This window comes from Vibrio sp. Vb0598 (assembly GCF_033338935.1).
GTDB lineage: Bacteria > Pseudomonadota > Gammaproteobacteria > Enterobacterales > Vibrionaceae > Vibrio > Vibrio alginolyticus.
In genome coordinates, this window is sequence record NZ_JAWOTP010000001.1 from 230686 (window position 1) to 288356 (window position 57671).

At 44.5% G+C, this 57671-nt stretch carries 57 protein-coding genes and 1 riboswitch (2 of these 58 only partly in view); of the genes, 26 read left to right on the plus strand and 31 right to left on the minus strand.

Annotated features, from left to right (window positions below; translation table 11 throughout):
* Positions 1-845, minus strand: partial view of a N(2)-acetyl-L-2,4-diaminobutanoate deacetylase DoeB gene (doeB, locus tag R7Q38_RS01090; RefSeq protein WP_239938747.1) — the 5' portion only. Its footprint begins 163 nt before the window's first position; the window shows 845 of its 1008 coding nt (coding positions 1-845); it begins with the start codon at positions 843-845; the stop codon falls past the left edge of the window.
* 54 nt (positions 846-899) lie between these two features.
* Entirely contained in the window at positions 900-2087 is a 1188-nt protein-coding gene (gene doeA / locus R7Q38_RS01095; protein WP_005373780.1) for an ectoine hydrolase DoeA, read from the minus strand.
* Between the two features lie 271 nt (positions 2088-2358).
* On the opposite strand from doeA, the gene R7Q38_RS01100 reads away from it, so the two are divergent.
* Positions 2359-3792: a PLP-dependent aminotransferase family protein gene (locus R7Q38_RS01100; RefSeq protein ID WP_318113966.1), complete on the plus strand. Its 1434-nt coding sequence runs from the start codon at positions 2359-2361 to the stop codon at positions 3790-3792.
* Between the two features lie 20 nt (positions 3793-3812).
* Here R7Q38_RS01100 and R7Q38_RS01105 read toward each other — a convergent pair whose 3' ends face one another.
* Positions 3813-4835, minus strand: coding sequence for a helix-turn-helix transcriptional regulator (locus tag R7Q38_RS01105; protein WP_239938751.1), 1023 nt, complete (start codon positions 4833-4835; stop codon positions 3813-3815).
* A 131-nt stretch (positions 4836-4966) separates the two neighbouring features.
* Between R7Q38_RS01105 and R7Q38_RS01110 the strand changes: the two genes are divergently transcribed.
* Genes R7Q38_RS01110 through R7Q38_RS01120 form a run of 3 tightly spaced genes read left to right on the plus strand, consistent with a single transcriptional unit; the run spans position 4967 to position 7344 of the window.
* Complete coding sequence (locus tag R7Q38_RS01110) at positions 4967-5728, plus strand: SDR family oxidoreductase (protein ID WP_318113968.1); 762 nt, start codon at positions 4967-4969, stop codon at positions 5726-5728.
* Between the two features lie 40 nt (positions 5729-5768).
* Complete coding sequence (locus R7Q38_RS01115; RefSeq protein ID WP_005479856.1) at positions 5769-6281, plus strand: 2,4'-dihydroxyacetophenone dioxygenase family protein; 513 nt, start codon at positions 5769-5771, stop codon at positions 6279-6281.
* 4 nt (positions 6282-6285) lie between these two features.
* Positions 6286-7344, plus strand: coding sequence for a zinc-binding dehydrogenase (locus R7Q38_RS01120; RefSeq protein ID WP_318113969.1), 1059 nt, complete (start codon positions 6286-6288; stop codon positions 7342-7344).
* A gap of 83 nt (positions 7345-7427) precedes the next feature.
* Here R7Q38_RS01120 and R7Q38_RS01125 read toward each other — a convergent pair whose 3' ends face one another.
* Together R7Q38_RS01125 and grxB are read right to left on the minus strand one after the other, a co-directional pair.
* On the minus strand, positions 7428-8552 hold the full coding sequence (locus R7Q38_RS01125; protein WP_239938755.1) for an alkene reductase: 1125 nt from the start codon (positions 8550-8552) through the stop codon (positions 7428-7430).
* A gap of 10 nt (positions 8553-8562) precedes the next feature.
* Entirely contained in the window at positions 8563-9192 is a 630-nt protein-coding gene (gene grxB, locus R7Q38_RS01130) for a glutaredoxin 2 (RefSeq protein WP_025536479.1), read from the minus strand.
* Between the two features lie 199 nt (positions 9193-9391).
* Here grxB and R7Q38_RS01135 point away from each other — a divergent pair, with 199 nt between their 5' ends.
* The gene (locus R7Q38_RS01135; protein ID WP_239938757.1) at positions 9392-10327 is read left to right on the plus strand and encodes a LysR family transcriptional regulator; all 936 of its coding nucleotides are present in this window, start codon (positions 9392-9394) and stop codon (positions 10325-10327) included.
* Here the strand turns inward: R7Q38_RS01135 and R7Q38_RS01140 are convergent.
* On the minus strand, positions 10280-11191 hold the full coding sequence (locus R7Q38_RS01140; RefSeq protein WP_053307204.1) for a LysR family transcriptional regulator: 912 nt from the start codon (positions 11189-11191) through the stop codon (positions 10280-10282). The two genes, R7Q38_RS01135 and R7Q38_RS01140, sit on opposite strands and share 48 nt — an antisense overlap.
* 220 nt (positions 11192-11411) lie before the next feature.
* Between R7Q38_RS01140 and R7Q38_RS01145 the strand changes: the two genes are divergently transcribed.
* Positions 11412-14291, plus strand: a complete 2880-nt coding sequence (locus R7Q38_RS01145; protein ID WP_239938759.1) for an amylo-alpha-1,6-glucosidase — start codon at positions 11412-11414, stop codon at positions 14289-14291.
* Positions 14292-14397: 106 nt separating this feature from the next.
* On the opposite strand, the gene R7Q38_RS01150 is transcribed toward R7Q38_RS01145, so the two are convergent.
* Both R7Q38_RS01150 and R7Q38_RS01155 read right to left on the minus strand, forming a co-directional pair.
* On the minus strand, positions 14398-15966 hold the full coding sequence (locus R7Q38_RS01150; protein ID WP_239938761.1) for a DEAD/DEAH box helicase: 1569 nt from the start codon (positions 15964-15966) through the stop codon (positions 14398-14400).
* A 285-nt stretch (positions 15967-16251) separates the two neighbouring features.
* Positions 16252-16962: a biotin/lipoate A/B protein ligase family protein gene (locus tag R7Q38_RS01155; protein ID WP_005373753.1), complete on the minus strand. Its 711-nt coding sequence runs from the start codon at positions 16960-16962 to the stop codon at positions 16252-16254.
* Positions 16963-17187: 225 nt separating this feature from the next.
* Here R7Q38_RS01155 and R7Q38_RS01160 point away from each other — a divergent pair, with 225 nt between their 5' ends.
* On the plus strand, positions 17188-17514 hold the full coding sequence (locus R7Q38_RS01160; protein WP_025767966.1) for a DUF4156 domain-containing protein: 327 nt from the start codon (positions 17188-17190) through the stop codon (positions 17512-17514).
* Between the two features lie 79 nt (positions 17515-17593).
* On the opposite strand, the gene R7Q38_RS01165 is transcribed toward R7Q38_RS01160, so the two are convergent.
* Both R7Q38_RS01165 and R7Q38_RS01170 read right to left on the minus strand, forming a co-directional pair.
* Positions 17594-18622: a hypothetical protein gene (locus R7Q38_RS01165; RefSeq protein ID WP_151515754.1), complete on the minus strand. Its 1029-nt coding sequence runs from the start codon at positions 18620-18622 to the stop codon at positions 17594-17596.
* Positions 18623-19031: 409 nt separating this feature from the next.
* Positions 19032-20180 carry a PLP-dependent aminotransferase family protein gene (locus R7Q38_RS01170; RefSeq protein ID WP_017819834.1) on the minus strand — a complete coding sequence of 383 codons (1149 nt, stop codon included), beginning with the start codon at positions 20178-20180 and terminating at the stop codon, positions 19032-19034.
* 125 nt (positions 20181-20305) lie between these two features.
* Between R7Q38_RS01170 and R7Q38_RS01175 the strand changes: the two genes are divergently transcribed.
* Entirely contained in the window at positions 20306-21175 is an 870-nt protein-coding gene (locus R7Q38_RS01175) for a GyrI-like domain-containing protein (RefSeq protein ID WP_005387011.1), read from the plus strand.
* An 80-nt stretch (positions 21176-21255) separates the two neighbouring features.
* Positions 21256-22152, plus strand: a complete 897-nt coding sequence (locus R7Q38_RS01180; RefSeq protein ID WP_213899222.1) for a LysR family transcriptional regulator — start codon at positions 21256-21258, stop codon at positions 22150-22152.
* 80 nt (positions 22153-22232) lie between these two features.
* Here the strand turns inward: R7Q38_RS01180 and R7Q38_RS01185 are convergent, their stop codons facing one another.
* Positions 22233-23270, minus strand: coding sequence for a DUF4382 domain-containing protein (locus R7Q38_RS01185; protein ID WP_262647064.1), 1038 nt, complete (start codon positions 23268-23270; stop codon positions 22233-22235).
* A 232-nt stretch (positions 23271-23502) separates the two neighbouring features.
* Here R7Q38_RS01185 and R7Q38_RS01190 point away from each other — a divergent pair, with 232 nt between their 5' ends.
* Entirely contained in the window at positions 23503-23742 is a 240-nt protein-coding gene (locus tag R7Q38_RS01190; protein WP_005373737.1) for a YdcH family protein, read from the plus strand.
* Positions 23743-23815: 73 nt separating this feature from the next.
* Here R7Q38_RS01190 and R7Q38_RS01195 read toward each other — a convergent pair whose 3' ends face one another.
* Entirely contained in the window at positions 23816-24487 is a 672-nt protein-coding gene (locus R7Q38_RS01195; RefSeq protein WP_213867586.1) for a cupin domain-containing protein, read from the minus strand.
* A gap of 208 nt (positions 24488-24695) precedes the next feature.
* Between R7Q38_RS01195 and R7Q38_RS01200 the strand changes: the two genes are divergently transcribed.
* From R7Q38_RS01200 to R7Q38_RS01225, 6 genes are all read left to right on the plus strand, one after another.
* Complete coding sequence (locus R7Q38_RS01200) at positions 24696-25838, plus strand: hypothetical protein (protein ID WP_054577734.1); 1143 nt, start codon at positions 24696-24698, stop codon at positions 25836-25838.
* On the plus strand, positions 25828-26754 hold the full coding sequence (locus R7Q38_RS01205; protein WP_213867587.1) for a metal ABC transporter solute-binding protein, Zn/Mn family: 927 nt from the start codon (positions 25828-25830) through the stop codon (positions 26752-26754). The genes R7Q38_RS01200 and R7Q38_RS01205 overlap by 11 nt, the downstream gene beginning before the upstream one ends.
* 3 nt (positions 26755-26757) lie before the next feature.
* Entirely contained in the window at positions 26758-27552 is a 795-nt protein-coding gene (locus R7Q38_RS01210; RefSeq protein ID WP_206970364.1) for a metal ABC transporter permease, read from the plus strand.
* Between the two features lie 300 nt (positions 27553-27852).
* Positions 27853-28572 (plus strand): 3-oxoacyl-ACP reductase FabG, encoded by a 720-nt coding sequence (fabG, locus tag R7Q38_RS01215; RefSeq protein WP_213897953.1) that lies wholly within the window; start codon positions 27853-27855, stop codon positions 28570-28572.
* A 313-nt stretch (positions 28573-28885) separates the two neighbouring features.
* On the plus strand, positions 28886-29614 hold the full coding sequence (locus R7Q38_RS01220) for a hypothetical protein (RefSeq protein WP_025767960.1): 729 nt from the start codon (positions 28886-28888) through the stop codon (positions 29612-29614).
* Between the two features lie 519 nt (positions 29615-30133).
* Positions 30134-31507 carry a carbohydrate porin gene (locus R7Q38_RS01225; protein ID WP_239938773.1) on the plus strand — a complete coding sequence of 458 codons (1374 nt, stop codon included), beginning with the start codon at positions 30134-30136 and terminating at the stop codon, positions 31505-31507.
* A 63-nt stretch (positions 31508-31570) separates the two neighbouring features.
* Here the strand turns inward: R7Q38_RS01225 and R7Q38_RS01230 are convergent, their stop codons facing one another.
* A complete protein-coding gene (locus R7Q38_RS01230; RefSeq protein ID WP_017633789.1) occupies positions 31571-32557 on the minus strand; it encodes a LacI family DNA-binding transcriptional regulator in 987 nt (328 codons plus the stop codon).
* Between the two features lie 235 nt (positions 32558-32792).
* Between R7Q38_RS01230 and R7Q38_RS01235 the strand changes: the two genes are divergently transcribed.
* From R7Q38_RS01235 to R7Q38_RS01245, 3 genes are all read left to right on the plus strand, one after another.
* The gene (locus tag R7Q38_RS01235; protein ID WP_025767958.1) at positions 32793-34232 is read left to right on the plus strand and encodes a sucrose-specific PTS transporter subunit IIBC; all 1440 of its coding nucleotides are present in this window, start codon (positions 32793-32795) and stop codon (positions 34230-34232) included.
* A gap of 165 nt (positions 34233-34397) precedes the next feature.
* The gene (locus tag R7Q38_RS01240) at positions 34398-35321 is read left to right on the plus strand and encodes an aminoimidazole riboside kinase (RefSeq protein WP_170890198.1); all 924 of its coding nucleotides are present in this window, start codon (positions 34398-34400) and stop codon (positions 35319-35321) included.
* Positions 35322-35352: 31 nt separating this feature from the next.
* On the plus strand, positions 35353-36807 hold the full coding sequence (locus R7Q38_RS01245) for a sucrose-6-phosphate hydrolase (protein WP_213876892.1): 1455 nt from the start codon (positions 35353-35355) through the stop codon (positions 36805-36807).
* Between the two features lie 126 nt (positions 36808-36933).
* Here R7Q38_RS01245 and R7Q38_RS01250 read toward each other — a convergent pair whose 3' ends face one another.
* A complete protein-coding gene (locus R7Q38_RS01250; protein ID WP_154204224.1) occupies positions 36934-37467 on the minus strand; it encodes a dihydrofolate reductase family protein in 534 nt (177 codons plus the stop codon).
* Between the two features lie 99 nt (positions 37468-37566).
* Here R7Q38_RS01250 and R7Q38_RS01255 point away from each other — a divergent pair, with 99 nt between their 5' ends.
* From R7Q38_RS01255 to R7Q38_RS01270, 4 genes are all read left to right on the plus strand, one after another.
* On the plus strand, positions 37567-38133 hold the full coding sequence (locus tag R7Q38_RS01255) for a TetR/AcrR family transcriptional regulator (RefSeq protein WP_213876893.1): 567 nt from the start codon (positions 37567-37569) through the stop codon (positions 38131-38133).
* Positions 38134-38349: 216 nt separating this feature from the next.
* Entirely contained in the window at positions 38350-39207 is an 858-nt protein-coding gene (yghU, locus tag R7Q38_RS01260) for a glutathione-dependent disulfide-bond oxidoreductase (protein ID WP_005373705.1), read from the plus strand.
* Between the two features lie 1183 nt (positions 39208-40390).
* The gene (locus R7Q38_RS01265; RefSeq protein ID WP_213962733.1) at positions 40391-41560 is read left to right on the plus strand and encodes a D-alanyl-D-alanine carboxypeptidase family protein; all 1170 of its coding nucleotides are present in this window, start codon (positions 40391-40393) and stop codon (positions 41558-41560) included.
* 211 nt (positions 41561-41771) lie between these two features.
* Positions 41772-42179 carry an SPOR domain-containing protein gene (locus R7Q38_RS01270; protein WP_005373701.1) on the plus strand — a complete coding sequence of 136 codons (408 nt, stop codon included), beginning with the start codon at positions 41772-41774 and terminating at the stop codon, positions 42177-42179.
* Positions 42180-42229: 50 nt separating this feature from the next.
* Here the strand turns inward: R7Q38_RS01270 and R7Q38_RS01275 are convergent, their stop codons facing one another.
* The 5 genes from R7Q38_RS01275 to R7Q38_RS01295 form a co-directional block, all read right to left on the minus strand.
* Positions 42230-42703 (minus strand): peroxiredoxin, encoded by a 474-nt coding sequence (locus R7Q38_RS01275; RefSeq protein WP_005373699.1) that lies wholly within the window; start codon positions 42701-42703, stop codon positions 42230-42232.
* A 126-nt stretch (positions 42704-42829) separates the two neighbouring features.
* On the minus strand, positions 42830-43846 hold the full coding sequence (locus R7Q38_RS01280) for an adenosine deaminase (RefSeq protein ID WP_213867594.1): 1017 nt from the start codon (positions 43844-43846) through the stop codon (positions 42830-42832).
* A gap of 89 nt (positions 43847-43935) precedes the next feature.
* Positions 43936-44035: riboswitch (purine riboswitch) on the minus strand.
* Between the two features lie 237 nt (positions 44036-44272).
* Positions 44273-44413, minus strand: coding sequence for a PA3496 family putative envelope integrity protein (locus R7Q38_RS01285; RefSeq protein ID WP_017633782.1), 141 nt, complete (start codon positions 44411-44413; stop codon positions 44273-44275).
* A gap of 50 nt (positions 44414-44463) precedes the next feature.
* On the minus strand, positions 44464-44673 hold the full coding sequence (locus R7Q38_RS01290; RefSeq protein ID WP_171342624.1) for a hypothetical protein: 210 nt from the start codon (positions 44671-44673) through the stop codon (positions 44464-44466).
* Positions 44674-44913: 240 nt separating this feature from the next.
* Positions 44914-45123 carry a cold-shock protein gene (locus R7Q38_RS01295; RefSeq protein WP_005373691.1) on the minus strand — a complete coding sequence of 70 codons (210 nt, stop codon included), beginning with the start codon at positions 45121-45123 and terminating at the stop codon, positions 44914-44916.
* Positions 45124-45524: 401 nt separating this feature from the next.
* Here R7Q38_RS01295 and R7Q38_RS01300 point away from each other — a divergent pair, with 401 nt between their 5' ends.
* The gene (locus tag R7Q38_RS01300; RefSeq protein WP_054577744.1) at positions 45525-46373 is read left to right on the plus strand and encodes a pirin family protein; all 849 of its coding nucleotides are present in this window, start codon (positions 45525-45527) and stop codon (positions 46371-46373) included.
* A gap of 142 nt (positions 46374-46515) precedes the next feature.
* Here the strand turns inward: R7Q38_RS01300 and R7Q38_RS01305 are convergent, their stop codons facing one another.
* From R7Q38_RS01305 to R7Q38_RS01350, 10 genes are all read right to left on the minus strand, one after another.
* A complete protein-coding gene (locus tag R7Q38_RS01305; protein ID WP_054577745.1) occupies positions 46516-47364 on the minus strand; it encodes a patatin family protein in 849 nt (282 codons plus the stop codon).
* A 257-nt stretch (positions 47365-47621) separates the two neighbouring features.
* Positions 47622-47960: a hypothetical protein gene (locus R7Q38_RS01310; RefSeq protein WP_017635147.1), complete on the minus strand. Its 339-nt coding sequence runs from the start codon at positions 47958-47960 to the stop codon at positions 47622-47624.
* Between the two features lie 686 nt (positions 47961-48646).
* Positions 48647-49078 (minus strand): YccF domain-containing protein, encoded by a 432-nt coding sequence (locus R7Q38_RS01315; RefSeq protein ID WP_005373685.1) that lies wholly within the window; start codon positions 49076-49078, stop codon positions 48647-48649.
* Positions 49079-49296: 218 nt separating this feature from the next.
* Positions 49297-50229: a Gfo/Idh/MocA family protein gene (locus R7Q38_RS01320; protein WP_115386524.1), complete on the minus strand. Its 933-nt coding sequence runs from the start codon at positions 50227-50229 to the stop codon at positions 49297-49299.
* A gap of 123 nt (positions 50230-50352) precedes the next feature.
* Positions 50353-52008 carry a phosphoethanolamine transferase gene (locus tag R7Q38_RS01325; protein ID WP_239939187.1) on the minus strand — a complete coding sequence of 552 codons (1656 nt, stop codon included), beginning with the start codon at positions 52006-52008 and terminating at the stop codon, positions 50353-50355.
* A 21-nt stretch (positions 52009-52029) separates the two neighbouring features.
* A complete protein-coding gene (locus tag R7Q38_RS01330) occupies positions 52030-52386 on the minus strand; it encodes a diacylglycerol kinase (protein ID WP_017635149.1) in 357 nt (118 codons plus the stop codon).
* 127 nt (positions 52387-52513) lie between these two features.
* Positions 52514-52906 (minus strand): glycine zipper family protein, encoded by a 393-nt coding sequence (locus R7Q38_RS01335; RefSeq protein ID WP_005373677.1) that lies wholly within the window; start codon positions 52904-52906, stop codon positions 52514-52516.
* Positions 52907-53025: 119 nt separating this feature from the next.
* A complete protein-coding gene (locus R7Q38_RS01340; protein WP_005373675.1) occupies positions 53026-54324 on the minus strand; it encodes an ATP-binding protein in 1299 nt (432 codons plus the stop codon).
* Positions 54324-55037: a response regulator gene (locus tag R7Q38_RS01345; RefSeq protein ID WP_005373673.1), complete on the minus strand. Its 714-nt coding sequence runs from the start codon at positions 55035-55037 to the stop codon at positions 54324-54326. The genes R7Q38_RS01340 and R7Q38_RS01345 overlap by 1 nt, the downstream gene beginning before the upstream one ends.
* A gap of 213 nt (positions 55038-55250) precedes the next feature.
* The gene (locus R7Q38_RS01350; protein WP_017635151.1) at positions 55251-55547 is read right to left on the minus strand and encodes an isoamylase early set domain-containing protein; all 297 of its coding nucleotides are present in this window, start codon (positions 55545-55547) and stop codon (positions 55251-55253) included.
* Between the two features lie 278 nt (positions 55548-55825).
* Here R7Q38_RS01350 and R7Q38_RS01355 point away from each other — a divergent pair, with 278 nt between their 5' ends.
* Together R7Q38_RS01355 and R7Q38_RS01360 are read left to right on the plus strand one after the other, a co-directional pair.
* The gene (locus R7Q38_RS01355; protein ID WP_005373669.1) at positions 55826-56206 is read left to right on the plus strand and encodes a hypothetical protein; all 381 of its coding nucleotides are present in this window, start codon (positions 55826-55828) and stop codon (positions 56204-56206) included.
* A gap of 84 nt (positions 56207-56290) precedes the next feature.
* A complete protein-coding gene (locus tag R7Q38_RS01360; RefSeq protein WP_005373667.1) occupies positions 56291-56890 on the plus strand; it encodes a thiol:disulfide interchange protein DsbA/DsbL in 600 nt (199 codons plus the stop codon).
* Positions 56891-56960: 70 nt separating this feature from the next.
* On the opposite strand, the gene R7Q38_RS01365 is transcribed toward R7Q38_RS01360, so the two are convergent.
* Positions 56961-57206 (minus strand): hypothetical protein, encoded by a 246-nt coding sequence (locus R7Q38_RS01365; protein ID WP_005373664.1) that lies wholly within the window; start codon positions 57204-57206, stop codon positions 56961-56963.
* A gap of 152 nt (positions 57207-57358) precedes the next feature.
* Positions 57359-57671 carry the 3' portion of a DUF3429 domain-containing protein gene (locus R7Q38_RS01370; protein WP_017819861.1) on the minus strand. 131 nt of this gene lie beyond the right edge of the window, so only the last 313 of its 444 coding nucleotides appear in the window; its start codon lies off the right edge, out of view — the gene reads right to left on this strand; its stop codon occupies positions 57359-57361.

Genomic DNA, 57671 nt, shown 5'->3' on the forward strand with positions numbered 1-57671 from the left:
CCCTTTTTGACGGTATCGCCAAGATCAAATAAGTATTCTGTGATGCCGTGGTGCTGGCTTTGCACATAACAACTTGCATCAGGCATATCTAATAACTTAGTTGGTTGGGTTGGTTGTTCGTAGTCACCGGGCAAGTTGCCTGAGAAGCGTAAGAAGTTGCGAATGCCACGGTCGGAATAAGCGATGGTTTCTGGAGTGCTGGTTCCGCCTCCTCTTAGTTCGGTGGTAACAAAGATTTTTCCCTGAGACTCCACGGCAGTGTCATACAGGCTGGTGGCGTCCATTTCGAGCAAGATCATGGTGTAAGGTGCGCCAAACAGTTTTGCACCTAATAAGCAGGCTTCTTCTTGATCGAGATTGTCGAGACGATGGGCAGCGGCGAACGGCACGATATCTAACGTTTTACCACCTGAGTGAATGTCTAACGCAAAATCGCACTTAGGAACTAGGTAACGAGTAAAATAATCCGCAATTTTCTCGGTCACTGTGCCTATGGGGTTACCGGGAAAGCTGCGATTTAAATTCCCTTTATCGATAAACGACGTACGTGAGGCATTTTGTACCGCAGGTAAGTTCATCATGGGTACAATAATGACACGACCTTGGATTTGATCTGCTTGAAGCGAGTTCGTCAATTTTAGCAGGCTGGTGATGCCTTCGTATTCGTCTCCGTGATTACCGCCAGTAAGCAGTGCGGTTGGTCCGTGACCATTTTTGATCACGGTGATAGGTATCATAATACTTCCCCAAGCGGAGTCGTCATGTGAATAGGGCAGCGTTAAAAAGCCGTGCTGTACACCTTCTCGGTCAAAGTCTATGGTGGCTGTGATCGAGCTTTTTTGCATATCAAGTCCTTTTAGTTCTCAGATCTAGCTCAACAGAGCTTGAGGTTTGAAAAATTAGTGTTTAACAAATAAGTGGCGTGGAAAGTCACATAGCGTTTTTGCTCCATCATGGGTAATGACGATACTTTCCGTTGTTTCTAACCCCCAATCTTTGAACCACAGCCCCGGCATAAAATGGAATGTCATGCCTTCTCTCAAGATGGTTTTATCGGTGTCTCGCAAACTCATGGTTCGTTCCCCCCAATCTGGCGGGTAGCTCAAACCTATTGGATAGCCACAACGGGCGCCTTCGCGTGAGAATCCCGCTTTATCGAGAACCTGGTTTAGTGCATTGGCGATGTCGGCGCAGGTATTTCCGGGCTTTGCCACTTTTAGGCCTGCTTCAAGTCCTAAAGTTAGGGCTTCGTCGGCTCGTTTGAACTTGTCGTCAGGCTCGCCAAGAAAAATAGTGCGTGAGAGTGGGCAATGGTAACGGCGGTGCGCCCCTGCGATTTCAAAAAACGTCCCTTCGCCTTTCTTGAAGGGTCTGTCATCCCAAGTCAGGTGAGGTGCGGAAGCATCAGAACCTGATGGCAAAAGCGGCACAATCGCGGTGTAATCGCCAAAGTGGTCTTCATGCCCGAGCACGGCTTGGCGGTTAATCTCGGCAACAAGGTGGTGTTTCGGTAATCCGGGTTCAATCATGTCGAACGCGACGCGGTGCATATTTTCAACAATGCGAGCGGCACGGTACATGTACGCCAGTTCTTGATCGGATTTAACGGCGCGGCACCAGTTGACTAGTCCGGTTGCATCGAGAAGTTGAGCATTCGGTAGGTGCGTAGTGAGTGATTCGTAAGCGGTGGCGCTAAAGTAATAGTTATCTTTTTCTACGCCGATACGACCACGATCCCAAAGGCGCGGAGCCAGTACGGCTTCGACTAGGAAATCCATCGGGTGTAACGGCGGGTTCATTACATAATGGTCTGGATAGTAGGTAATGTTTTCTGCCGACATATACGCAGTCCTGTATGCTCCGTTGGCATCTTGGCAGCGTCCAAACCAAACAGGTTCATCAGATGGACCAACAACGACACATTGTGGCACGTAAAAAGACCACCCATCATAGCCTGTCAGCCACGCCATGTTAGAAGGGTCATGAATGATAAGGACATCCAATTCTCTTTCTTCCATCGATTGCCGAACTTTCGTTAACCGATCCTGGAACTCATCCAGTGTAAAATGCAAAGCAACGCCTCTCATATTTTCTCCTTGTTAGAAATCCGACGCCTTATGGGCCTTCGGAGACGCTGAGGTATTTCTACCTTCTACCAGCTAGCCAGATCTGCGTTAAAAATGATTGCAATTTACCTCTGGGGTTGTATTTGGATTGAACGATGCTATTTAACATGTTTGTTTAACCCATACATTTCATGTCAATCATTACAATTGTGGTTTATTTTTGTGCATTTCACCTCGTTTTGTGAGTTAAAGTTCGCCATTTGTTAAACAGAAGTTACAATGAGCGTTAAAAATGAATCAATTAAAATATTGTGTCATGACAATTTCTTTGAACCCGATCATTCGGCCAGGCACCGCTAAATACATCTCCATTGGTAACTATCTTGTCGAATGTGTCCGCAATGGTTATCTAAAACCGGGGACTCGATTACCCACACATCGTGAGTTTGCAGAGCAAATTGGCGTCAGCGTACAAACGGTGAGCCATGCATATGGTTATGCAGAGAAAAAAGGGGCGATCGAGTCTTGGGTTGGGAATGGTACTTTTGTCAAATCAGGTTTTGTGGATGAAAGTACGGACACGGAGTTCATGCTGACACAAGAGATGAAAGAAACGCCGGATGAAATTGATATGTCGATTGCACATCCAGTGGTGACCGATCGCCACATTACGCTTTTTAATCAGGCGTTAATGGAGATTGCTGGGCAAACAAACAATCGTGGTTTGATCAGTAAAGCAAAGCCGGTAACAGGTCAGCCTCATCATATTGAGTCAGGAGCACGATTTCTAAGTAGCCAAGGGTTGGATGTGGGTGCCGATCAAATATTACTCACAAATGGCGCATGCCATGGTTTAACGTTGGCTTTAAGCACAGTTGTTGAACACGGCGATTTAGTTGCTTGTGGTCACTTGGTTGATCATGGCTTGATCTCTCGCTCGAGAATGCTTGGATTTAAGTTGCAACCACTTGAAATGGATGAGTTTGGTATAACGCCGGATGCATTTGAATGGGCATGTAAACACAAACCAATCAAGGTATTGTGTTGCACACCGAGCATGGCTAACCCGACTAGTGCGCATATGGATGTTGAACGCCGAGAGGCGATAGCGAATATTGCGCAGCAATACGACATCTATGTAATTGAAGATGACGTGTATGGAGCACTAGAACCTAACCGTGTCCCACCCCTTGCCACATTGTTACCCGAACAAGCTTTCTATGTCACCAGTTTAACCAAAGTTGTAGCGCCAGGCATGCGCACTGGCTATCTGACGGTCCCACGTCATTTTTTGCAGCACGCGATTGGTCGTTTAGCGGCAACGAGTTGGTCTGCGACTCCATTACCATTTGAAGTTGCTCATTTGTGGATCGAAAACGGTACGTTAAATCGACTTATTCGCTTTCAAGTCAATGAGTTTGCCAAGCGACAGCGAATAGCAAAAGCCGCTTTAGAAGGGCATGTTTATAGCTCGCACCCGAATGGACAGCACATTTGGTTGAGACTACCCGAGCAGTGGAATAGCGATGATCTGGTTGCTTCGGCTAAGCGTTCAGGGGTGCAGATCACTGAATATAAACCGTTTGTTCTCGATACTAATCAGCCAATGCCTTACGTGCGAATCAGCTTGGGAGCAGAAACAAACCGAGGCTACATCAAACACGGGTTATCTGTGATTGCTGAAATTCTCGATACCAACCCTCCCACCTCACACTTTTTGGTTTGAACGATAGGTTATTTATGCTTTTAACTGATGGGCTTAAACGTTTGTAACTGAGTTTTTTCTTGTCGCCATTGCCTTGGCGATTTTCCCGTCCAGCGACGAAAGTGGCGGCTGAAGACCGCAGTTTCGGCATAACCCAATTGCAACGCGATATCGGTAATACTCTGAATATTCTCACTTAAACGCTGCTCAGCGAAATCCTGACGCACTTGCTGCAATAGCTGTCGATAACTTGTGCCCTGCTGTTTCAGCTTGCTTTGCAGCATTCTCGGATGCAGGTCCAATGCTCTTGCAACGCGCTCAACGCTGCATTCTCCGGTTGAGAGCAAACGACCAATCATGTTTGCCGCTTGGTCACTGAGATTGTTGGGGTAACGGGTTTGCAGCTCTTTGAGGTGCTGTTGAAAATGGCGCTCTAGTGCGTCTTCATCTTGGTGGTTCTTAGCGTTGAGCAGAGTCGCTTTAAGTAGGATACCGTCAAACTTATCACCGAAACGCAGTTTGTTCTGCTGGGCAAATTCGCTCTGTTCTGCCTCGAAGCTTGCGTGTTGGGTGAGGTGTAAAGAGAAGTGGCTCGCTTCAATATCAAGCAGACTGGCAATAAACATCGCCAGATGCGATACACTCAACTGCATCAACTGTGCGATACCGCGTTCGCTGTGCACATCAATACTGAGCGACAATCGTACCCAATCATCTTGTGGCGTCATGTTGAGAGTAACGCCTGACGAATGCAGATAGAGAAAATCATTCACCCGCGCCAATGCATCACCGACCGTTTCTGCGCGAGAAACCAGCATCGGCAAATCGCCTAAACTTTGCAGGTTTTGGCGCTCGGCGAGTAACGCACCAAACAACGGTTGCTGACAACGAGCAGCCGCTTCTTCCAGTAATTCAGCCAACCTAGGGTAGGCGAGATAGGTATCGGGATCGCGAAACTGCGCGGCAGACAGGCCAACAGCGGCCATTATCTCTTGCGGATTCTGACCTAATTCTGAAACCAAGCTATCAAATTTATCGGCAGCGCCACTTCGTACGATATACATGTCTCGATTCTTAAATGTTAATAAGTTGTAAATCGCAATATATCAAATTTACTTCGCAAAAGGTCAAGTGAGTATCAGTTAGTTGATTTAAGTTACATTTTGATAACAACAACGCATGGATGAGAAGCAGTATGGAACTTATCAATAAAACGGCCATTGTGACTGGGGCGGCTGGTGGAATTGGCCAAGCCATCATTGCGAAGCTGAGAGAGCAAGGAGCCAAAGTGCTTGCTGTCGATATTTCAGAACAATCACTGCAAATGTACACAAGTTTTGACTCAAAGCAGTTGGGAACCTTTGTCGCGGACGTCACCGATTACCAACAAGTTGAAGCTATGGTGAAGTGTGCGGTCGAACAGTTTGGCTCGCTCGATATCATGATCAACAACGCGGGCATCGGCGCACCGAAACCTCTGCTTGACCACGACCCAATTGCCGATTTTGAGCCGATCTCAAAGGTCAACCAAAATGGTGTCTACTACGGCATTCTCGCCGCTGGGCGACAATTCCAAGCACAAGGCACACCGGGCGTAGTTCTTAATACATCGTCTGTTTACGCACGAATGGCGTCTGAGATGACTTTTACCTACAACGTCAGCAAAGCAGCGGTCGACATGATGACCAAATGCGCTGCATTAGAACTGGCACCATTGGGTATTCGTGTTTGCACCGTCGCTCCGGGACGCGTTGATACTCCGATGTTAAGGCAATACGAAGAGATTGGCCTATGGAACCACATCCGCAAAGAACAGATGCGTCAAAACTTCACACAACCAGAAGAGATTGCTGATGTGGTGGCGTTTCTGGTCAGCGAGAAAGCCAACTGTATCAACGGTTGTACCATCAGCGCATCTGACGGTTTCGAGAATTTTAAGTACCCACTTATGGGATAGGCGAGTACGCCACATTACAGCAATAGCGAGGATGTAAGTTATGTCATTACCAGAAGTTATTCAGCACCAAGATTTCTTATTAACTCTTAATACTAATGAAGAGTCGATCATCAAAGACGCGCTACCGGGTGTTGATGTTTACCCGTTGTTTCTAGACCCAGAAAACGGTACTTGGGTGGTTCGCGCCAAATTCAAACCGGGTATCACTCTGCCTAAGCACTACCACACTGGTGTGGTGCACTTCTATACCCTGAGCGGCGCTTGGCACTACATCGAGTATCCAGACCAAGTTCAAACCGCTGGCAGCTACTTATATGAGCCGGGCGGTTCGATTCATACCTTCCACTGCCCTGAAAGCTCAGGCGGTGCCGACGGATTTATGGTGATCCAAGGTGCAAACATTAACTTTGACGAAGAAGGTAACTTCATCAATATCATGGATGCGGGTTGGATTGAGCAAGTTGTTATTGCAACAGCGAAAGCACAAGGCTTCACCGCGCGCTACATCAAACCGGGTGCGATTGCTGGCCTCAGCGATGAGCTAGCGGAGTAACCCCATGCAACAGATGAACAGTATCGTAATGCAGGATGGTAGTGTCCGCCTGAAGCAAGTCGAAATCCCCAAACCTGCAGCGGGACAAGTGTTGGTTCGTAGTCTAGCTTGTGGCATTTGTGGCTCCGACCTTCACATTACTCGACACGCGGATGAGGTATTTGATGTATTCCACCAGCTCGGGTTGATGCCTGATGAAGCCGGTGAGCACGCTCAAGTGATGTTGGGGCATGAGTTCTGCGCGGAAATTGTCGAATACGGATCTGACACTCAACAGACGTTGGCTGTTGGTAGCCGAGTCACCTCAGTACCGATGTTGCTCAGTCAAAATGGCGCGGGCGTTGGTGTTACTCCGGGTACTTATGGCGCTTACTCTGAGTACTTCCTGCTTGATGAAGCGTTATTGCTACCTGTCCCAGACGAAATGCCGTCTGAGGCGGCGGCATTGACCGAACCACTGGCGGTCGGTTTGCACGCGGTCAATCGCAGTGAAATCGAAACGGAAGAAACCGCGCTGGTTGTCGGTTGCGGCCCTATAGGGCTGGCGGTGATTGCAGCGCTCAAACAACGCGGCGTCAGCAATATTCTTGCGGTCGATCTTCAGGAAGAGAAGCTGCTACTTGCTAGTGAGTTTGGCGCAAATCGATTGATCAACCCGACTAAGGAAGACGAGATCGCCGTTGGTGAGCAGTACGCGATGAACTCACGTCTGGTCATTTACGAGTGTGTTGGCAAGCATACTTTGATTGACGATTTTCTGCGCCGCGCCCCTGCCCGAACGCGAATCGTCATCTCGGGTATCCATACTACACCCGCAATCATTAACTACGCGTACGCGACGGTAAAAGAGCTCGATTTGAGATTCTCTTACTACTACCAACCGCACGAGTTTGAGCAATGCCTACAAGCGATTGCCGAACACACGTTGCCTTGGCAGAAAATGCTCACCGCCAAAGTGGGAATCGACGGTGTCGAAGACGCATTTACACAGTTAATGACGCCAAATGATCACATCAAAGTGGTGATCGAACCTTGGCGCAGCGGCGCGTTAGAAGTGATTTAACTCTTAGCCAGATTAAGCTAGCTAAAACCAATTTTAGTTTGGTGACAGCCCCAACCGTAGCAGCTAGGTTGGGGCTTTTTTTGTTAGGCTTGTTCTGCGCATTCCCGTTGCAGAGCAGGGTAATCGGTGTAGCCTCGTTCGTTTCCGCCAAACAACGTTGAGCCATCGAGTTCTGCCAACGGATGGTGATGTTGCAAGCGAGAGACTAAGTCTGGGTTTGCTACGAATGGTCGTCCGAATGCGACAAGATCCGCGTAGCCTTTCTCTAACACTTCGTCTGCTCGCTGAGGATTGTAGCGACCTGCGACAATGATAGCGTTGCGAAAGCGCTTTCTAAGTTCGATTCGAAACGTCTCGGGAATCGTTGGTGCATCGGCCCAATCGGCCTCGGACAAGTGCAAGTAGGCAATGTCGCGCTCCTGTAGCTGTTTTGATGCCTCTAGGATCGTCGGCACGATATCTGGGCAGTCCATATCTTTAAACGTAATGAATGGTGCCAATCTCACTCCAACTCGATGCGCACCAACAGCGGCGATAACTGCATCCACCACTTCGATAAGAAAACGGATACGATTTTCTCGTGAACCGCCGTAGTTGTCTGTTCGATGGTTTGAGTTGGTTCTTAAGAACTGATCGATCAGATACCCATTCCCGCCGTGGATTTCTACACCATCAAAACCCGATTCAATAGCGCGTTTGGCTGCGTTCGCGAAATCACCGACAACTCGGTTGATATCCGCTTGTGTCATTGCGCGTGGCTCAACACAATCGACCATATTGCCGTTGCCTTGTTCATCTGCAATCCAAACTTGCGTCTCTACCGGAGCGAGCGCAGATGGTGCGATAGGCTGTTCACCATTTTGGAATGTTGGGTGAGACACTCTGCCCACATGCCATAGCTGACAAAACATCGCTGCGCCTTGTAATTTGACCGCTTGGGTCACACCTTGCCAGCCCGCCACTTGCGCATCGGTGTAAACGCCAGGTGTGAACGAATAGCCTTGAGAATCGTCCGAAATTTGTGTGGCTTCGGAAATGATCAGCCCGGCAGAAGCGCGCTGTTGATAATACGTTGCCATCATCTCATTCGGGATGTTGCCCGGCTGAGTGGTGCGTGCGCGAGTCATTGGTGCCATGACAATGCGGTTTTGTAGTGACAACGCTTTCAGTTGAGCTGGTTCAAACAGCTTATTTGTTCTTTGTTTCATGATGCGCTCCTTAGATAAGTACTGGCACGTTGGTCGCTTTACGAGCGGTTGCCATCCAGTGAAGTACGGCTGGATCCCATTGCACTTCGGGCGCACTGAAAAAGCCGCGTAGAATGGAGAACATAATGGCCTGATCAACCAGTGACGTTTGCTTTTCTGAACTTAGGTTGAGCAAGGGTTTAGTTTGTTCTATCAAAGCGGCGACTTCTTTCGCAATCGCAGGTGTATCGTTAATCAAAGCTTCAAAATTTAACGCTTCGGTTTCTTTTTTTGCACGCCATGCTTGTTTAGCGGTTTCTGTTGCAAATTCCGGTAACGTCATGTTTGACCAACGCGGATACCCGACTTTTTGTAGCGGTAAAAACGCTTGTTTTTGCCAGTCTAAAACCGGTGTTGAGGGTTGGCTTTTTTCGCTGGAAGATGCCAATTCAAGGAAGTAGTTGATGATGTCTAAGCTTTCCGCCATGGCTTCACCATCGTCTTTGATCAAAAGAGGAACTTGTTTTGCGCCGATGATGTTTGTGGTGGTGCTCTCGTCGTCATAAGCAATGTTGATGACGTCGAGTTGAATATTCAGCATGCCTGCAACAAAACGGACGCGGGCGCTAAAGGGGCAATGTTCATAAATGTACAGTTTCATTTTTTGTTTCCTATCTCTTGGCTGGGCAGGGCGTGTTGTTGTGCGTTGAACAGCGTTACGGCGTTTAACTTTGCCCTGTCACATAATGTTCTGGGTCTAAACAATGTCGATAGGGTCAGTATATGGATTCGACTTAATTTGATAATTGGGTAATATCTGAATTAATTATTCAGTTTTTCCAAACAATAAGGGCGCGAAGATGGATAAGTTTTCGGATATGACGTTGTTTGTCAACATCGTTAAACATCAAGGTCTGGCAGCGGCGGGAAGGGAGTTAGGTTTGTCTCCGGCGACGGTAACGGCAAGGCTGCAAGCGATAGAAGAACGCTATGGCGTAAAGCTGCTCAACCGAAGCACACGCCACGTATCACTCACGGACGCAGGGGCAATGTACCATCAAGCTTGTCTGAACATCATTGATAGCGTGAAAGAGACGGAAAACTTACTGCAAACGGGTATTTCGCAAGTGCGCGGAACGTTGAAAATTTCAGCTCCACGAGATATTGGCAAACAAATTATTTCGCCTATGGTGTCGGCTTTTTCTGAGCAATATCCGGATGTGACGCCTTATCTTTATCTTAATGACAATTTATCGAACTTGGCTGAATCGGGGCTCGATTTAGTGATTCGTTACGGTGAGTTAGCGGACAGCAATCTCATTTCGCGCAGGCTGGCGTCGAGTCAACGCGTGCTGTGCGCATCACCTGACTATTTGTCGAAGCAAGGTGTCCCAAACTGTCCACAAGATCTCGCGGATCATCGCTGCTTAGCCATGGTGCGCAGCAATGAAGAATTAAAAACGTGGCACTTTAAAGATGAAGAGTCTCACCAATCGATCACGGTCACGCCAAAGCGATTTTCTGATGATGGTGAAGTGATTCGACAATGGGCGTTGGACGGTGCGGGGATTGCATTGAAATCGATTTTAGATATTCAGCAAGACCTCAAAAAACAACGTTTAGTAACGGTTTTGGATGGGTATATGAAAAACTTCAGCGCCTTTTCGCAAGGCGCTGAAGCGGATCTACATGTCATTTATCAAAGCCGCCAATATCAACCGAAAAGAGTTCGCCTGTTTTTGGACTTTCTAGTTGAGCAATTTAGCGCGCTGAGTGATGCCAGCAATCAGATCTAGATGCGATTCAGAGGTTTCTCGGCGGTGGCGATAAATCCCGACGGTGCCAGGGTTTGGTTCGTTTTCCATGGTTAAGCATCGTAAGCCAAAGGATTCCAAATACGGTTTGAGGTGGCCGGTATAAGACATCACCGCGACGCTTTCTTTCAGTACATCAATACTGGCGAGCAGAGAATCCACTTCGTAAGTCGGTCTGTCATCCAGTTGCTGCCTTTCGCGTTCATTTTGCTTCGGGATTGGGTTATCGATGACGTGAGCGAATTTCTTAGCGTCATAAGTGACCGAAAGAGCGGGGTATTCGTGCAGCATATCTTCGGTGACGGTTTTCCCTAGAAGTGGGTGGTTTGGGGAAACAAAATAGGCATCAACCGTTTGAAATAGCGGAATAAACGTAACATCACATTTAGACGACAAGCCGACAATCTCGTGGCCGATGAAGAATTCAATCTGTTCGCTGATTAATGAATCCATCAAGCCTAAGTGGTTGCCAAATTCGACGTGCGTAGATGCCGATGGCTGCTTGCTCAGATGTTCATTGAGTGCTTTTTTGACGAACAGCGGCCACCACGCATCGCCAGTACCCATTTTAATTTTTCCGACTTGGTATTGTTTCCGTTCATCAATGCTTTGCATCATTTGGTTGTATTCATGCTGCATCGCGTTGCTATGGCGATAGAGGATGCGTCCGTATTCGGTCAATACCATGCCATTAGGGTGACGTTCAAACAGCGTCACGCCGAGATTCTCTTCCAGCTTCTTTAAATTGCTTGTTACCGTTGGCTGGCTTAACCCTGCCATTCTTGCCGCAGCGCTGATGCTTTGGCAGCGTGCAACCAGTAAAAATTGCTGCAGAGATTTGTCCATTTTCTTTCCCCTCTAAGAACGAGGGGTATTTTGCACAATTTCATTTATAAATCACAAATCTGTAATCTCATTTGATTGAAATTATGCGCATTTCATAGATCTACATCACTGTTGGGGTTTGACGTATAGATGTTATCTATAGCTCGCTCCTGACTTCCTATTTTCCCCTCAAAAAGGTGTTCTTTAGACTGTCGCCAAAACAACAATCTAAGGGATGAACATGAAACCGAGTTTTATTGCGCTTGCTGTCGCGTCTTGTATTGGTCTTGCTGGATGTGGGTCAGATTCTTCTGATGCGCCAGTGCCGGTCGACAAACCAATTATTTCAGCCGACTTATATTTACGTGGTTTAAATGGAGATTGGGGCACGGCTGAGCATGCCAAGCTAAACTATTTGGGTAATAACGAGTACGAAACCGTACTGCGCGTCGCTCGAGGTAGTAATCAGTTCAAGATTGCTGATCCGGGTTGGCAGATCCAATACACCTACTTTGAGGAGCCCGCGGCGTTCGATAAAGCTCAGGAGTACCTGCCAAAACCAGACACGAATGAAGCGTGTATGAACGATGATTGCAACTCTGAGATCACGTTTGAAGACAAAGGGTATTACAAGTTTTCTGTGAGCTTTGCCGATGAAAGTCGCGCGACAATGACTGTGACGAAAGCAACACAAGAAGAAGCGGAAAAATACTACTCTGATGCGATTCTCGACCCTGCAATGGTGCATGAAGGGCATCAGAGCAAAGAAGTGAAACTGTTCGCCAATTACGATGACTCGAGTGATACCGTGATTTTCTCGGTGAAAGATCCTAAAGCGGAGCTACGTGAATTTGGTATTTCAACGACGACAGAGTTGCGTGATGCGCTCGACCAAGGCTTAGTGATTAATGAGCAAACAGGGCCGCGAGTGGTGTCGGGTGATGTCGCGTTTGACGCGTTGTTTGCATTGACGATGAAAGAGCTAGACCAGCTTGCCGTTTCTGAAATCAAAGACGGCAATTACAACTACAACAACCCAATCAAAGCGGAAGTTTTTGAGACGGGCGCGAAGTGGCATTACGTATGGACGCGTGATTTGGCGTACGCAGCAGACCTTTCGCTTGCATTGATGAATCCAACTCGCGTGCAAAATGGTTTGAATTTCAAATTGTCCGCTTTTCGCGACACGACCGATCAGCAATATGATGGCGAGCAGATTGTGCAAGATACGGGCACTGGCGGCAGCTGGCCAATCAGTACCGACCGCACGACTTGGGCGCTTGGTGCAGAACGCTTACTTTCGGCATTGAATGGGGAAGAGTACAACCAGTTTGCCGAGCGCGCATATAACGCTATCAGTAATACACTTGAAGCCGATCGCTTGGCGGCTTTTGATGCGAAATCTGGTTTATACACTGGCGAACAATCATTCCTCGATTGGCGTGAGCAAACGTATTCAACGTGGACGCCAAACGATGTCAATACGATTGGGAGCAGCAAAGCGTTATCGACAAACGTGGTTCACTACCGCGCGATTCATCTCGCGGCTAAGTTGGCAGAGAAGTACGACTCAACCAGCGCGGTCAAATACACCGATTGGGCTGAGCAGTTAAAAACCGCTATCAACGAGCAGTTTTGGAATGCCGAACGCGGTATGTACGTAAGCTATTTGTTTGACAATGGCAAAGACATTGCGGTCGACAAATACGATATGTTGGGCGAAGCGTTGGCGATCATCAGTGGCGTGGCAAGTGATGCGCAGGCGAAACAAATCATGGCCAATTACCCACACAGTGAGTTTGGCGTGCCGGTTTACTTCCCTCAACAACCGGACGTGCCTGTGTACCATAATCGCGCAATTTGGCCATTTGTTACCGCGTACAGCTTGCGCGCCGCGCATCAAACACAAAACGTGGCTGCGGCGAACAATGCGATTCAATCGTTGGTTCGTGGCACGGCAACTAATTTATCCAACATGGAAAACTTAGAGTGGCTTTCTGGTAAGTCATTCATCATCCATAGTGATCATGGCGAAGACCAGAGCTTGGATGGCCCAGTGATTAACTCTCAGCGTCAGCTTTGGTCTGTGGGTGGCTACTTGAACATGGTGGTAGAGACCCTATTCGGCATCCATACCGAAACGGGTAAGTTGGAAGTGAAGCCATTTATCACAAGTTGGGTGCGCAATAACTTGTTGGCTCAGTCTGAACAAATCACGTTGGAAAACTTTGCCTTTAAAGGAAATAACTATTCGGTAACCATTGATTTGCCTGAAGTAAGCAAAGATGAAACGGGCTACTACCCAGTTGAAAATGTCACAATGGACGAAGAGGGGCATTTCCACGTGACACTGGGCGCGCTAGTGAACGTAGATAGCAGCATTACTTTAGTTTCTGGTGTGAAACCGTATGTGAGTGAAGATAGCCGCGTTTATTCTCCGCAAGAGCCAAAACTGGTAGTAAAAAGCGTTGATAATTCGGTTTCGATTGACGTGACGAGCAAGTACAACGTGAACTTGTATCGCAATGGCGAGCTGATTCAAAAGAACGTGATTGCTCAATCTTATTCCGATACGCCAACAGGTTTTGCTTGTTATTTGGCTGAAAGCATTAACGATAAAGGCTTCCGTTCTAACCCAAGCCAACCAGTTTGTGTCGGTGAAGAGATCCGCATCAAACTCGATGGCGAATATCAGCCACTCAAAGATAATGTCTCAGTGGTTACGGTGAGTAAAGACAGTGGCATCGTAAAAGGTACAGAGTCGTTTACAGCCCCTGTAACGGGCACTTACCAGTTCGATGCTTGGTACAACAATAACCTAGGGCAACTTAATACTGGCATCACGAATACCGTGAAACTGTTAGAGGTATTGGATGATGCAGGTAAAGTGGTTGGTCAAGGTTACTTGCAGATGGGCCATATTGGTGAAAACCAAGGTATGCGTTACTCAACGCCAATTGAAGTAGCGTTGGAGCAGGGGAAAACCTATCAGATCGCGCTGAAGGACCACTTCAATATGAGTTACCTCAAATCGAATGAAACCTACATCTACGCTGGTGGTATTGAGGGTGAAAAGAACGAAGCGCAAATCGCAGATATTCGAATCACACCTTTAATGTAGGCTGTTTTAACAAAGCAGTGTTCTAGAAAACTGTGTTCTAAGAAAAACAAAGCCGCTGAGATTATCAGCGGCTTTGTTGTATTTGCTATCGGTGGCCGTTTACAGATTAGTTTGCAGCCTGCGGACGAGGTTTACGGCGCTGACCTGACGGTTTGTTTCCTGCAGGCTTAGCATTGTTTGGCTTGCGGTTACCAGACGGTTTACCAGCGTGGCCACTCTTATTACCGTTTGGTTTATTTCCACTCGGTTTATTGTCATTTGGCTTGTTGCCGTTAGGTTTACGGTCATCTGGTTTGCTGTGTGCACGACCTTGGCCTTCACGGTTACCTTTAGGCTTACCCGCACCGCCTTGGTTGGTGCTGTTTTTGTTGCCGTTGTTACCGCCGTTGAAGCGACGTTTAGGTTTGTTTGCACCATTGCCTGATTTCTTATGGGTTGCTGGGGCGTTTTCACTTGCAGCATTTGGCGCTTTTGGTTTTTTCGGCTTCTTAGGTTTTTTCGGTTTGATTGGGCGAGTATCCAGTTTAGATTCTGGCACCACATTGGTTGGCGCAAAACCTTCCAGCTCTTTACGTGGTAGTACTTCTTGAATCAAACGTTCAATCGCAAACAACTCAGATGCTTCTAGCGCACACACGAGTGAAATCGCTTTACCTACTTCGCCCGCGCGGCCAGTACGACCAATACGGTGAACGTAGTCTTCTGCCACTTTAGGTAGCTCAAAGTTCACCACTTGCGGTAATTGCGGAATATCGATACCGCGCGCAGCAATGTCCGTCGCGACCAACACACGAATTTCACCCGATTTGAAATCCGCCAGTGCTTTGGTACGTGCGCCTTGGCTCTTGTTGCCGTGGATGGCAGCAGCCGGTAGATTTTGTTCGATCAGGAACTTCGCCAGACGGTTTGCGCCGTGTTTCGTTTTCGTAAACACCAGCACTTGCTTCCAATCGCCGTCTTTGATCAGTTTAACCAACATCGGTGCTTTCTTCTTCACGTCTGCTGGGTAGATGCTTTGCTCAACCGTTCTCGCTGTCGAGTTCGCCGGGTTCACTGAAATCTCAACCGGGTTGTTCACCAAGCCTTTCGCAAGGTCGCGGATTTCATCCGAGAAAGTCGCCGAGAAAAGTAGGTTCTGACGCTGTTTTGGTAGCAGGGCTAGGATTTTGCGAATATCGCGGATAAAGCCCATGTCCAGCATGCGGTCTGCTTCGTCCAGTACCAGCACTTCTAGTTGGTCGAACTTCACCGCATTTTGGTTGTACAAATCCATCAGGCGGCCTGGTGTTGCTACCAACACATCCGCACCTTTGCGAAGACGCTGCATTTGCGGGTTGATCTTCACACCACCAAAAACAACTGCACTGCTTAGTGGAAGGTGACGGCTGTACATAAACACGTTTTCTTGCACCTGAGCCGCAAGTTCACGCGTTGGCGTCAGGATAAGTGCACGAACTTGGTTAGCACGAACGCGAGGGCCATTCGATAAACGCTCAAGAATCGGTAGCGTAAAGCCTGCAGTTTTACCTGTACCAGTCTGCGCTGCTGCCATTACGTCTTTCCCTTCCAAAATAGCAGGAATTGCTTTTGCCTGAATTGGCGAAGGGGTGTCGTAGCCTTTCTCTTGAATAGCTTTAAGGATTGGAGCAGATAGACCTAACGAGGTAAAACCCATATGTATGATTCTCAATTGTAGAGTTAGATAACAACGCGCCGAAAACAAATCGGTACGAAAAGTGCGACATTCTGAGGCTTTTACGCGCAGGCTTCAACTAATTCCGTCATGGATAAATATTTGAACTGGATCTCATTTCTTTTTGGCAGGCAAAACTGATAACTGGTTTGATCGATCGATTGAATGGTTTTACGTTGGCGATGCCCATTCTTACATCGCTATCACGGCATGCAGTTTGAGTTTATCGAATGCTTTTCGGAGCAAGGGGGAGGCTTGATCCTTTCATTACTCCGCTTTTGCATGCGTTAAAAACGCACTCGTCAATTGCTGAAAGAGCGAATCTACCGATGGGCGGTCGGATACATGATGGAAGAGCGGTGTGTGGACATCACCACGAATATCATCGCTGTGACCGCAAAGCTGATTACACATTCGTACTGGTTCGACAATCTTCTCGACGTCGGCATCAATCAGAATGCATGCTTGTGACAATACCACTTGTCCGCCGCCTTTTTTAAGTAAAACACGCTGCGCGGTTCCCACGACTTTTTGCCCGCCAATGTTGAGGTTGTACTCGCCATCGCAGTAGGAATAAGGCGTAGCATGAACATCCACTTTCACGCCGAGCTGTTTAAAGAAAACCGTTAATATCGCACATAAATCGAGATACGCTTTTTTGATGTTGTAAGGCTCGCCTTCTGGCCAGTGGTAAATGTGAGATAGATTGATAATACCTGGCACCTGAGGGACTGGGGCACCACCGGTTTTACGAGAAAAGAGCTTCCAGCCAGACGTATTTAACGCATGTTCTAACTCATTAGACACTGGCCATTTCTTACCCGCGGGAAGCACGAGCGTTGGACTTTTTACTTGCCAAAGCAATAGCACTTGCGAGAGTTGGTTGGACTGAACTTGTTTAATGAGCTCATCTTCTTTGTCAAATGCATCAGCGACTTCCGTAGCTGTGTAGCGAATTAGCTTATTTTTAGCAACCAAACTCTATCCCTCGCGGCTATTTAATCATTACTGTTGTATCTCAGATACAGCTTTATTGCTAGGTCTGTGATTATTAGGTTTTTGCTCGCTAGCTGCATGATCACCTTTTGGATCTTTTCCGTTGTCCATTAATTCTACTTGAACACGCGATAAAAAGTTTTTGCTAGTCATCACATCAGCCATTCATAAAATCTGCCATCTATGAAAAATTTTGGCGATATAAGTATGAAAAAGCGAGTGATGACTCTCGCGTTAGCGGCATCATTAACGGGATGTGTGACGTTCCCAACTCAAGAATCTGAGCAAGTACAGGTGCTTTGGGACAATGTGAATGCGATTGAAAACTGTGAACTAATGGGTACCGTGATCGGCTCAGAAGGACACTTTTACGACTATTGGCTTCACGCCGATAAAGACATGGTTTGGGGGACGCTAAACCAAATGCGCATCAAGGCGGCAGATTTAGGCGCAGATACCTTGTACTTATATCAACCGTTGAGCTTTTCTACGTCAGTGACGATGTTTGCAAATGCTTACAAGTGCAAACAGTAGCTATTGGCTTGATCATAATTGAAAGACAGGCGCTGCTCGCCTGTCTTTGATGCGCTCTACAAATACTGGCTACCTTGCGTTAATTGACGTTTGCTGTCGCCACCGCTGATGTATCAGAAAACGACAATGTAAAGTCTCGCTCAGTATTAAGCACTTTGGCTGGAAACTCTAAGCTCAACTGCGTATGTGGCGCGACTTCTGAAGCAATGCTAGTAACGAATTTTCGGGTTTCTCCAGGAGAGATCGATATGTCACTTCCACCTTGTGATGAGAGCTCAGCGATACCCATTGTTTCAAGTGTGTTACCTGCAGTATCCGCCAGGTGTAATAAAGATTCTGACTTGTAGATTAATTCTCCACTTTCTGTGCGATATGCATTAAACGTGTTGAAATTTGGTTGTAACGATCCTTGTGATCCAATGTTAGTAACGGAAAATGTCACATTAGCGCCATCAAAGTTCTCGACTCTTACGAGTACGTTACCGTCTTGGTAACGAGCGGCTGCTGCCGCAGTTGCTTGTTGTTTCTGCCGCTGTTTCTCTTTTTCAATGTCGCTTAACTGTTTCTGCTCATTAGCGATTCGATTCTTTGCCATGTAGTACGACTGATCGACCATTGCTATTAAAGCGGGGATTGAATACAAAGTGAGGCCTTCCAAATGGTCAAAGTCGATTTTGGCATGTTGAGTACGTTTATGATTAGAAAATTGGCAGTAACCATCAATCAAACTGATGAAAGCCACTTCAAAAGTGCCTTGTAATCGGCTTACTTCCTGTGCTGCTTTCTCTAGATTTGAGCGGACTTTCCGAATCTCTTCCAAACTCTTTTGTGAAAGACGACCGTTTGGCGATACGTCGTTAGAAACCGAAACCAGTTCTTCGGTCACAAATGGATTGTTTTCGGCTGGAATCACCGTAGTTATACGGTTGGATTTGGTGATGTCTTCGCCCAATAAAACCATCATTTTTTGCGATGCGGCGCTTGTGTTGCCCGCTAATACGTCACTACAGTTTGGCGACGTATTGGCATACACGGCGAATGCGGTAAAAAGTGAAAGTGTAACGGACCAGCCGATGGTGACGAGTCCTGTCGTGGTTCGAGTATTCATCCTGATAACCCCTCTGTCATTTGGTGCGATTCACTGACGTAATTGCCAATCAAAAGATTGGCTCGCGACATTCAGAATGGTTCTGGTCAACCCTTCGTAGTGGGTCTGCCCACAGATGCTTTTTTAGTCGTTTATCAACCGCTAAGCCACGATTGATAAAGTGTCTGAAATTGGAGCATTAACGCTGCGAAGTTGATGTCTTTGACTGAAAGATAGACGTAACTTTTCTAACCATCAAATACGTGATTGAGTTCTCATTTTTATATGAGTGAGAGGTTCAAGAGAAAACAGGCACTTACTGTAGAGAGTTGATTTGAAGGAAAAATATAAATTTTTTGGGGAACTTTTTTGATGCTGCCTTTGAGACTTTTTTTGAATCTCAAAGGCAGGTTCTTACACTCGCGCTCAATTACAACGTGTTGAGGACATCCGCGAGTCGAGAGACAGCTGTCGTCAGTTCTTCTGGTGTAGCATTGGTAAAGTTAAGACGCAGAGCGGCTTTTACCTTTGAACCTTCTGGATAAAAGACCGGGCTCGGCACTACAGCAACCCAGTTTGCGAGAAGGTTTTTCGCCAGTTCGAAGGTGTCGCATTCTGGAATTTCGACCCAAACGAACATACCACCATCGACGGGTTTGAGTACGCAACTTTCTGGCAGCTGTTTTTGCAGTTCAGCAAACATGACATCGTAACGTGATTTGTAAAGCGCACAGATGGTTGAAATGTGCGTTTCGAAGTTGTCATGTTGCAGCAGGCCATGCAGCAAAGCTTGCATAGGAATACTAGAGTGCAGATCGGCACCTTGTTTAATTTTGATAAGTGGCTCAAGGTAGCTGCTTTTGCCCGTAACTACACCAATACGCAAGCCTGGTGAAGCTATTTTGGAGAAAGAGCGCAATACGATGGAGTGCTGTGGGCAGAAGTCCGAAACCAGTGGAAGCGCTTCACCAGAAAAACGCAGCTCGCGGTATGGTGCGTCTTCAATGAACGCTACGTCGTATTGTATACAAAGCTCGGCAACTTTTTGGCGAGTCTCTAGCGCCCAGCATACGCCCGTTGGGTTGTGAAAATCGGGTACGGCGTAGAACATTTTTGGTTGCTGCGTGGCAAAGCATTGTTCGAGTTCTTCAAGGTTTGGGCCACACTCGGTTTGTGAAACGGTCACGATGTTGGCTTGCACTAGACCGAATACTTGCATAGCACCAAGGTAGCTCGGTGCTTCCATCACCACTTTATCGCCCGGGTTCACGTACGCACGCGCAATCAAATCTAGCCCTTGCTGAGAGCCCGTTGTGATCATCGCCAAATGAGATTCTGGCAGCTGGTAATAATCGGTCAAAAAGTTAAGTAGCGGGGCGTAGCCTGCTGTTGCGCCATATTGAAACACCTCTGGCATATTAGCGAGGTTTTCGAGAGTCGGTTTCATTAAGTCGATCGGGAAGGTTTTTTCGTCCGGCAAGCCACCTGCAAGAGAAATAACGTTCTTATCGCTCGCTGCTGCGAGGATCTCTCGGATGTAGGATGACTTAGTTTGTTGTAATGACTGTGCGATTTCCATGTGCTGTGCTTCTAGTAATTGTCTTTTTTTATGTCAGAAATAGTATAGGTAAATTGCCAAGCTTGGTGTGTCCATTTATGCTGTTAAACATGTCTGTTTATGCTATTTAAGCGAAAGTTTACTCCGTGAGCCATCAACAAGTTTCCAGAATCAATGACGTGCTGTTTTACATTCACCAGGACATTAGCAGAGATTTATCGGCTAAAGAGCTAGCAGATGTAGCAGCCTATTCTGAACAGCACTTCCATCGTATTTTTAAAGATGTGGTAGGGGAGTCTGTCCATCAATATATCCGTCGCACAAGAATGGAATACGCCGCCAATCAACTGATGTTTGATACCAGCTCGTCGGTGTTAGACATTGCTAACAAGTGCGGCTTTAGCTCGGTATCTTCTTTTAGCCGAGCATTTAAAGCAACGTTCGCTATGTCTCCTGGCGCGTGGCGAAAGCATGATTTACAAGTCGCAGAAAAGCCGTATCTAAAAGATCCGGAAGTGGCTGCGGGTTATCATCGGGTTGCTAAACGCGAGTTGCCAGAACCTAAAATTATGGAGGTTCCACAACGCTTTGCGGCTTATGTGCGGCATGAGGGTTATAGCCGTTCCATTCGCAATGCGTGGCTGATTTTGAAGGCGTGGGCAAGCTCTGAGAATCGGGACTTTTCGGTTCAATACGGTTTGCATCACTCCAACCCCGCCTGGGTTGAGCTCGACAAGTGTCGTTATGTGGCTTGTATGGCGATTGATAAGCCGCTCAAAGTACGCGGTGTCGTGAATCAAATGACGATTCCGGGTGGTTTGCATGCTGTTTTTCGCTTAACAGGGGTATATGGAGAGCTTCTTCCTCAATTGAGTATGGTGTTAGAGAAGTGGTTGCCGAATTCAGGCTTTAAGCAGCGTTCTACTCCCGCTTATGTTCACTATCATAAAAACCATTTCCTTAGCCATGATGAGGCGTTTGAGCTGGACTTCTATCTGCCTATCAGCTTTTTCTAATTGGAGTCTTTATTTACTATCCGTAAGGAATAAAATGCTAAGCTCTATATGATGATTTTTTACAAATAATTGAAAATTAAATGAACATCGATCATGTAAAGCTATTTGTCCGTTTGGCTTCGACACACAACATCAGCATGGCTGGTCAGGAGCTTGGACTTTCTCCTGCTGTCGCTAGTGCGCACATCAACAAACTTGAGGACAGCTTAGGAGTTCGTTTAGTTCATCGCACCACACGCAAAGTTTCCTTAACTGAAGAGGGGCAGGCTTTTTTACCTCACGCGGAGGAGGTCCTTGCAACAGTGGAGGCAGCAAGGGGAGCTGTTGGCTCAGGGCAGAGCGCGCCAACGGGAGTATTACGTATAACCGCCTCTGCAACTTTTGGTCGCTTGCATATTGTGCCCGCATTAAAAGGTTTTATGGCGCGTTACCCAGGGTTAACCGTGGACTGCCGATTTTCTGATTCCATTATGGATCTGGTTGAGGGAGGTTTTGATGTCGCCATTCGTGTCGCTGAGTTGAAAGATTCTTCATTGGTCGCAAGAAAGCTTGCGCCAGATCGTCGTATTATCGTTGCATCACCAGATTATATTGAACAATTTGGGAGACCCAACAAGCCCCAAGACTTGACGAATCATGAGTGTATTAACTTAGTTGGAATGAATAATTGGTCATTCAATACAAAAGATGGAATGTTCAATGTAAGAACTTCTGGTCGTTTTAAAACCGATAATGGTGATGCGATGAGAGACGCGACGGTAAACGGGTTAGGTATTTCTATCAACTCGGTTTGGAGTGTTTATCAAGAATTACAAAGTGGTCAGCTAGTGGAAGTACTCGAAGATCACCCTTTAGCGATGGATGCTGGGATTTGGGCTGTGTACCCAAGCTCTCGTTTAATTGCGCCTAAGGTGCGTGCCTTTATTGATTACTTTGCTGAATACTATGGCACGCCACCTTATTGGGAAGAGGTTTAAAAGTCACAAAGACCATAATCCGTGCTCAGTTGGAATAGCAAAAAAAGCAGACCCATGCAGGGTCTGCAGTGTTAGAGAGATTAAAAGTTTGCGTTTGTATCGGTACCAACAAAGACGCTAATTCCGCTGGTAGATTGATAAATGCTAAAGGTTTCACCTGCAACAATACCATCTACAGAATCGTCATTTGCGGTACAGGTATAGCCGACGGAGTACGTACCGGGCTCTACAAAGCCAAATTCATATTCGTAATTTGCTTCATCAATGTCTTCCACTACGTTCGCCGCTGCGATTGGCATTATTTGGCCTTCTGCGCCTGCAAATGGCCCCATGTTCTCTTCGGCGATATTTCCTTCATATAGGTAGACCGCGTGTGCATACCCATTTGCGCTTGGGGTATCCGTTTCGCAGTTTTGGTAGGTTAATGTTGCGATATCTCCCTGAATTTCACCCGTTGTAACCGTGTTAATTAAAGTGACGGAGGTGCGTTGAATGCTGTAGCCTTCGTTTTGGCCTGTTCCGTCTTTTAAGCCACGGCGCAGGTCAAACTCCACCACAAATTCGTTGTTGTCAGGGTTGACTGCGAAGGTATTATTAAAGAACAGTACCCCAGAATTCGGATCTTTTCCGACCCCCTGCGGACAAGCCCCATTACCTTTTACGGTCAGTGGTATTTGATTGCCGGTCGCTTCATCAACAACATAGGATGGATAATCCGGATGATCGCCATCATTCGCAAACACGCAGAGTTTGTAATTGCCAGTGGGTATCAGCTCGTCGTCCACTAACTCTTGAGCGTCACTGCCCTGGAAGTCGAGTAAGTTAACGCTTAATGGTATTGGATCTTCATTATCGAGCAGAGGATTACCATTTTCGTCAGCGAAATTTCCGTCTTCGTCGGTTTTATACACATCGAAAACTTGTGGTGTACCACCATCCAAAGGGAGAAATGCCACTTTGTTGTATGCGATAACCACTTCTGATACGTCATCAATAGGGGCATCTGATACAGACAAGGTAACCGGAGTCATTGTGCTGACAGAGTCACTGTCTGAATTACAGCCAATCAACGCAACTGTTATTGACGCACTGATCAAGCCAATTTTCATGCTGTTCATTTAGATGTACCTTTTTATGAGAAGTGTATTAAATGTAGTCGATTATTGATAAAACACAGAATAATAACGAGCGGAGTCGCGCGGTTAAAAGAGTGATAAACCATGACTAAGAAGTTCAGTAAAAGTGTGCTCAAATCGACGATATTGTGCTATTTGAAGTGCTATGGTTAGAAATGTGTCGCTCAAAAAATGAGCGGATAAATACATCAACAACTCTAGCCAAGAGGTCTCTATGTTAGGTGAAAATCACTCATTAACTCATGAATTCCCAGAACATTTGGATACCATTACCCAGCTTACCGAAAACGATGCATCATTTGCTGAAACCGTCAAAAACTACAATGCTTTAGATAAGGAAATCCGCGTACTAGAACTTCAAGGAAGCCCGATTGATGATCACGAAATGAACGTGTTAAAACATAACCGAGCTGAGCTCAAAGACTGGCTCCACTCGCGAATAATGGGTTCTTAGTGACGAAATGATCATCGGCTCGTGAATTGCGGGCCGATTTTAGTTCCAATGGACGATGCCAAGTGTGCAAACATTAGGAGTGCTGAGCAGGAGCTTGGAGCGGCAGGTGACCAGTTTTTACCCAAATGATCGTTTCTTGCTCTACAAAAGGAAAATGCTCGCTCATATGTGGGCTTCGGATCCAAGAGAGAGCGGGATAGGTACCTAGCTCGTCTCTAAACTCTCCTGACAATACGAAAATTTCTTCACCACCAAAGTGACGGTGTGGTTGAAACTTCTCACCTTTTGGCCATTTAACCAACGCGACATGTTCGTGCTCAAAATGATGCAGAGGCATGACTTGCAACCCACCGACACCACTCTGCCAGCTCGCTTGGTCTGTATTAATGCGAACTGTTTCAAGATCCTCAGATTCGAACTGATTTAGTTTAACTAAAATCACACAGCCTTCTTTGCTAAATGGTGCGTGTTGACTTCCTGGAGGGTTACGAAGGTAAGTGCCGGCAGGGTAGTCACCGTATTCGTCAGAGAATACTCCCTCGAGCACCAATACTTCTTCTCCTTGAGGGTGAGGATGAGTTGAAAACTGCGAATTTGGCTCGTACTTAACGACGCTGGTGGTATGCCCTGATTCTTTGGCTTCTCGTTCCAAAGGTTTGCGCCACACACCTTTGGAAGGGCTGGCGATCCATTCCTGTTGAGCAGTATCTATCACGATTCTTTTTGCAAAATCCATATTCAACATATTGAAATTCCGTTACTTATTTAATTACTAATTCTCATTAGTATACGTATAAAAAACATCAATTGATTCATTTGTTGATAGCCCAATTCATGGATTGAGTACGAACATGAAATCGGAGCCTAATTTAAATTTCTGCTTGTGTAATGAGAATTGTTATATTATAACATCGCAAAATTAAATGTTATAACATAACAAAAAGGAAAAAGTAGTGAATAAGAAATTGGTGTCTCTCGTGATCGGTAGCATTTTTGCATCCCCTGTTTTTGCCGACACACTATCGAACCCACAGATTGGTGTTGTTGTTGATGGCTACTACCAAGATGGCCAACGTCATAATTCTGAGCGCGAAGAAGGCTTTGGTCTAGGCCATACGGAATTAAACTTCTCATCGAATATCGACGACAAGTTTTACGGTGCATTGACCGCGGTTCTTGAAAGTCACGGTGATGAGACAGAATTAGAGCTTGAAGAGGCATTCATCGAAACTTTGGCATTGCCATATGGTGTAAATGTGCGCGCTGGCCGATTCCTATCTGACTTTGGTTATCTGAATAACCAACACATGCACACCGATAGCTTTGTCGAGCGTCCAATTGCTTATCGTACTTTCCTTGGCTCGCACTACTACGATGATGGTGTACGTGCAAACATCGTGTTGCCAACCGACCTTTACGTAAAATTTGGTGTAGAAGCGCTTAGTGGTAGCAAAATGTCTTCTGTCGAAGATGGTTCTGAAGTTGGCGTGTACACCACGACGCTGAAGCTTGGGAATGACTTCTCCGAATCTTCAAGTTGGCAGTTTGGTTTAAGTTACCTGCGCAACGAAAACGGCAAGGTTAAAGAATTCGAAGATCACGACCACGGTCATGAAGAAGAGCATGATCACGATCACCATCATGGCGCAGCAGTGACAGGTGCGAACCTTTACGGGGCTGATTTTGTTTGGAAATGGGCACCAGACGGTAATTACAAATACAGCAACTTCACGCTATCGGCTGAATACATGCTGCTAGACGGTGTGGTAGACAGTAAATATAAAAACGATGCAGAGTCACCAGACAACTTAAGCGCCTACTATGTTTCGGGCGTTTATCGCTTCAACCCAAGCTGGTCAGCAGGTCTACGTTACGGCGAAGCAGAAAGCTACGATGGTCATGCACACGGCGACCACATGCATTTTACTGAGCTGAATGATAAAGAAATGGATGCGATGATCGCATGGGATTCTTCTCATTTCGGTACTATCCGTGCGCAATACACTCGCATTGATAACCAAGACAGTGAGACAGACAACGTATTCACTCTGCAATACGTGATGACATTTGGAGCGCACGGTGCTCATGCGTTCTAAGCTAACATTGAATAAATGCAGCTTGGTGATGATGGCGGCAGGATCTGCCATCATCTCTTCGCCAGCTTTGGCTCTCAACATTTTCGTTTGTGAGCCAGAATGGAAAGCCTTTCTTGAAAGCCACGCGCCAGATGCCAGTATTTATTCAGCGACAACGGTCAAGCAAGACCCACATTACGTACAAGCTCGCCCTTCTTTGATTGCGAAGATGCGCCAAGCGGACATGGCAATGTGTTCGGGCGCAGAACTAGAGGTGGGGTGGTTACCTATGCTGCAAGTTCGTAGCAGCAATGCGGCGGTGCAAAATGGTGCGCCGAGCATGATCTACGCGACGGACTTCGTGCGCATGTTAGATACTCATGCTCACGTTGACCGTAGCATGGGAGATATACACGCTCACGGTAACCCACATGTTCAATTTGCGGCAAATGACATGATTCCATTATCTCGTAAAGTCACGGAGCGCCTAAAAGCGATTGATCCCGACAACGCACAAAGTTACCAAGTGAATGGTATGAAGTTTCGTGCTCATTGGCGTAAAAAGCTTAAAGAATGGAATGAGAAAGGGGCTGCTTTAAAGGGTAAGCAAGTTGTCGGTTATCACGCGACGTATCGTTATTTGTACGATTGGCTCGGAATGAAGCAGATTGCCGATCTCGAACCTAAACCGGGCATTTCACCGACCACATCTCACCTGCAATCACTTACCAAGTTAGATGCTGACAGTTTTGATGCGATTGTTTACTCCTCTCATCAGGATCAGCGTCCAGCGAACTGGTTGCAAGATCATACTGACAAACCTGTGATTCAACTGCCATTGACCGTTTCTGAGAGTGAAAGCTTGGATGAGATGTACGATCAGGTCATTGATGATTTACTGGATGTGTTAGTGCCGCCCGTTCCTGAGAAGATCTAAGCCATGGCTGATTATGCATGGCTTTTACCTGCGGTTTTGTGTGGTTTAATTGCGTTAGTTGGCAACATCGTTCTGGGGCAACAAGTTCTTAATCGTCAGATCATCTTTATAGATTTGGCGGTGGCGCAAGTCGCGGCATTGGGGGCAGCACTAAGCCACTACTGGTTGAGCCAATACGCGCTGTTCTCAGGCTCATTCTTTGGCGAAATGATTGGCCCTTGGGTGATGTCTTTGATGCTTTGCGGTTTGATCGCCTTAATGGAGAAACGATACCAGCAGCATTTAGAGCCCATGATTGGCAGCTTGTTTGTCGTGTCTGCATCGCTGGCAATCCTGCTGGTGAGCAAAGACCCACACGGCGGAGACTTTATTCAAGGCATTCTTAATGGGCAACTGTTATGGGCGACTTGGGCAGACGTTTGGCCTTTGGCACTCATTACCACTGCGATGTTGCTATTAGTTTGGTTAAAACCTGCGTTTATGCGCGGTAGTGGTTTTTATCTGATCTTTGCTATTCTGATGCCCATTACGGTCAAGTTAACCGGCATTTATTTAGAATTTGCTTTGTTGGTGATTCCAGCTTTATGTGCGGCAGCATTGAAGGGAACTCGATTCTTTGTCGCTAGTATCAGCATTGGTATTGTTGGGATCTTATCGGGTATTGCCGCATCGGCTCGCTATGACTTACCGAGTGGTGCGAGTATTGTGATCACCCTGTTTATTGCTGGCATGTTGTTTAATCTCTTGCTTCAGCCTTTTCTGGTGAAAATAACAAAACCAGCTTTTGTAAGAGATTAAGAGACAAGTAATATTGGTTTGATGAAGTAGTATTTGAGTAATCAGACCAATACTTTTCTATCCAAGTCCTCCAATCGTTTAACTTTGCGCCCTCCAACACACTTTCTTACGTTGATCTTGCCATAGTCATCAAGTTGCCTTGATTAGTTCACATCCGACTCCCAGACTGTTTCTATAGTTTTTATAAGATATAAAAGACCCTGCGTATGAGAAGCGCAGTTGTAACGCGACTAGGCATAAAAACAAAAAACGCTAGGGATACAAGCGAATTTGTAATCTCAACATTTAAGGAAGACCAAGATGAAACCGGAAAAAGTAGCAGTAGTCACTGGTGCGGCTCGTGGTATTGGCCAAGCGATTTGTGAACAATTACTGGAGGATGGATTCCATGTTGTCGGGCTAGATATAGCGCCCGTGGAATGGAGTCAGTCGGCGCAGCTAAGCAGTTATCAAGTCAACTTGTGTGATGCCGAAGCCGTCAGTGAAGTAGTAGAAAGTGTTGTAGAGCAGCACGGAAGAATCGATGCTCTGGTTAACAACGCGGGCATCACTCGAGATGCATTGTTGCCAGATATGTTAGAGCAAGACTGGGACAGCGTGATCGACGTGAACCTAAAAGCGGTGTTCTTACTCACCCAACGTGTTGCTCCTGTCATGCTAGAGCAGGGCACAGGCAGTATTGTTAGCATTTCTTCTATAGTGGGAACGGATGGTAATATCGGCCAGAGCAACTACGGCGCAAGTAAAGGCGGCGTCATCTCAATGAGCAAAGGCTGGGCGAAAGAACTTTCAAGAAAGGGTGCACAGATACGCGTCAACTGTGTCGCGCCAGGCTTTATCGCCACCGACATGACCAAGAACCTGCCAGAGAAAGTCATTCAAATGATGGAAGGCAAAACCCCATTAGGGCGCATGGGCTCAGTTCAAGATATCGCCAATGGCGTCTCTTTCCTAACCTCAGACAAGAGCGCCTACATCACAGGCCAAGTGCTCAAGATTGACGGTGGGTTGGTATTATAGCTCGCTAATCAAAATCTAAAATAAAAATGCCTTTTACTTATGTAAAGGGCTTTTTTTGTTTGAGGAATGTTATTCGGGCTTTTGACACTTTCACTTTATTCGTTTCGCACTGCCGGACTTGTATGATTAAGTATAGAGTGAGTACACATAATTCACTTTTACATCGTTCTCTGTTATTAACCTAGATATGTAGCTAATCAAAAATATTAACTTCGAAATAGAATAGCTGTTGAGGTATTAAAGTATGATTTTGTTGCCCATGGTATTAATTTAAATGATAATGCCAAGAAATAATTAACTTTGAATACTCACTATGTACTTAAAAACTGTACTGTTTAGCGCGTCAACTCTTCTTATTTTGGGTTGTAACTCCGAATCAACTAACCCATCTACTGAAGAAAGCGGATGGATAGTTGTAAGCTCTCACTCCGAGCCAAGAAAGCATCAGGTAATTTACGAAAAACATAGCAGGAAAGGTCTAAGTCTTGCCACTAACGTTCCGGATCTTGACCTGCCTTTAACTTACCAACTAGCGAACCAAATTATTGAGGTCAAAGAAGAGCTTACATTTGGTGAAAATATTGACGGGAACCGCCTAACTTGGAAAGCTATTGGCAATGCTAAACTTAGAGAAAATCAAGTCCACTACGGAGTTAATAAAGATTACTCAGCTTCTAATGAAGGTATTGCTATCGGTTATGTTAACTTTGAGTCGAGGTTTGAGGCTGAAGGACAGCTTGGAATCGAAAAGTTAGTAATTGCGATGTATGACGATGTCAAGAGTGTCGAATTTTACTCTGGATGGGATAGTTCTAAAATATCTTGTTACCAAAATACGTTTGATGAAGACTTAGCTTGTTACGGTGAAATTTTAATTAACGACGATATAGTTCATGTTTTTGATAAATATCTGTCGTATGAATATGTAAACATGGTTTACGACACCGTTATGTCCAAAGGTCGAGAAGATATAATTGAGGCAGATTTTCAACATCAAATTAAATACTTACTAGTCGAAGAGAATAACGTTGAGATGCATTAGCTTGATTACTTTTTGGTAATGAGTGGCTTTTCGAAGCCGAAGTGACCATGAGCAAGATTATTAGATTTTACAAAACTCATTTATGTTCAAAAAATGAGTTTTGTAGATATTAAAATGCATGGAGCCAAATTCTCTCACTGATTCTATGAAGTTTTTGTGCGCTCTAACCACAAGACAATCTATAAAAGACGTTGAGCCAACGTCTTTGCCACAATGCCACCTGTTAATAAGGCTTTCAATGCCTCTTTCTCATTGCTATTCAAATGTGCGCTGGTTAATGATTTTTCTGTAAGTAACACAATTGAACGTGATAGAAGTAACAAAATGGCCTCTTAACGGTAACGTTCCCGAAAAGTTTATATATTATCGCCCTCATTGATATAAGTAGTAGAGACGCTCTGAGTACGAGCGCTCTGAAATTCAGGCTTTAGATGGACATTTAAAGTCACCATAAGTTTGCGATTTTTCTTGGGAACGTTTGCAGCATGCCTAAGTATAAATTTACGTGAGACTATGGAAATGAAACTACACACTTTGACGATGGCAGTAGCGCTTGGACTGGTTACTGCACCTGCATTCGCAGCAACAGATGTTGACGCTCTTGAAAAGCGAATTAATGAATTAGAACATAGACTTGAGCAGACAGAAAAAGCATCCACAGAAGCAAATGAGAAAGCCTCAAGCTTTGAGTTTCATGGCTACGCTCGTTCCGGGCTACTGATTAATGACGATCTGAATGGTGCAGTGGGTACTGGTCCTTACATGACGGCAGCTGGTGCTATTGGCGCTCCAGTTGGGCGATTAGGGGTAGAGGATGATCATTATGTGGAAGCAAACCTTATTCACAAACGTTTTGCAGATGATGGTTCCAGCGCATTGTTCCGAATCATGTTGGCAGATAGTACGGAAACCAATAACGAATGGACGGCGAGCGAGAGTCAATTAAACGTTCGTCAGGTATATGCTGAGCTAAACAAGTTGAGTATGTTCTCTGAATCAAGAGCTTTTGCTGACGCGACGTTTTGGGCTGGTAAACGATTTGACCGTGATAACTTTGACATTCACTTCTTTGACTCGGATATTGTTTTCTTATCTGGTACTGGTGCTGGTGTGTATGACGTCCAAATGAGCGATTCGTGGAAAGCAAACTTCTCGATCTATGGTCGTGATTTTGGTGAGATTGATAGCTCGTCAACAGATGTTGAAAACTATATCGCGACAATGAACAACCGCTTCGGTAATTGGCAATTGATGCTGAGCGGCATGACGTCTGCTGATAACAATGATCGCGTAGAAGGCGCAGCGGACAAAGGTTTACATGCGATGTTTGCTTACCATGGCGATAACTTCTTTGGCATGAGTGAAGGCTTCTCTAAAACCGGTATTTTGATGGGTGATGGACTGGGTGCGGAACTTAAAGGCATCGGTTCAAACGGAGATTTGTTAGAAGACGCAAAAGCCGTACGCTTGTTCAGCTATGGTGTAACACGCATCGGCGACAACTGGCGTGTAGCACCTGCGTTGCTAGCAGAACACAGCCAAGATCGCTTTGCTGAAAATGATGAATTTACGTGGGCATCGTTCAACATCCGCTTAGCGCAAGAGTTTACGCAGAACTTTGAGATGGTTTATGAAGGCTCATACCAATACATGGACCTAGACAATGCGATTGATAAAGCAAGTGGCAGTTTTTACAAAGCGACAATCGCACCAACGCTTAAGATGTCTACCGCTGCAGGTTTCTTTGACCGTCCGGAGCTACGTTTTGCAGTTAGCTACGTTGATTGGAGCGAAGACTTGAATGGCTACTCGATTAGCCAGGATGCGGGTGCTGCAACGATGGGTGATGGTGGTGAAGTTCTGTTTGCACTGCAAATGGAAACTTGGTTCTAAAGGGATCTAACCGACAAAGAGTAATAAGAAAAGCGCCAACTGATTTCAGTTGGCGCTTTTTCATTAACAGGACTGACGCTCAATTGTTTTGAAGGTTAGTACCATCTTACTCATTTCAAAACTTCTGTTGGCAATTCTATCTAGTAGCAGTTTCGCACCATTTTCACCCGCTTTATCAAATGCATAGTTAAATGTTGATAAGGTTGGGGTGCACACTGATGCGAGCTCATCATCACCAACTCCTAGCACTAAAACGTCTTTACCCGGTGTTAACCCGAGCTCTTGAATCGCTCTCATCGCACCGATAGCAATACGGTCTGTCGCACAGAACAAGCCATCTAGCTTAGGGTTCTTTGTTAAGTGTTGTTTTGCCAATGAATAGCCAGAATCGATGGTAAAGTCACCACGAGCATGGAAGGCGAGCTCAAAACCATGATGCTGTAGCGCTTGAACAAATCCTTCAGAGCGTTGCTTATCTACCGCGATATCGTCACCTTGCACACCAATAAAACCCATGGTTTGGCAACCTTTTGCAACCAGTCTATTTCCCGCTTCAAACCCTACTCGTGCGTCATCATGAATGATGCTTGGAATATTAAACATGGAACCATCTTGACCGACGAGCACAACTGGAACGGCTGAGTTTTGAATTGCTTTTACCAGTTTGGAATCGAGGTGGGTGGCGTAAAGAATGATCCCTTCAACCCGTTTTTGGTTAAAGATCTGAATGTATTCCAGTTCTTTTTCGTGGGCTTGGTGAGTGCTAGCAAGTAAGACATGTTTCCCGGCTTTTTCAAGGACATCGGTTAATCCATCGACACCTTGGGATGTGGCATGAGAGGAAACCCGAGGAACAATGACACCAACCAGATTGGTCTTTTGAGATTTTAGATCTTTAGCGACTTGGTTCGGCACATAGCCACACTCCGCTACTGCTTGGCGGACCTTCAGTTTTGTCGCTTCTTTTACGCCATATTCATCGTTTATAACCCGTGACACTGTTGATTTTGATACGCCAGCCAGACGGGCGACATCATGCAGACTCGCCATTGTTCCTATCCATTCTGTTTTTCGTTTTTGGGATTGTTTGCAAAGAGAAGATGAAAAGCTCTTTGATAAGTAGCGATTCTAACCTTCTATACTGCTCTTAGGGAGAGAATTTGACGATCATTCTCACATTCTCTCTGCTTTATCTTTGATCATTTGGTTTTATTGAGCAAAAATCTGTTTTGCAAACGTTCCCGAAAATTTCGCAAGCTCAGATAATAATCCAATGGGGTATGAAATGAATTATCCGGCAGTAGCAAAAGAGTTGTTAACTCTATTAGGTGGTAAAAGCAACATCACCGCACTTGCGCATTGTGCGACACGCTTACGCCTTGCCGTTGCAGATGAGCAAAAAATAGATGAACAAGCGATTGATAGCCTTGAAGGAGTAAAAGGGCAGTTCAAAGTTGCGGGTCAGTACCAAATCATTTTTGGATCTGGCATCGTAAACCAAGTTTATGCAGAAATGGCGAAGTTGACGGGGATGAGTGAAATGTCCACCAACGACGTTGCGTCTGCTGGCGCAGAGAAACAAAACATTGTTCAGCGCGCGGTGAAAGGGCTGTCTGATATTTTCGTTCCAATCATTCCAGCAATCGTCGCTGGTGGTTTGTTGATGGGTATCTATAACCTATTGACTGCTCAAGGCTTGTTCATTGATGGCAAATCTTTGATTGATGCCAACCCAGGACTGACAGACTTGGCGAACATGATCAACACGTTTGCGAACGCGCCGTTTGTTTACCTGCCTATTCTGCTGGCATTTTCAGCCAGTAAGAAGTTTGGCGGTAACCCATATTTAGGGGCGGCGCTAGGTATGTTGATGGTTCACCCTGACTTGCTGAATGGTTGGGGATTCGGCGGCGCATCTGTGTCTGGCAACATTCCGGTTTGGAATATTCTTGGCTTTGAAATCCAAAAAGTGGGTTACCAAGGTTCGGTGTTACCGGTTTTGGTATCGGCATTCATTCTTGCGAAGGTTGAGCTAGGCTTACGTAAAGTCATACCTTCTGTTTTAGACAACCTTTTAACGCCATTACTGGCGATTTTCATAGCGGGTTTGCTAACGTTTACTGTCGTCGGTCCGTTCACGCGTGATATCGGTTTCCTATTAGGTGATGGTCTGAACTGGCTATACAACACAGCTGGCTTTGTTGGTGGTGCGGTATTTGGTCTTATTTATGCTCCGTTTGTTATTACTGGTATGCATCACAGCTTCATTGCGATTGAAACTCAACTTCTTGCGGATATTGCGACGACGGGCGGCACCTTTATCTTTCCTATTGCGGCGATGTCTAACGTTTCTCAAGGAGCGGCAGCGTTGGCGGTGGGCGTGATGAGCAAAGATAAGAAGATGAAAGGTATTGCGATTCCATCGGGTGTTACGGGTTTGCTGGGTATTACAGAGCCAGCCATGTTTGGTGTTAATCTAAAACTACGTTACCCATTTATTGCGGCAGTTTGCGCTGCGGCGTTATCGAGCGCGTTCATTACAATGTTTAATGTGAAAGCTCAGGCATTGGGTGCAGCAGGTCTTCCAGGCATCATTTCTATTACGCCAGAGAAGATTGGATACTACATCGCGGGTATGGTGATCGCGTTCTTGACCGCATTTGTTCTCACCATTGTTCTTGGTATGCGTGACCGCGCTAAAGTTGGTAGAAAAGCAGCGGCTTAATCTGAACTCCTTAGGGGTGGAGTCCCCCAAAATCCACTTCTTTTCCTAAATGTTTGGGGTGCTAGCCAAGCACTAATGGCTTGGCTAGCCTTTTTCAATTTTTACTTGGTAGTGAAGGTGTTCAACACGTTGGACTATCAGGGCTTTAATTTCAAGGTAAGCAAGATGAATCAAGTGTGGGTAACTGGTGATGCTGTTGTCGATCTAATACCGGAATCTGAGACTTCTTTACTCAAATGTCCCGGTGGTGCACCAGCGAATGTCGCCGTAGCTATTGCTCGTCTATCTGGTAAGAGTGCGTTTTTTGGACGTGTAGGTGATGACCCATTTGGTCGCTTCATGCAATCAACGCTCGATCAAGAGGGCGTGAGCACGGAGTTTCTCGTTAAAGATCCTGAGCAAAGAACATCAACAGTGGTGGTGGATTTAGACGAGCAAGGTGAGCGCAGCTTTACGTTTATGGTAAAACCGAGCGCTGATCAGTTTATGTCTGTTGAAGACATCCCTAACTTTAAGCAAGGTGATTGGCTGCATGTCTGCTCGATTTCACTGGCAAATGAGCCAAGTCGAAGCAGCACATTTGAGGCGATCAAAAGAGCAAAAGCCGCTGGTGGTTTCATTAGCTTTGACCCTAACTTGCGTGATGAAGTGTGGCAAGACCAGTCAGAAATCCAAGCTGTCGTGATGAAGGCTGTAGCGATGGCCGATGTGGTTAAGTTCTCTGAAGAAGAGCTTTTGTTCTTAACTGACTCAACATCGATGGCGCAAGGTTTAAAACAAATAGCCTCTTTGAATATTGCTTTGGTCTTGGTGACGCAAGGTGCGAAAGGTGTTTGGCGCGTCTTTGAAAGTCAGAGTGAACTGATCACAGGTCAAGTCGTTAGTCCGATTGATACCACAGGTGCGGGTGATGCTTTTGTCGGAGGGCTACTGGCATGCCTGTCTCGGTATGACGATTGGAAAAATCATCCTGTTGTTAGCTCTGCGATTCAATGGGCAAATGGCTGTGGTGCATTAGCGACGACGCAAAAAGGCGCAATGACCGCGCTTCCGACCCAGACAGAATTGCTGCAATTTATTGGGCAATGATCTCCAGATCCAATTTCAGTTGAGAAAAATTATGAGCTTAAACAACCGTTGGACTGTAGAGCAAAGATATCGCCGACTTGAGCAAATCCCTCAGTGTGATATCGAAGAAATGACACTTTCACGTCAGCAAGATAAAGGCTTTCCTAGTTTTCATATCGCCCCTAGATTTGGGCTGTTAAATGACCCAAATGGGTTGTGCTATTTCAATGGTGAGCACCACATCTTTTACCAGTGGACGCCTGTGGGACCAGTCCATGGAATGAAGTATTGGTACCACCTTTCTACTAAAGACTTCATCCATTTTACTGATCATGGTGTGGGTCTTCATCCCGACCAAGACTACGATTCACATGGTGTCTATTCGGGCGGTGCTTTGGTGGAAAACAACAAGGCTTTGCTGTTTTTTACTGGTAATAAGCGTGACCAAAACTGGAATCGAATTCCAACACAGTGCTTTGCCACCATGGATTCAGATGGCAACATTGAAAAGCATGGTGTGGTCATTGAGAACGAACATTACACGGAGCACTTTCGTGATCCAAAAGTTTGGAAGAAAGGCGACGACTATTTGATGGTGGTGGGTGCTCAAACCAAAACCGAGCATGGTTCAATGGCGCTCTATCAAAGCAAAGATTTGAAAACGTGGCAGCATAAAGGTCCAATTAAGACCAAGTTTTCTGACCTTGGGTACATGTGGGAGTGTCCTGATTTCTTTGAGATTAATGGTCAATCGGTGATGCTGTTTTCTCCACAGGGCGTGAGCAGTAGTAATCCTTATGATTTCAAAAACATCTATTCTGTCGCATATATCGTGGGTGATCAGTTGAACCTAGAGTCGATGACTTTAGAAAACCACCAAGATATTTTGCAGCCAGATTATGGGTTTGATTTCTACGCCCCACAAACCTATTTAGATGAGAATGGGCGTCGCATTCTTATTGCATGGATAGGGTTGCCAGAAATCGATACACCATCGGTCACACACCAGTGGGCAGGAATGTTGTCTCTTCCTAGAGAACTAACGTTGAAAGATGGTTTTCTTGTTCAAACTCCGCTCCCTGAGCTGAAGAATTTAAGAAAAGAAGAGGTGGTCTTTGCACAATCCCATACACTGGAAAGCACCAGTTGTTTGATCCAACTAGACCTTGAGGGCGATGGCTTTGAACTTGAGCTGAGTAACCTCAAAGGTGACAACATCGTCTTTAGTGCGACAGAGCACGAGTTTATGCTGGACCGTCGTCATATGTCTCATTTGTACGCAGAAGAATTTGGTGGTATTCGAAAAGCACCAAGATTGGACGCTAAGCAGACGATTGAGATGTATATCGACAATTCTGTCATCGAGATTTTCATTAATGGCGGCAAACACACGATGACCAGTCGTTTCTTTATTGATGACCTCAATACGGTAACGTTGAGAGGGTTGGAGCAAGCAAGGCTTTTCCCTTTGAAAGGTATTACAGGCTTGTTTGAGTCATCTTTATAATTGGTCATATCAAGCGGAGTGCCTTTTGATATACGAGCCTTTTGATATAACAGCTCCTCAGTAGGCATCAAAAACGCCCTTCATATCTCCATGAAGGGCGTTTTTTGTTCAAAATACCTAGGTAGATTATCTTTCACGCACGTAGGTCGTTTGAACTAAAGTATCCAAAACAACTTCACTCTTGGTGACTTTGAAGTTTAGCGGTTGTTCTAAATCCCCAAATAGAGGTGCGCCGCCGCCAAGTAGGATAGGGAAGCGCGTGATCACCATTTCATCGATAAGATCTTCTTTCAGGAAGTTCTGAATCGTCACTCCGCCGTCGATGTAAAGATCGTTAAAGCCTTTTGCGTTTAGCTCCGCAAGCACATCTTTTTGCTCGCCTTTTACTAGAAAGACTTTGTCTTCGTAGCCTTGTGGCACTTCTGTCATGGTATTGCTGAGTACAAACACAGGTTTGCTGTATGGCCAATCGCAATCAAAGCTCAGTACGACATCTAGGGTGTTGCGCCCCATTACCAAGCCATCAATACGCTCCATCAGTGAGAAGAAACCAGTATCAATGTTGTCTGGATTTGGTACTGAATGTAGCCAGTCGAGTTTGCCCTGCTTATCTGCGATGTAACCGTCCAGACTGGTTGCAATAAATACGATATTTGCCATGAGTACCTCATCAAAATGGTGATGCTTGAGCCAAGCTAAAGTATGGTTTAAAATTAATTCTACAATGTAGAATAAGTGTGAGTTTATCGAGAAGATCAAATGTCTGTCAACGAAAAGAAACGCGGGAGACCAGCCGCTAAGCAGTCGCAGTTAAGCGCAGAAAGCATCCTAGATACAGCTAAGTCATTGATGAAAAAGGATAGCAAGGTACCAAGTATTCGCTCGTTAGCGACGCAATTAAATGTGGATCCTATGGCGATCTATTACTACTTCAAAAACAAGAATGCGTTGCTTGAAGCGTTGACCACATCGCTGGTGGAGGAAATTTATCAACCGAAAGTGAATGAAGATTGGCAAGGCGAACTCAAAAATTTGTGTGTTAGCTACATTGAACTGCTGCGTGAGTACAACGGGTTATTGCAAACCATGCTGAGCATGACATCGTATGGCCCTGCTCAAGTGTTTACCGAGCGCTATCAAATCATTGTTCAGCCTTTGGCACTGTCTCCGCAAGTGGAGAAAGACAGTTTGGATCTATTGGCAGATTACCTACACGGGTTCGCTTTCTCGATCAGTTGTTGCCACGATACGAGTTTGATTCAGACGGAGATGATGGATGGGCCGTTGAATCTGATCTGTTCTTCGTTATTGGCATCTCGAACCTAGTTCACATTATCGCGACGTTTTTACTTATAGCGTGAAAGAAAATCCCATAACCAAAGGTTCTAACTAAAAGAGATTGCAGGACTTTTATTTGGCGAATTCGACCTAATATCTTGAGTATGCCTAATCGCAGTTGGCGAAGAGGTGATGTTAATAATGCTTGCTGGCGCGTAAGACCCGTCAGTTTGAAGATGCATTCAAACACAATAAGGGAAAACAATGGCTAACGAATACATTCCACCAAAAGTTTGGACAAACGATAATGAAAACGGCGGTCAGTGGGCGAGCATCAACCGTCCGGATTCTGGCGCACGTCATGAGCAAGAGCTTCCAGTTGGTGAGCACCCATTCCAACTTTACTCAATGGGTACCCCAAATGGTCAGAAAGTGACGATCATGTTTGAAGAGCTTTTGGCGGCTGGCGTAACGGCAGCAGAATACGATGCATACCTGATTAAGATTGGCGATGGCGACCAGTTTGGCTCTGGCTTTGTGGCTGTTAACCCAAACTCTAAAATTCCGGCATTGGTTGACCGTTCGGGTTCTGAGCCAGTGAACGTGTTTGAATCTGGCAACATCTTGTTTTATCTAGCAGAGAAGTTTGATCATTTCTTACCAAAAGAAGGCGCTAAGCGTGCTGAGGTAATGAACTGGTTATTCTGGCTGCAAGGTTCTGCGCCATATCTAGGCGGTGGTTTTGGTCACTTCTACGCGTACGCACCAGAGAAGTTCGAGTACCCAATCAACCGCTTTACAATGGAAGCAAAACGTCAGTTAGATGTATTAGACAAGCGTCTTGCGAACAATGAATTCCTAGGTGGCGATGAGTACAGCATCGCTGATATCGCAACATGGCCATGGTACGGCAACCTTGTGTTGGGTCGTGCTTACGATGCGGCTGAATTCTTAGACGTAGAAAGCTACAAAAACGTTGTGCGTTGGGCAAAAGTAATTGATGAGCGTGAAGCGGTAAAACGTGGTCGAATTGTGAACCGTTCATGGGGTGAAGAATGGGAGCAGTTACCTGAGCGCCACAGCGCAGAAGATATTGATAAAGTATTGAAACTTAAACCATAAGCAATCTTGGCCTAGCTACGTCAAATGAGTTTAGTTTTATCTATGCTTATACAGTGACCTTAATCAAATCTATAGCGCACCATATACGGTGCGCTATTTTTATTCTCATTTAGTCTCGAAATGCTAATTTATATCACCTCTTGAAGAGTATTTAGTTCGTAGATTAATCTTTAATGTATTTATATATTATGATGCAAAACAAAGCTCATATTTCCATGTTAAATATGGACTGGTCATACTGCTTTCTAATAATTAAATTATTTAAAAATTATAAACTGATTTTATATCCATTATAAATAAAATTAATGATAATTAATATTTGACATAACCACTAAATTTATGTGGAATATGCGGGTTGATTTATTTTGAAGAAATAAAATTAATTTCTAGTACTTTTATTTAAGACAAGCTTAGCTTTTAGCGATGTTTAATTATTAATGCTTATATCATGAAAGAGGATATGTATGATGTCGTCGTTTGAGTCGTACTGGGTTGGGATACGTCAAAGAATAGCCGCACAAACCGAAGGTAACCGCAGTTTAAAGTCTCTAGTCATTAAAAAGCAGCGTGTGAACTTAAATAACAGTGGGTTATCCTTTCGCGCTAAGTCCGGATGCCTTATCCCTCACTGTTATACCAAGTTCTCTGATGAGATAAACCTAAAAACATCGAAAAAATCGTCTCTTAGTTTTAAAAAAGGAAAGCTGTATTTTTCTCCAGTTTAATAATAAATGAAATTTACATAAATTATAATATTAGGTTTTTAAATTTATCGATAATTAATTACGATTTTATGATGCGTTTTCAATATGTTTTCTTGGTAAATAATTAGCTGGGCTTATTGTTGATTGTTTTTGTTGTTTCCTATTTAGATATGGATAAAAGCTCAATTACTTTTCCTATACCAACTTACTCCCTGAATTGACTTGCGCGCTTTTTCTCCCCTCTCAAAAAACATAGCGTTACGGAATTATTTTCGCTCCTGTTTCATTCTTCAAGACGAAAGCTCTACCTACCTCTCATTATTTTCGACAAACATTGAGTAAAAGTAACCAATCGTAACAAGGTGGCTGTAACTGAGCGCCGTTTCAATATACTCGTTTTTTAACTAGGTAATCCCGCGCTTTGAATTCAATCGGGTACCGTTTGTAAGCCTTAAATGCTACTAAGATAAGATGTCATGATGAGAAAAAGTACTATATTACACACAGTGTTAATTACAGGGTTCGCTGCTGTATCCTCGTTGGCTTATGCTGCGCCTTCAGTTGTGCCAAATGCGCCGGAACTCAGTTCTCGTGGTTATGTTTTGATGGACTTCCATACGGGGAAAGTACTGGTTGAACGTGATGCCCACAAACGTTTAAACCCCGCGAGTTTAACGAAGTTGATGACTGCTTATGTAGCTGGTCAAGAAATTAATACAGGCAATATTACGTTGAATGATGAGGTTGTCATCAGCCGAAATGCTTGGGCAAAAAATTTCCCAGATTCTTCAAAAATGTTTATTGAAGTCAATACTTCCGTTTCTTTGTCTGACTTATACCGTGGTCTGATTGTTCAATCTGGTAACGATGCCAGTGTCGCTATTGCTGAGCATGTTGCGGGAAGTGAATCAGGGTTTGTGAGTTTGATGAATAGTTGGGCCGCCAAGCTTGAATTGTCTAACACGGCATTCACCAACCCTCACGGCCTAGACAGTGACGGTTTATATTCGACACCTTATGATATTGCCAAGTTGGGCCAAGCGATTATTCGTGACTTACCTGATATCTATCCGCTGTATAGCGAAACCTCGTTTACTTACAATGGCATCACTCAATACAACCGTAATGGCTTGCTTCGTGATCGTAGTATGAATGTCGATGGCATGAAAACTGGTTATACAAGCGGCGCGGGTTATAGTCTAGCGACTTCTGCAACACAAGGTGATATGCGTTTGATTGCCGTAGTGATGGGAGCGAAGAGTGAGAATGTTCGTGAATCAGAAAGCAAGCAGCTGTTGAGTTATGGCTTCCGCTTTTACGATACGGTAATGCCGACTGAGGCGGGTGCGGAACTTGCGAAAGCTCGAGTTTGGATGGGCGAAAAAGACGAGCTTACTGTCGGCGTAGCTAACGATGTGTATCTCACTTTGTCAAAAGGAGATGTAAAAAATCTGCAAGCGGATGTTGAATACAACGGTGATTTAGTTGCGCCAATTTCTGAGCAACAAGTGGTTGGTAAAGTGCTTTACAAAGTCGACGGTAAGGTCGTAAATGAAGCCGATCTCGTTGCATTGGAGTCCGTGGAGGAAGGCAGTTTATTCAAGCGAATTTTAGACTGGTTTAAGCAATTGGTCGCTAGCTGGTTCTAAACAGTAGCGAACTTCTGTCTATATCACTCTATCTTGTTAATTTTCTATTAAATCAGTTTACTAAGGCGACCAACGTGGTCGCCTTACGTTTTTGGAATACTCGTTGCGTTAAAACGCAGGCCTTCTTGTAAGGGTGTGTTTTACCTGACCAAGAGCGTTTTGTGTTTTTGGGTGCGAGAGAAAAGAAACTAGAACAAGAATGGAGTGACACGTGCACAAGATTTTATCTTTGACATTGATTTTATCGCTCATGGGCTGCGCTATGCCTTACCAGCAGGAGGTCGATAGCGGCCAATGTGTTGGAGTCATGACCTCTCAGGATGCATATGGTTATTTAAACCCAAACCATTACACGATGCAGGTACTCGCGCTAAAGCAAGAAAAAGATGTGAAAGATTATATTCGCTATATCGATCCTAAGCATCCGGTTTGGGTTAACTGGAAAAACAGCCGAGGCACGCGTTGGTATACGGTAACTGTTGGTGATTTTAAAACGAAACAGGATGCCTACAATGCGCTTTCTTCATTACCAAGCCGTGTAAAGCAGTCATCCCCGTTTGTGCTGACTTTTGCGGAAATGCAGCGTAAGCAACAAACGAGTGTTGTGAGAATGCGTTAGCCAACAAAAAACGGAAGCGATGGCTTCCGTTTTTGTATTTAGGAGTAAGCTTAAAGCGCCGCTAAAATCGTTTCTGCTTTGCTTGCTTCAAACTCTTTTGGCTCTTCAACGTTAAGCTTAGTCACTGTGCCGTTTTCAATGATCATCGCGTAACGTTGTGAGCGAATACCACCAAAGCCGCCTGTATCCATTTCAAGACCTAATGCTTTAGTAAAGCTAGCGTCGCCATCACCCAACATCAGAATCTCAGAAGCGTTTTGAGCTTCGCCCCACGCTTGCATCACAAATGCATCGTTTACAGAAACGCAAGCAATTAAATCAACACCTTTTGCCTTTAGCTCATCAGCTAATACCACATAGCCTGGTAGATGAGCTTCTGAACAGGTAGGGGTGAATGCGCCAGGTACAGCAAAGAGTACGACTTTCTTGTTCGCAAACAGTTCTGTAACGTCGTGGTTAACCATACCATCGGCAGTCAACTCACTAAGAGTTGCAACTGGTAGAGCTTGGCCTTGTTGAATCATGATTCTATTCCTTTTTGTGTGCTAGTTTAGCTTTCTCAGTCTAGCGTTTATAAATGCGGTTAACCACAGAGTCTTTGTAGGGTTTTAATACCTACGCGTTTGACCTAAGGCGTGGCACTGATGCCTTTATTGCAACGCTTCGTGCTGGTTTACGTATTGGCTAACAAGGTGACGATATTTCGCCTTTAACTCGTTATCGATAAAGCTGGCATCAATCGCGTTCATTGTAAATTGGGCAAGTTCACTCTTACTCATTGGATGTGCGTTGTTGACGGCCAGAAAGTTATCCGTCATGTAGCCACCAAAGTACACAGGATCGTCTGAGTTAATCGTTACGGCGACACCTTTTCGTAGCAAATCCACAATATTGTGATCTTTCATATCGTCGAATACACATAGCTTAAGATTCGATAACGGACACACTGTCAGTGGCATTTGGCTTTCGATTAAGGATTCAACTAATGCTTCATCATCAACACAGCGAACACCGTGATCCACGCGGCTCACGTAAAGCATTTCAATTGCATCGCTAATATTTTGTGCGGGGCCTTCTTCACCTGCGTGAGCAACGGTAAGTAAGCCTTCTTCTACTGCTTGTTTAAATACGCGCTTGAATTTAGCTGGCGGATGACCTTGTTCTGAAGAATCTAGTCCAACACCAATGATCTTATCACGGTGTTTCAGAATAGCCTGTAGGGTCTCTATGGCGCTCTCTTCTGGAAGGTGACGGAGAAAACACGCAATAATTTGCGAGGTAATGCCAAGTTTTTCGTGACCATCTTTTAGCGCGCGAGCGATTCCATTGATAACGGTGTCAAAGTCTATGCCGCGTTCTGTGTGTGTTTGAGGGTCAAAAAAGATTTCGGTATGAATAACGTTGTCTTCTTTACAGTGCAGTAAGTATTCCCAAGTGAGATCGTAAAAATCTTGCTCCGTACGCAGAACTCCCGCTCCTTGGTAATAGAGGTCGAGAAATGATTGTAAGTCTGTGAACTGATATGCGCTGCGTAGTTCACTCGGAGAAGAGTAAGGGATCTCGATGCCGTTTCGTTTTGCTAATTTGAATAAGAGTTCCGGCTCAAGTGAACCTTCGATATGTAAGTGCAGCTCTACTTTTGGAAGACCTTGAATAAATGCGTTCATATTCCACCTTATGTGTATTGTGGATGCAGTTACTCTAAGAATAGGTATAGATAGAAATAAATCGAACGCTATCACAAAGAGTAAGACCCACGATGATCTCAACTCTTCGTAATCAGCACTTTGCGGGAACTGGTAGAGACCCCCAAACCATATCATTGGGGTTATACGAAGCAAACGAGAGGGATTATACGCAAAAATATCGCTTTGGCTATACGCAAATAACCTAGCTGTCATTAGTCACGGGGTTTCCTGTGAGCGAAACGACTATTTGCAAGTCACTTGAGTATAGAGGAGCCAGTTGTTTTTGCGTGTGTGAGAGGGACGTGTAATTAGAAGAGTAGTCTAAAAGAGTGGAGATTCGTTTGAGCAAAGGTAGGTGGCGGTACCTTGCACAACGATAAAGGCAGAGAAAGCACTAGAGAGCATTTATAGATCGAATAACTTATCAAATTCTCTTTGTTCCATAATGTCTTCTATGCGGCGTCGAGTTTTCTGCTTTACCGCCGCCGCGTTTTGTTCAGACTCTTTTTTGTCTTTTTCTGACTGCTTCTTACTTTTTCTAGCCATTGGATACCTTCCAAATTAGTTGCATTATCCATTAATGCATGAAAACTGAATCAGTTAACAGTAAAACTTCCTAACTTTGAACCTGAATCACAGAGAATAGTTCCAGATTGCGTTTTCTCACAATATTCAAAATCGATCATGAAGCTATGAGAAAGAAGTTTCGGTAATACGTGTCTTCGTAAAATATCACCATTTAATTGATGTATTTTAGCGTTCCAAGAGGTTTGAGGTTGTTCTAAATTCAATTCAATTTCTAACATTTATTCTCCTGTTTTTTAGTGATTTTCTCTTTGTTAAGTAATTGATACCAATGCCTTTGACGGCCAGTTCTTTTTGAGGACATGATTTTTCCTATAAATAATAAATTAAGCAGTACTATTCAGTTTATTTTAGATAGCACAAAGCAATGCCTAAAATTAGGCTGAGTGATTGATGAAAGAATATTTTTGAAGGAGAGAGGTTTGGTGCAGCATGGGCATGCTACACCAAGAAAAGCAGTCTTATAGAGGAGTTACTTCAGTCGCTTGAGGACCTTTTTTACCTTGCTCTACATTGAAGCTTACTTTCTGACCTTCAGTCAGTGTTTTGAAACCGTCAGAAACGATAGCGTTAAAGTGTACGAATACATCTTGGCCGCCGTTGTCTTGAGATAGAAAACCGAAGCCTTTAGTTTCGTTAAACCATTTTACTGAACCAGTTACTTTAGACATAAAAATACCTTTGAATTAAACATTAAAATTATGATTTGTTTTGTGGATCTTTTCTAAGCTATTGAATGTTCAATCAAGAGGAAGTTGTACGCAGGTGTCTGAATTGGGGATTCAAGATTTTACTGAGAGGAAACTTAAACTAAATGTTGCATTAACAGCTCTCTTCTAAGAGCCAAGGCACACTATACACCTTGTTTAGAAAATAGCTACATTTATTTTAGATAAATTAAATGTGCTCATTATTAACTCGATAAATTGTATTGTTCGAAAAAGTTGAATAAGTAGAACGAATAGTATGGCTCATAATTTTAGCTCATCAACCTAAAATAGAACCTTATCGATAGCCATAGATTGAACATGCGATTTGCAAGCGGTCACAAAGATAAACTAGGAGAACTAGTATGAGTACATTCAGAGAAATTCGTCAGCTTATTCCTGCGCAACCTACTGCTGATGGTGATGGAGTGAAAATTCGCCGAGTAGCGGGTTTCAATCATGCTAGTTTTTCTCCATTTTTGATGATGGATGAACTCAAATCAGAAGACCGCGCTGATTATATCGGCGGTTTCCCTCCGCATCCGCACCGCGGTATCGAGACGCTTACTTATATGTTGAAAGGTCATTTCCAGCATCGTGATCATATGGATAATGTTGGCGAGCTTCGTTCCGGTGGTGCACAGTGGATGGCAGCAGGAAGAGGCGTCATCCATAGCGAAATGCCTATTATGAAGGAAGGCGAACTGCATGGTTTCCAAATTTGGATTAACCAGCCTGCGAAAAATAAGATGCAGCCAGCTCAATATCATGACTTTCAACCTGAAACGATCACTGAGTTTGATACTCCGAATACGGGGGTTGTACGTTTGATTGCGGGTCATATGACTATAAACAACGAACGAATTCAGGGGCCGCTAACAGAGACAGGTGTTGCTGCCACGGTAGCCGATTGGAGAGCGATGGGTGGTCAAGCTTTGAATTTGAACACGGAGCAAGATAACAACATGATGCTCTATGTCTATAAAGGTCGTATTCAATTAAGAGGTCGTGAGATCAATCAAGGTGAAATGGCCATTTTATCGAAAGGTGAATGGGTTGAATTGCAGGCCGAAAAAGAGAGTGGTGCACTGATCTTTATTGGTGAGCCAATTAATGAACCCGTGGTGCATTATGGCCCTTTTGTCATGAATAGCATGGGAGAGATAGAACAAGCCATCCAAGACTACAACTCTGGGTTGTTTGAAACTTACTAGTTTTGACAGCCTACTCGCTTTTTCAGTTAGCGAGCAAATTAAAACAGTTTTGAGCCTGAATATTGGGCTCGACCAGAAGCAAATACGATAATCCACTGCCATCGAATTTGCGTTAGCCACGTTTAATCCACGTGGCTTTTTTCTACTTCTGACTCCAACGTATGATGGCTTCCTTTCCTGCTTCAATTCCTAACTCATAAGCATGACGCAGTGGTGCTGGCGATCGACTCAGCCGTTTCAACTTGAATGTTTCAGGAGGACACACTTGAATGATTTCGATACCAGGTGGAGGGTTGTTGATCAGCGCTAAGGTCTGATTGTAGCGAACTTCACGTGTCAACATCGGTTCAATTAATCCGGGCGTTTCTTTCAACATCCTCTTAGTTAGGGCGCTGAATCTTCCTCTTGGCTTTTGATAGCTTGCGGGCTGACTGCGTAAAACCATAATCTTTTTGGCTCCTCGCTTTATTGCTTCTGCAACAGGAAGTGCGTCTGAGACGCCACCATCAACGTATTGAATTCCGTTCAGTGATACGCCATTTCGGTAAAGTACAGGCAGTGCGCTGCTGGCTTTCATTGTTTCTGCCAAGTCGTCGACATCAGGAAGGTGGTACTCCGCTTGCCCATTGTCTTGACGCGTCACGCCTAAAAAGAAAGGTCGTGAATCAGCTTTGAGCGCAGATTTATCGATGCCAAGTTCTTCGAGGGTGACATTCCACATCCAGTCTAAGTTCATCATATCACCACCACGTAGAAGTTGAGATGGAGAGATAAATTCTTTTCTTAAGCTGTAATCGAGGTAGATTTTTAAGTTACGTCCGGGCATTTTAGCTAAGTAGGCAGCCAAGTTGCTAGCACCCGCAGACACTCCCCAAAAGCTATCAAATGGAGAGAACTCGCTAGCAAGAAAATGATCGAGTATGCCGCATGAAAATACGCCTCGCATGGCTCCACCTTCGACAATCAATGCTCGAGAGCCTACTTTTTCCATCACTTCGCTCCACTCTTTATCAATCGGATAATAGCGTGCAGCCTAACGCATAATGGTTTTATACCCAAGTGGGCCAAAGGTCTAGGTTGCGTTCCTTTGAATAAAAAGGGCATCAACGGATGCCCTTGTCACTTTTAGCCTATGGAATTGCGGGTAATTGAGTCGCTAATTTAGTGAAGGAGACCGAGCGAATTAGCCCCCTTACATAGAGCCATACCTGTAGTCCCATACTGATCGTTGTTGGAATAGTTTGATGATCACTTGTTAAATAGGCATACAAACACTATCCAGAGCGTTGTAAGCAAAAGTAATGGGGTGAATACTTTCTGGATAGAAGCGCCATCAGTTAAATTGTAAATTTTGATGGATTCATTATAGAACGCTCGTTTGAATTCTTTGAAGCTAATGTCGCTCTTCGCATGCGACTGTTCATAGTGCTGGTGCGCAGCGTCCGATAGCTGGTATTCCAAGTCTTGGAGCTCGTACTCCTTGTTAAAAAACGCATCCCAAGCCGAAAGGCGGGCTATCGTTTTAGGAGATGGATCCCCATTTAGTTTCTCTAGACGTTTAGCATAAGCTGCTTGATATTTATCCACGGTATATTCCTGTCTGAATAGACGTTGAGTTAGAACATATGTAAAAAGAAAAATAAGTAATAAAAGGTTTTTTACGTTCTATACCTGTGATAAATGCTAAAAAGTTCAATGCTCTAGCACTCCGATGTCGCAAATGATATTGATGGAATTGCTCTGCGACAAATAAAATAATTACTCTAGATAACAACGAATTTTTGTTGTTTTTTAAAAAAACTGATCATGAGATTGAGTGGGGAGTTTTACCGAGAAGAATTTCGCTACTGTAACTCTCTATATTTACTCAAAAAGAGAAAATCTTAGAAGCTTTCTTTGATTGATGTGAGATATTTTAGGTCGAAAAGCATTAATTTTGGCTATGATTATAGCTCGTCTTTTTGTTGTTGAACTCTACTTCGAGGGGGAAAGAATCCATATTTCGAGCATAGGATAGCTCGCTTTTTCGTTACGTCGTTCTTGGAGTTTGAGTCAGTGACGACGCTATGAGTCTAGCATCTTGAACTCGATTGGGCGTATTAATTATAAAAGTAAAGCAGTGCTGAGCTAGGATAAACTTCAACGTAAAGGTGACGGTATGAATATACAATCAGCCATTATTGAATATGCGATAGCGATTATAGGCTTACTTTTGACGGGCGTTACCCTCTGAGCATGACTGCCCAGAGGATAGAAAGCGCATTAGCTTTTTGCTAACGATTGATGTTGTATCGAGCCATTGCAGCTTCTTCTGACGATACAACCGTTTTACCAATTGGTGCGAGTGAAATAACCGCTAGCTTGAGGTGTTGGAGCGCAAACGGAATGCCGATTATGGTGACAAAGCATGCTGCGGCAGAAAGTACGTGACCGATAGCTAACCAAAGGCCTGCAAATACAAACCAAAGGACGTTACCAATAACGCCGAGCGGGCTCGTACCAATGTCCATTTCATTGGTCAATTCATCGCGTGAGATGGCCTCTTTACCGAATGGGAAAAAGGAAAAATTACCCATAACGATACACGCACGCCCCCAAGGTATTCCGATGATGCTAATAAAGGCCAAAATACCAAAAAACCACCATAGCAACCCCATAAATACGCCACCAAATACAAACCAAATGATGTTACCAAGTGTTCTCATTCTATTTCCTTTATTCTTGAATGTGATGATTCAGATACCTGAGAGCACCGTAAAACAAATCTGAACCGTCTGTTTTGTCGATGTGTGCTTTTGTGCCCTCATTCACCTGATTGATAGAATAATCGCAGTAGTCTTAACAGAGAATGAATGCCTTCCTTAAGGCAAGTCTTTTTAGTATAGAGCGTAATACTCAATCAAGCATATAGCCAAGAATCGCATTATCTAGAGACAACTTTCTCGAGATATTGACAAATTTGCTCTGCCAATCGATGGCTAGCAATGTTGCGTGTTACTACTTCATCAGCAATATTTCCAGACTCAACGACGCCAAACCAATCGAGCAACATCGAATGGAAACCTTTACTCGTCAGCATTGGCGTCCAGTCTTTCAAATTGATTTTTTGCTCTTGGTTAGCTTGCCATAGTTTGCCTTCAACGAAGGAGTCGAACTCAACTGCCTTGTTTGCATAACAAGCTTGAACGCGCTCTGTAGTGATACCGAAGTGGCGATTCATCGAGGCGTGGAGCAAAGTATCTCCATGTTGCCACTGAATATCTAAACGCGCCAACTGACCACCTTCAAGTTGATGAGTTACATAAGCATCTTTTAGATCGGCTTTGGCTGTGACGTTAACGCTGTCTAATGGGTGAATAAAATCATCAAATATAAAGGTACGAACATCCCCCGGTAGTTGGTGACGGTTCTTTTCCCAGCGTAGCGACTTTAAGTCAGATATGTTGCCTTGCTGCACTTGTGGCATATGTTGGTTGTAAAGTGGAATGTGACGACGGTTAAAGCCCACATAGAGTGGCTGTCTCTCTTTTTCGGCAATGTCGTACAGCTTTTCTACGTCATCAGCACTGTTCGCTAATGGTTTGTCGACAAAGGTTGGAATTCCATGCTGCAGAAAAAATGCCGCTATTTGAGGGTGTACGCTTGTTGCCGCATGAATCATGACGGCATCGACGCCAAAGTGCAGAAGTTGCTGGTAGTCTTGGCAGATCTCTGAGATTCGATACTGCTTAGCCAGGCTCTCAAGTGTGTTTGGGTTGCGGGTACAAAATACAAGTTCGATATTTGGAAGCTGAGTGATAACAGGAAGGTATGCTTTCTGAGCGATATCCCCTAGACCAATAATACCAATTTTCATCCTAGTCCTTATCTCGATGTATGGATCGCGGACTGTCAGTATAACGCTTGGCGCGGCGATGAGTTTAAATACCTTGTTAGAAAAAGCCTGATTCACACTTTGAGCCAGGCTTTATTGAATGATTTAGGAAACGGCTCGGCAGGCTTTGAATATATCTAACTTGCTATCGTAGGCTTGAGTTTGTACATCCATAATGCCTAATAAAGAGTGGAACACGTTATCATGTGAGTATTGGCCTGCATTCTGTGCTTGTTTATACAAACAGTCGGTATTGATCTGCTTCGCTTGTTTAAAGCCCGAAGACAGCCACATAATCAAAGGAACGCGTTTTTGGAAATCTGGTGCAAGGCCATAAGGCATACCATGTAAGAACAATCCGTTTTCGCCTAGTGACTCACCGTGATCCGATATGTAAATTAGCGCGGTATTATACTCAGACTCTAACGCTTTAAGTTTTTTGATGGTTTCTGCTAATACAAGATCGGTGTAGCGTATTGTATTGTCATATGTGTTCACTATTTGTTCGATGCTACAGTTTTCGATATCTGCACGTGGACAGTCTGGTTTAAAGAAGGCGTTGTCTCTTGGGTAACGCTGAAAGTAGGTCGGACCGTGGCTTCCTATAAGGTGCATGGCGACCACTCGGTTACCGTGCATATCCGCGACTTCCTGATCAAAATGATCTAATAGCGCCATGTCGTAACAAGTTTGGCCATTACACATAGGGCTTACTTGCTTTCGATCCACTTCAATCTTCTTGATCTTGTGGGCTACTTCTTTATCCCCACCGTCATTTTCTTTCCAAATGAGGTCAACCCCAGCGCGCAGCATTATATCGAGAGCATTGTCCTGGTTATCCGCTTTGGTGCGTTCAAACTCGTTTCGCGTGAGCTGTGAAAACATACAAGGCACAGATACAGCAGTCGCGGTGCCACAAGATGCGACGTCTTGAAATGAGATAACATCCAATTTACTAGTATAAGGGTTTGTCTCTCGTGTATAGCCATTGAGTTGGTAGTTCTGCGTTCTAGCGGTTTCTCCTACAACAAAAACCAGTAGTGTTGGTTTGTGCTGTGCTTGCTGTACGGCGCTATCTGACTGCTTTGCATCTGTGCCGATTTCTCGATATGGCTCTGGCGTGGTGAAATATTTCTCCTTCACATACCCGGTCGCGCTGTAAACGAACTGGGTGGGTATGATGATTTTTTTCAGGTGGCTATTGTTGCGCCCTACAGATGCGTAGTCTTGATAGTACACGCTGGCAATGACGGCGATGACAGCTAGCGACGACAGCATCGATACTAATTTGGTAACAGAGAAGTACAGTAATTGGTGACGTTGAGATTGCAGCTTGACCTTAAAGACAATTATCGCTGGGATAACTCCCATAATCAGCGTCCAAATTACAGAGTGAGCACTCAGGTAAGAACTCGCCTCGCTCGAATCGGTTTCAACAATATTGGCAATCATTCCAGAATCGAAAAGTGTGCCATAGTTATAGCTTGCGTAGCTCACCATACTTGAAACAATGATTAAAATTATAAAGAACGGCTTGCCGATCCAAGGCCAACTAAATAAATTAAAAAGGAAATTGAGCGCGGCAAGAAAGAAAATTGGTATTGTGATAATAAATCCAATCTTGACATTATCTAAGTGTGTAAAGATGCCGATCAGTTCTTTATAAATAGGGATATTTACGACGAGAGCGAAATACAGCGCCAACAGGAAAGTAAAGGTAACGTAAGAGATACCTCTCTGTTGTAAATCATGTGTCTTCATAATGAGTGTCTTGAATAAAAATTAGAGCAAGAACGAAGCCCAAATAAAAAGGGCAAGAGTTAACGCAACAAATACTGCTGCTGAGCCAATATCTTTGGCTCTACCACTGAGCTCGTGCCAGTCATCGCTAACACGGTCGACAACCGCTTCTACGGCGGAATTAATGAGTTCGACGATCAATACCAAGAACAGGCTACTGATCATCAGCACTCTTTCGTATGTGGTGACAGGAAGGAAAAAAGCACAGACGGAAAGCACCAAGGCGAGAATCAATTCTTGTCTAAAAGCGGCTTCGTGTGTCCATGCGGCTTTCAATCCTTGAAATGAATAGCCGGTCGCATCCATGACACGGCGTATACCTGTTTTACCTGGCTTCAAAATATGACCTTACTATTTAAGCATTGGGATGGAACACATATCCCAGAGAGGTAACGAGATTAATCGTTACAGCGTGAAACATTTGTGAATAGAATCCTTCGCGCGATAATTTAAGAAAAGTGCTTATTTAATCAAGATCGTAGACGGTATAGCCTTTGTTCTGGAGACATTTACGCAATACGAGAGATTGGGTTTTGGTTGAATCATTTGTTCCACTCAAAGCACCAGCTCCAGCTCCTACAGCACCGCCGGCAGCAGCACCGACAGCCGCTCCACCTAATCCGTCTTCTAGCGCGCCAGCAGCTGCGCCGATCAATGCGCCTGTAACTGCCCCATTAGTGGCTTCAGATTTCGCTGCCTCTGATTTGTCGACATTTTCTGCATAGCCTTGGCAGTAAAGAAAGTCTTGTTCATATGTACTAGGGTCAACATTGGTCATGTCGACGACAGGTTTTTGGTTGTAGGCGCAAGCTGTAAGCGTAGAAGTAAGCGCCATAATCAGGATAAAAGATTTATACATGAGTACTATCCATTTAGTGTGTGAATCTTATGGATTAAATGTACACTGTTTTATTGTTGGTCTCTGTCGCTTGAGTGTATTGAAGTGTCGTCTTCTGTAAATGGGGTAGGAAGGTTAAGTTAACTGTCTGATTTTTTGAGGCTAAGTGTGAAGCAAGCTCCTCCAAGTGGGCTATGGCAAATCGAAACTTCTCCACGTTGAAGCTCCATTATCTGTCTGACAATCGCCAAACCGAGCCCAAACCCGCTCGTCTTTTTGTTGCGAGATTCATCCGCGCTGTAAAATGGTTCGAATAGATGAGGCCAATGCTTTTCTTCAATACCTATGCCATCATCATGAACATTGATGAAGCAGCGGTGCTGATCGTGTTTTATCTCTACTAAAATCTGCTTATCCGCGTACCGCATTGCATTGCGCAGCAAGTTATCTAAGGCTCGCTTTAACAATTTTGGGTCAGCAAACGCGAGAACGTTTTCTGAGTTTACTTCTTGAAGCGAGATAGCGAGCGTAGTCTCTTTTTGCCATCTCTGTCGTAATTCTTTGACTAAGTTGAATAGGACGACTTCTTCTTGAGTTTGTAATGCTGTGTCAGGACGCTCCATCTTTGCGTAGTAAAGCAATTCTTCAACCATTTCTTCCATCTCGTCAATGTCTTCGACGATACTGTAAACATACTTTTTCTGTTGTTCAGTTAAGGTTGAATCCGATAACAAATCTGCTTGCCATTGTAAGCGGAAGATTGGGGTACGCAATTCATGTGCAACGGCGTTAGTTAGCATTTTATTGCTAGTGATCAAGCGAGATACTTTATCGGCCATCGTGTTAAAGCTTTTGTTTAACGTCCCAACAGACTTAGCGCTTGAGGTACTAGCTCGAGCCTTGAAGTTACCTGAGGCAAACTCAACGGTCACTCTCTCTAGCTCTCGAATCCGACGGCTTAAGAACCAGATCAACAATATGCAATACAGAGCAAATCCAGCTAAAAAGAACAACCAAACGATATTGTCATCAAAGTTGGCTGCTTTAACCACAGGGCTATTCGGATTATCGCTCATTTTAAAGATAGGCGTGCTCGCATCTAGGCGGAACCAGATATCCCTTTCTTCATCGTAAGCGACGTTAACGGAGGTATCACTTTCAAACGCCTTTTTGATGTCTGTTGGAAGCTCTTCAAGCGTATGAGGCACCAACAAACGATGGCTTGATGTGGCAAATTGTTCCAACTGTTGTTGAGTATATTCTAATCCGTGTTCTTTATAGATAGGATAGATCAGATCGTGAAAAGCTTGACCCTCATGCTCTTGTAATAGGTAGTCATAATCTGTGTTGATCTCATAAACTAAGAACTCGTATCCCCACAAGCTAGCCATAAACAGAATGATAAGGCCAACAAAGCTTTCCAGATAAATCCGTCTCATTATTCATTCCATGCATCAGGCATAAATAGGTAGCCTTTGCCGCGAACGGTAATGATTTTTTGTGGTGAGCAAGAAGCATCGCCTAGCTTCTTTCTCAGTGTCACTATGCGATTATCAATGGTTCGGTCTGTGCCATCGTATTCAATACCACGCAGTGTTTTGGTCAGCCACTCACGTGATAGTGTTTTTTCAGCATGCGTAGCAAGAACCCACAACAAATCGAACTCGCCGTCTGTCAGCGCAATTTCTTCTTGGTTCATTACGCACGATTTACGCAACCGGTTTAAACACAGAACACCAATTTGTAGGCCGTTTTCGGACTCGGTAGGCGCCGCCTCTTTTCTTCTTAATAGCATGCGAATACGAGCCAGCAATACGCGAGGTTTGATGGGTTTAGTAACAAAGTCATCTGCGCCTATTTCTAATGCGGCGACATGATCGAAGTCATCATCACTTGCTGTCAGCATCAACACTTTGCCTTTGTAGCATTCTCGGATTTGACGACATACACTCAGACCATCTTGCCCGGGTAGCATCAAATCTAACAGCACCACGTCTGGTTGTGTGTCAATAATCGCATTGGGTGCGTCCGTCCCATTGTCGATACATTTGACCTGAAAACCTTGTTCAACAAAATACTCACCCAACATAGTTTGTAATTTGGGATCGTCTTCCACAATGATTAGAGATGGTTTGATTTGTTGTGCGTTCATTTAAGTGATGTATACAATATTTAATATCAATGGAACTTAAACAAATTTACGAATTATTTCAAATAAAGCTTTCTCAGAATAAGGTTATCGGATGAGTTAATTGGATAAAATTGCCAATTAATGATTTAAATCTAATCACCAATCACATTTCGGGAGATGTAAAAAGGCGCAACGTTTGCGCCTAGGTATGGAATCTTAAAGCGAAATTACCGCTTATTCGGTGGTACACACGACGCTGTTGTCGCTGCCAAAAACATTTGGAACGTAAGCATCAGCTTGTGGGTCATTTTCCCACTTCGCATCATCGAGCAAGTAACGGAACTGAACATTCTGCGCTTTAGGTAAGCGGGTTTTAAATTTAAACTGACGACTTTTCTTCACTAATTTCATCGGTTCTGGCTGCCAGTTGTTGAAGTCTCCAGCAATTTGGACAGAGTCCCACTGATCTTTATCTAGCTCGAACGTGACTTCGACTTCATCTTTTGTCTTAAAGAATCTTTTTTTAAGCATTGATCTTTCCTTGTTCGTACAAAAACTGTTCTAACTATTACTCGTGTTTCATAATGATTTCAAGTTTTATCGAATTGTTGCTGGTATCTGATGAGGGGAGTATCCGAACGGTGAATAGTTCGTTGTGCTGGTTTCGTGTACTGAGGGATCGTTAGAGAGAAAATTCACTAGCCTAAAATGGTCAAAGAACAGAGTTTGTTAGCGAGCCGAGAGTCCGTATCTTGAAGTCAAACCGTTATCATGTATTATCTTAAATCACCATTTTCCTTGATGTAGCTATGTTGAAGTTTAACCGTACATTGTTGACTGCGATAGTTTGCTTAGTTGCTATGCTTTTGAGTAGTGTCGCTCCTGTGGCGCAGGCTTCCGCTCCGATGAAAACAATTGAAGTACGCGATCTTATTGTTCAACAGGCTGCTCTGCACAAACAACTTGGCGTCAATGACGACTGCGTAGAATCACATCACGATGAGTCAGCCATCAATAAGGCACAACAATCTCACACGAGTTGTAGCTCTTCCTGCATGGTCAAAATTCCCGCCAACTTATCTCAAAACGACTTACTGCTTCTTCCTTATAGCCTTGCCTTGATTGATAGGCCTCTAGTCGAAAAAGTAGTGACAGTGATCACCAAGCTTTATCGTCCTCCGATTGTTTAATTCCTCATCTCAAATTACTTGGGGTTTCCCCCCTTTTTACCAAATGAAATGATTTGGCATTTGAATGCCACAAGGAAATAAACAATGAAAAAACTACTTGCCTTATGTAGTGCACTTTTACTGACTTTTACCGCTCATGCAGCGCAATTTGAAGAAGGGAAGCACTACAAAGTTCTGGATGTTAAGAAAGCATCGAAACCTGTTGTGACGGAATTCTTTTCTTTTTATTGCCCACATTGCTACAAGTTTGAGTCGCTTATTGAGCGTTTAAAACCTGCTCTGCCAAAAGAGGCAAAGTTTGAAAAGGTACATGTGGGGTTCATGGGCGGAGATATGGCGATTCCGATGGCCAAGTCCTACGCGACGATGGTGTCGCTCGGGGTTGAAGATACAATGATTCCTGCCATGTTTGCCCAAATTCATCAAAAGCGACAAGCGCCAAAAGACGAAGCTGAGCTGAAACAACTCTTCGTTGATAATGGCGTAGAAGGTAAGAAGTTTGATGCGGCTTACAACAGTTTCGCCGTAAACTCAATGCAGAAAGGTTTTGATAAGCAATTCTCTGCCAGCACGTTAAGAGGGGTTCCGGGTGTGGTTGTGAACAATAAATACATTGTTTTGGCCAACGAAATTCGTACTTACGACGAGTACAATCAATTAGTTAATTACTTATTGACGCTGTAACTGTAAATAGCATTGATGCTTAAAAATGGCGACGGTAGAGTCGCCATTTTTTATGCTTATCACACTCGTATTATCTAAGAACGCTTGTACATGCTTGAGTCGGAACACTAGTCATAAATATGGCATGCGGATAAAACAAGCTAGCAGCAGTGATTGCAACATTACATGGCTGAGCAATCGTAGTTTTAATCACATTGGTAAGCACAGCACCTGTATTATTTACTGTTTGAGCGGCGGCTTGTTGTGCCTGGTAAGACACGCAACCTGTCGTTGCATTGATCATCGCAGTGCTAAACAAAAGTTTGCGAAAAAACATATTCATATCCTTTGTGAATGCTTTGAATTACTTATATGTGGATTGATTCATAAATGAAACAAAACAGTGTTCAAAATATGTGTGCATTCACGAAATGAACATTGTTTTATAAAAAGACGTTTTTTTGTGATCTTAGTACTGGACAGACCAGGTTATGAAACTAAAGCCAATCCGTGCATTACGATTACGCCGAAGGTCAGTTTGCTCCTCATTCCTTGATATCCCTTGGGCTCGGCGTCTTGTTCGACTTTCCTCACGAGCTTTTCTGCATACCAAACAGCAAGATACCCAATTGCTAAGAGTAGGGTTGCGACTGCGTAATGTTTGTGGCCCTGCAGTAATGCGCCCCAAGCCAGTAAGACAAAAAGGTTGCTGAGAATTAATACATTTCGGCTAAGGCGATGGTAGTAATGCTCAATGCCATTACCCCAAAGGATGCCGGATAAAAAACTTAATATAACGGCG

Coding starts and splice junctions, on each gene's coding strand:
- R7Q38_RS01275 (WP_005373699.1), bottom strand. CDS start 42,703: ATGATTCAACAAGGCCAAGCTCTACCAGTTGCAACTCTTAGTGAGTTG.
- R7Q38_RS01135 (WP_239938757.1), top strand. CDS start 9,392: ATGGATAAGTTTTCGGATATGACGTTGTTTGTCAACATCGTTAAACAT.
- R7Q38_RS01180 (WP_213899222.1), top strand. CDS start 21,256: ATGAACATCGATCATGTAAAGCTATTTGTCCGTTTGGCTTCGACACAC.
- R7Q38_RS01350 (WP_017635151.1), bottom strand. CDS start 55,547: ATGCTTAAAAAAAGATTCTTTAAGACAAAAGATGAAGTCGAAGTCACG.
- R7Q38_RS01110 (WP_318113968.1), top strand. CDS start 4,967: ATGGAACTTATCAATAAAACGGCCATTGTGACTGGGGCGGCTGGTGGA.
- R7Q38_RS01190 (WP_005373737.1), top strand. CDS start 23,503: ATGTTAGGTGAAAATCACTCATTAACTCATGAATTCCCAGAACATTTG.
- R7Q38_RS01225 (WP_239938773.1), top strand. CDS start 30,134: ATGAAACTACACACTTTGACGATGGCAGTAGCGCTTGGACTGGTTACT.
- R7Q38_RS01360 (WP_005373667.1), top strand. CDS start 56,291: ATGAAAAAACTACTTGCCTTATGTAGTGCACTTTTACTGACTTTTACC.
- R7Q38_RS01160 (WP_025767966.1), top strand. CDS start 17,188: ATGAAAAAGCGAGTGATGACTCTCGCGTTAGCGGCATCATTAACGGGA.
- R7Q38_RS01325 (WP_239939187.1), bottom strand. CDS start 52,008: ATGAAGACACATGATTTACAACAGAGAGGTATCTCTTACGTTACCTTT.
- R7Q38_RS01170 (WP_017819834.1), bottom strand. CDS start 20,180: ATGGAAATCGCACAGTCATTACAACAAACTAAGTCATCCTACATCCGA.
- R7Q38_RS01280 (WP_213867594.1), bottom strand. CDS start 43,846: ATGAACGCATTTATTCAAGGTCTTCCAAAAGTAGAGCTGCACTTACAT.
- R7Q38_RS01265 (WP_213962733.1), top strand. CDS start 40,391: ATGAGAAAAAGTACTATATTACACACAGTGTTAATTACAGGGTTCGCT.
- R7Q38_RS01205 (WP_213867587.1), top strand. CDS start 25,828: ATGCGTTCTAAGCTAACATTGAATAAATGCAGCTTGGTGATGATGGCG.
- R7Q38_RS01100 (WP_318113966.1), top strand. CDS start 2,359: ATGAATCAATTAAAATATTGTGTCATGACAATTTCTTTGAACCCGATC.
- R7Q38_RS01305 (WP_054577745.1), bottom strand. CDS start 47,364: ATGGAAAAAGTAGGCTCTCGAGCATTGATTGTCGAAGGTGGAGCCATG.
- R7Q38_RS01300 (WP_054577744.1), top strand. CDS start 45,525: ATGAGTACATTCAGAGAAATTCGTCAGCTTATTCCTGCGCAACCTACT.
- yghU (WP_005373705.1), top strand. CDS start 38,350: ATGGCTAACGAATACATTCCACCAAAAGTTTGGACAAACGATAATGAA.
- R7Q38_RS01220 (WP_025767960.1), top strand. CDS start 28,886: ATGTACTTAAAAACTGTACTGTTTAGCGCGTCAACTCTTCTTATTTTG.
- fabG (WP_213897953.1), top strand. CDS start 27,853: ATGAAACCGGAAAAAGTAGCAGTAGTCACTGGTGCGGCTCGTGGTATT.
- R7Q38_RS01125 (WP_239938755.1), bottom strand. CDS start 8,552: ATGAAACAAAGAACAAATAAGCTGTTTGAACCAGCTCAACTGAAAGCG.
- R7Q38_RS01195 (WP_213867586.1), bottom strand. CDS start 24,487: ATGTTGAATATGGATTTTGCAAAAAGAATCGTGATAGATACTGCTCAA.
- R7Q38_RS01250 (WP_154204224.1), bottom strand. CDS start 37,467: ATGGCAAATATCGTATTTATTGCAACCAGTCTGGACGGTTACATCGCA.
- R7Q38_RS01365 (WP_005373664.1), bottom strand. CDS start 57,206: ATGTTTTTTCGCAAACTTTTGTTTAGCACTGCGATGATCAATGCAACG.
- R7Q38_RS01255 (WP_213876893.1), top strand. CDS start 37,567: ATGTCTGTCAACGAAAAGAAACGCGGGAGACCAGCCGCTAAGCAGTCG.
- R7Q38_RS01315 (WP_005373685.1), bottom strand. CDS start 49,078: ATGAGAACACTTGGTAACATCATTTGGTTTGTATTTGGTGGCGTATTT.
- R7Q38_RS01240 (WP_170890198.1), top strand. CDS start 34,398: ATGAATCAAGTGTGGGTAACTGGTGATGCTGTTGTCGATCTAATACCG.
- R7Q38_RS01245 (WP_213876892.1), top strand. CDS start 35,353: ATGAGCTTAAACAACCGTTGGACTGTAGAGCAAAGATATCGCCGACTT.
- grxB (WP_025536479.1), bottom strand. CDS start 9,192: ATGAAACTGTACATTTATGAACATTGCCCCTTTAGCGCCCGCGTCCGT.
- R7Q38_RS01185 (WP_262647064.1), bottom strand. CDS start 23,270: ATGAACAGCATGAAAATTGGCTTGATCAGTGCGTCAATAACAGTTGCG.
- doeA (WP_005373780.1), bottom strand. CDS start 2,087: ATGAGAGGCGTTGCTTTGCATTTTACACTGGATGAGTTCCAGGATCGG.
- R7Q38_RS01115 (WP_005479856.1), top strand. CDS start 5,769: ATGTCATTACCAGAAGTTATTCAGCACCAAGATTTCTTATTAACTCTT.
- R7Q38_RS01210 (WP_206970364.1), top strand. CDS start 26,758: ATGGCTGATTATGCATGGCTTTTACCTGCGGTTTTGTGTGGTTTAATT.
- R7Q38_RS01340 (WP_005373675.1), bottom strand. CDS start 54,324: ATGAGACGGATTTATCTGGAAAGCTTTGTTGGCCTTATCATTCTGTTT.
- R7Q38_RS01230 (WP_017633789.1), bottom strand. CDS start 32,557: ATGGCGAGTCTGCATGATGTCGCCCGTCTGGCTGGCGTATCAAAATCA.
- R7Q38_RS01355 (WP_005373669.1), top strand. CDS start 55,826: ATGTTGAAGTTTAACCGTACATTGTTGACTGCGATAGTTTGCTTAGTT.
- R7Q38_RS01295 (WP_005373691.1), bottom strand. CDS start 45,123: ATGTCTAAAGTAACTGGTTCAGTAAAATGGTTTAACGAAACTAAAGGC.
- R7Q38_RS01290 (WP_171342624.1), bottom strand. CDS start 44,673: ATGTTAGAAATTGAATTGAATTTAGAACAACCTCAAACCTCTTGGAAC.
- R7Q38_RS01140 (WP_053307204.1), bottom strand. CDS start 11,191: ATGGACAAATCTCTGCAGCAATTTTTACTGGTTGCACGCTGCCAAAGC.
- R7Q38_RS01285 (WP_017633782.1), bottom strand. CDS start 44,413: ATGGCTAGAAAAAGTAAGAAGCAGTCAGAAAAAGACAAAAAAGAGTCT.
- R7Q38_RS01165 (WP_151515754.1), bottom strand. CDS start 18,622: ATGAATACTCGAACCACGACAGGACTCGTCACCATCGGCTGGTCCGTT.
- R7Q38_RS01105 (WP_239938751.1), bottom strand. CDS start 4,835: ATGTATATCGTACGAAGTGGCGCTGCCGATAAATTTGATAGCTTGGTT.
- R7Q38_RS01150 (WP_239938761.1), bottom strand. CDS start 15,966: ATGGGTTTTACCTCGTTAGGTCTATCTGCTCCAATCCTTAAAGCTATT.
- R7Q38_RS01320 (WP_115386524.1), bottom strand. CDS start 50,229: ATGAAAATTGGTATTATTGGTCTAGGGGATATCGCTCAGAAAGCATAC.
- R7Q38_RS01145 (WP_239938759.1), top strand. CDS start 11,412: ATGAAACCGAGTTTTATTGCGCTTGCTGTCGCGTCTTGTATTGGTCTT.
- R7Q38_RS01235 (WP_025767958.1), top strand. CDS start 32,793: ATGAATTATCCGGCAGTAGCAAAAGAGTTGTTAACTCTATTAGGTGGT.
- R7Q38_RS01120 (WP_318113969.1), top strand. CDS start 6,286: ATGCAACAGATGAACAGTATCGTAATGCAGGATGGTAGTGTCCGCCTG.
- R7Q38_RS01335 (WP_005373677.1), bottom strand. CDS start 52,906: ATGTATAAATCTTTTATCCTGATTATGGCGCTTACTTCTACGCTTACA.
- R7Q38_RS01345 (WP_005373673.1), bottom strand. CDS start 55,037: ATGAACGCACAACAAATCAAACCATCTCTAATCATTGTGGAAGACGAT.